We start from the raw sequence: 57,671 nt of genomic DNA on the forward strand, positions 1-57,671 counted from the left end.
ACGGTGGAGACGGCCGAACCGATCGACTCAAAGTCAGTCAACAGACGACAGGCGCAACTCGAGTCAGACCGCCCCCACCAAGCATCTCAAAGTCTCACTGGCGCAACTTGACGCCTGAAACGGCCTGAGTCGGCGCGTTTTTTCAAACTAGCGCCGACTCAGCGGGAGATGGGGGCGGCGACTGCGGTCGTGAGAGTCATCAGGTCGGCGGGGTCGAGACCGATGTCCAGGCCGCGCCGACCGCCGGAGACGTACACCGTCGGGTGGATCAGGGCGGAGGCGTCCACCACCGTCGGGTGGGGCCGCTTCTGGCCGAGCGGTGAGATGCCACCGGCGACGTAGCCGGTGGCCCGTTCGGCCGCCGTCACTTCAGCCATGGCGGCTCGGCTGCCACCGACGGTCCGGGCGAGTGCTTTCAGGTCCAGTCGGCCCGCCACGGGGACGACCGCCACGGTCAACCGGCCATCCACGGTGGCCATCAGGGTCTTGAACACCACAGCCGGATCCAGACCCAGAGCCGCGGCCGCTTCCAGGCCGAAGGACTCGGCCCGCGGATCGTGGGGGTACTCGTGCTGGGAGTACTCCACCCCTGCGGCGTCGAGAGCCCTCAACGCCGGTGTCCCCGTTGCCCGCTTCTTTCTCATCGACCGTGCTCCGCTGGACTCAGTTGGGAGACCAGCGGGTGCGGGCCACATCGGTGGCCGGCAGGGACGGGATGACGTTCATGGCCTTGAGCTCGGCGCGCAACAGCCGGGTGACCAGGCCGAGGCGTTCGCCGGCATCCTCGGCTTCGAGCAGGGACTGACGCTCACCCATCGGCAGCGGTGCGCAGGCGGCCAAGGTCCAGGAGAGGTACGTCGGATCCTGCGGCAGCGCGCCGTCGTACGGGTCGGAGTGAATCTCACTGAGCACCTGGCGGTACGCCGCGAAGGTGGCGGTGGCCATCTCCGAGATGTCGGGGGAGACCTGGGCGGTGGCGTCGGGATAGTCGGTGACGTGACCCACCGGGAACGACCCCGAGGTGTCGAGTTCGTCGAGGCGGATGCGATCGATGGCGACGGTCTCCAGGTGGAAGGTGCCATCGAGGTTCGCCTCCACGTCGGTGACCTGCATGCGGCATCCGACCCGGAACAGGGACTGCATGCCCAGGTGTTGGGTGCCATCGCCCACTTCGTACCCCTCGCGGATGGCCACGGTGCCGAAGTGACGCTCTGCCGGGTTCTCGATCCGCAGGAGGTGCCGCACCAGGGCGCGGTACCGGTCCTCGAACACGACCAACGGAACCGCCAGCCCGGGGAAGACCACGGAGTTGAGCGGAAACATCGGCAGGGTGGAGGACACACTCGAACACTAGTCACCCGACGTGGCTCGTCGTCCCACCGGCGCTCGCCGGTTCGGCGGCACGTGTCCCCCGCTCGTAGGATTGAGACATGATTCGACGGATCGATCTGCGCGGGGCGGCCCAGGCCGGCCCCATCGACTACCGCACCGCCGTACCCCGGGCCGAGATGGATGTCGACGCGGCCGTTCCGGCGGTCCAGGCCATCTGTGAAGCGGTCCGCACCCGCGGACTGGAGGCCATCGCGGAGTTCGCCGAGAAGTTCGACGGAGTCCGCGTCGAGGACCCCAACGACATCCAGGTCCCCGTGGCGGCCACGCACGCAGCCCTGGAGGCGCTGGACCCGAAGATCCGGGCCGGACTCGAGGAGTCGATCCGTCGACTGCGCCTGACCTGTGCCGCCGAGGTCGAGGCCGACGTCGTCACCGATCTGGGCCCCGGAGCCCGAGTGACCCACCGCAAGGTCCCCGTCGACCGGGTGGGCCTCTACGTCCCCGGCGGTCTCGCGCCGCTCGTGTCCAGTGTGCTGATGAACGTCGTGCCCGCCCAGGCGGCCGGCGTACCCTCCATCGCACTGGCCTCGCCGCCCCAGAAGGAGTCCTTCGGCGGTGCCGCCGCAGGTCTGCCCCACCCCACGATCCTGGCCGCCTGCGCGCTGCTGGGCGTCGATGAGGTGTACGCCGTCGGCGGGGCCCAGGCGATCGCGATGTTCGCCTACGGCGTCGGACCCTGCCGCAAGGTCGACCTGGTCACCGGACCGGGCAACATCTACACCGTCACCGCCAAGAGGCTCCTCAAGGGCATCGTGGGCATCGACTCCGAGGCCGGCCCCACCGAGATCGCCATCCTGGCCGACGACACCGCAGTGGCCTCCCACGTCGCGGCGGACCTGGTCAGCCAGGCCGAGCACGACCCGATCGCCGCGGCCGTCCTGGTGACACCCTCGGAGCAGTTGGCCGACGAGGTCGAGGTCGAGCTCGACAAGCAGGTCTTCGCGACCCGCCACACCGACCGCATCCAGACCGCCCTCGGTGGCGTTCAGTCGGCGATCGTCCTGGTCGACGACCTCGAGCAGGGTCTGGCCATCGTCAACGGCTACGCCGCAGAACACCTGGAGATCCAGACCAGGGATGCCTCTTCCTGGGCGGCCCGGGTGCGCAACGCCGGTGCGATCTTCGTCGGCGCCCACGCACCGGTCTCGCTGGGCGACTACTGCGCCGGGTCCAACCACGTCCTGCCCACCGGCGGATGCGCATGTCACTCCTCCGGCCTGTCGGTCCGTGCCTTCACCAAGTCCATCCACGTCGTGGACTACTCACGCGAGGCCCTGGCCGAGGTCGCCGAGCACGTCGTCACCCTGGCCGAGGCCGAGGACCTGCCCGGTCACGGTTCGGCGGTCCGCGTGCGCTTCGATCAGCCGGTCGAGGAGTCGTGACCTTCCCGCCGATGCGGGAGGAACTCCAGGGCATCGAGCCGTACGGCGCCCCGCAGCTCTCGGCCGAGCTGGCTCCGGTCCAACTCAACGTCAACGAGAACCCCTACCCGCCCTCGGCTGCGGTGATGGCCGACGTCGGCGCCGCGGTGGCTGCGGCCACCGGATCTCTCAACCGTTACCCCGACCGCGAGTTCGTGGCGCTACGAGCCGCGCTGGCCGACTACCTCGGCCACGGTGTCCGCCCCGAGCAGGTGTGGGCGGCCAACGGTTCCAACGAGGTCATGCTCCAGCTGTTGCAGGCCTTCGGCGGCCCCGGACGTACGGCGATCAGCTTCGCCCCGACGTACTCCATGTATCCCGAGTACGCCCGCGACACCCACACCACCTGGGTCGCCGGACGCCGCGAGAGCGACTTCTCCCTCGACCTGGACGCAGCCCGCGCCCTGGTGGAGGCCGAACGGCCCTCGGTCGTGCTGCTGCCCAGCCCGAACAACCCGACGGGTACGGCGCTGCCCCCCGAGGCGGTCGCGGCCCTGTGCCAGGCGGTGGGGGAGCAGGGGATCGTGGTGGTCGACGAGGCCTACGGCGAATTCCGCCGAGTGGGCACGCCCAGTGCGCTGGAGATGCTGCCCGAGCACCGCAACCTCGTGGTGACCCGGACGATGAGCAAGGCGTTCGCGCTGGCCGGCGCCCGCGTGGGGTACCTGGCCGCCGACCCGGCGATCTGCGACGCGATCCGCGTCGTCCGCCTGCCCTATCACCTCTCCGCGGTGACGCAGGCGGTCGCGCTGACGGCGCTGCAGTACGCCGACGAACTGCTCGGACAGGTCGACCGGCTCCGTGTCGAACGCGACGAGACGGTCGTCTGGCTGCGCGACCAGGGACTCGACGTCGCCGACAGTGACGCCAACTTCTGTTTGTTCGGGACCTTCGGGGACCGGCATGCTGTGTGGGAGGGTCTTCTCGCCAGAGGCGTCCTGGTCCGAGAGACTGGTCCCGAGGGCTGGCTGCGCGTCTCCATCGGCACCACGCAGGAGATGGACCGCTTCAAGGACGCCCTGACCGAACTAATCGCCCAGCCCAGAGAGGCATCCCGATGAGTAGAACCGCCCGCATCGAGCGGCAGACCAACGAGTCGAAGGTCCTGGTCGAGATCAACCTCGACGGCACCGGCCGCCACGACATCTCCACCGGTGTGGGGTTCTACGACCACATGCTCATCTCCTTGGCCCGCCACGCCCTGCTCGATCTCACCGTGCAGACCTCGGGCGACACCCACATCGATGCCCACCACACCGTGGAGGACACCGCCATCGTTCTGGGCCAGGCCCTGCGCGAAGCGCTCGGGGACAAGTCCGGGCTGCGTCGGTTCGGAGACGCCACGGTGCCCCTGGACGAGGCTCTGGTCCAGGCCGTCGTCGACGTGTCAGGACGTCCCTACTGTGTCCACACCGGTGAACCCGCCGGTCAGGAGTACGTCACGCTCGGCGGTGGCCCGGGCTCGGTCGGCTACCTCGGCTCCCTGACCCGTCACGTCTTCGAGACCCTCGCCTTCCACGCGCACCTCGCCCTGCACGTTCGTGTGCTCGCTGGCCGCGAACCGCACCACATCGTCGAGACGCAGTTCAAGGCAGTGGCGCGCGCTCTGCGCGACGCCATCGCCATCGATCCTCGCGAGACCGGCGTGCCCTCGACCAAGGGTTCCTTGTAGGACGTGAGCATGAAGTCAGTTGTCGTCCTCGACTACGGGTCGGGGAATCTGCGTTCCGTCGTGCGCTCACTGGAGCGTGCCGGCGTGACGGTCGAGTTGACCGCCGATCTCGGCACCGCTTTGGAGGCCGATGGGCTCGTGGTCCCCGGGGTCGGTGCGTATGCCGCCTGCATGGAGGGGCTCACCGCCGTCAAGGGTGAGCGCACCATCGGTCGCCGTCTCGCGGGCGGTCGGCCGGTCCTCGGCATCTGTGTCGGCATGCAGATCCTCTTCGAGGAGGGGGTCGAGCACGGAGTGACCACCGCCGGGTGTGCCGAGTGGCCCGGGCGGGTGACCCGACTCGAGTCGGACGTCGTCCCCCACATGGGATGGAACACCGTGCAGACCCCCAGCGAGACCCAGATGTTCGCTGGACTCGCTGACGAACGGTTCTACTTCGTGCACTCCTACGCGGCGCGTACCTGGGATCTGGTCACCCACGGGAAGACCCGTGAGCCGTTGGTGACCTGGACCGAGAACGGTGGGGACCGATTCGTCGCCGCCGTGGAGAACGGACCCCTGTGGGCCACACAGTTCCACCCCGAGAAGTCCGGCGACGCGGGCGCGGCCCTGCTGCGCAACTGGGTCGCGACGCTGTGATCTGCGTTGGTTCTGATGAGTCCTGATGAGTCCTGATGAGTAAGGAACGCGCTCGACTTCGCGCCGAACGCGAGCGCGAGGCCGACCTCAGACACGCCGCGCGAGAGGCGTCCGAGGCCCGCGCCCGGCGTACGACGCAGCGGCGGGAGCGCCTCACGGCTCCACTCACCCGACTGATGCCTGCCTCCACCTCCCGGCAGACCGGGGCCCTCGCGGAACGTCGCCGACGCCAGACCTCACTGGTCATCGCCCTGGTGATGGCAGCGATCGTCCTGGTCTACGCCTTCAGCGAGAGCTGGGGCCTCACCGCGATGGTCGCCATCGCCGGGGCGCTGGGCGCACCGGTGCTGCACACCTTGATGTTCCGACGTTGAACCGCACTAGTAAAGGAAACCGATGAGCGACTACCTCGAACTGCTGCCGGCAGTCGACATGGCCGACGGTCAGGCCGTCCAACTCGTCCAGGGCGTGGCCGGATCCGAGAAGCACTTCGGCGACCCGGTCGAGGCCGCGATGCGCTGGCAGGACGCCGGCGCCGAATGGATCCACCTCGTCGACCTCGACGCCGCCTTCGGCCGCGGACACAACCGCGAACTCCAGGCCCAGATCGTGGGGCGCCTCGACATCAACGTCGAGATGAGCGGCGGGATCCGCGACCAGGAGTCCCTCGAGGCCGCCATGGCCACGGGATGCCGACGGGTCAACATCGGCACCGCCGCGCTGGAGCAGCCCGAGTGGTGTGCCGCAGCGATCGCGGAGTACGGCGACCGGGTGGCCGTCGGGCTCGACGTACGCGGCCGCACCCTGGCCGCGCGTGGCTGGACCCGCGACGGCGGCGACCTCTACGAGGTGCTGAGCCGGTTGGACGGTGAGGGTTGTGCCCGCTACGTCGTCACCGACGTCAACAAGGACGGCATGCTCCAGGGCCCCAACCTCGACCTGCTCCGCGCGGTCTGCGCGGCGACCGACCGGCCCGTCGTGGCCTCCGGTGGCATCACCGAGTTGGCCGACCTCGAGGCCCTCCAGGGTCTGGTCGGGCAGGGCGTGGAGGGCGCCATCATCGGCACTGCGCTCTACGAGGGCCGGTTCACCCTGCCCGAGGCGTTGGCCCTGACACTCCCCCCGACCTCCCAGACCTCCCCGACCTCATGAGCCGTTCTAATTTGCTCATTCGGCGCGCCTGCCTGCGGGCCTCGCACTCGCCGTGTGGTCACGCGAGTTTGTGGTGCTCGTGTCCTCGGCAGGCGACCTCATGAGCCGTTCCAATTTGCTCATTCGGCGCGCCTGCCTGCGGGCCTCGCACTCGCCGTGTGGTCACGCGAGTTTGTGGTGCTCGTGTCCTCGGCAGGCGACCTCATGAGCCTGTCAATCCGGGTGATTCCCTGCCTCGACGTCGACGCCGGACGGGTCGTCAAGGGCATCAACTTCACCGAGTTGCGTGACGCCGGCGACCCGGTGGAACTGGCCCGTTTCTACGACGCGGAGGGCGCCGACGAGCTGACCTTCCTCGACATCTCCGCCTCTCACCAGGGGCGGGCCACGACCATGGAGATCGTCTCGAAGACGGCCGAAGAGGTCTTCATCCCGCTGACCGTGGGTGGGGGAGTGAAGTCGGTCGAGGACGTCGACCGGCTGTTGCGAGCAGGTGCGGACAAGATCGCGGTCAACACCGCCGCCATCCGCCGACCCGAGTTGGTCGCCGAGATCGCCGATCGGTTCGGCAACCAGGTGTTGGTCCTCTCGGTCGATGCCCGACGCGCTCCGGGAACGGACTCGGGGTGGGAGGTCACCACCCACGGCGGCCGGAAGTCGTCGGGTCTCGACGCCCTGGAGTGGACGGTCCGGGCTGCCGGACTCGGTGCGGGGGAGGTCCTGCTCAACGCCATGGACGCCGACGGCACCCAGGACGGATTCGACCTCGAACTCATCGCCGCCGTACGCCGCGAGGTGACGATCCCGGTCATCGCCTCGGGTGGGGCAGGTCGGCTGGAGCACTTCGCGCCCGCGGTGGACGTCGGTGCGGACGCCGTACTCGCGGCGACCGTGTTCCACTTCGGCACCCTGCGCGTCGGTGAGGTCAAGGACGCTCTGGCGTCCGCGGGTCACCCGGTGCGCTGAACCGATGACCCAGCAGGACACGGTGGAGGCGACCCCTCCGGTCGAACTCTCCGAGCAGGCGTCCGCCACCGGCAAGGGATCGACCAAGGCGGGGTTCGGCGTCTTGTGGGTAGCGATCAAGCGCGAGCCCCGGGTCTTCGCCCTCTCGACCGTGGGGAGTGTCCTCTTCGGCGCCCTGACCGTGGCCGACGCCTGGGTGCTCGGGTGGTCGACCGACAACGTCGTCCTCCCCGCGTTCCGCGACGGTGAGATCGACGGCAACCTGCTCTGGGCGATCCTCGGACTGTTCGTCGGGGTGGCGATCCTGCGTGCCGTGGGCATCGTGGCCCGCCGCCTCGGCGCCGGCATCATGCAGTACCGGATGCAGGCCCGCACCCGTCGAGCGGTGACCCGGCAGTACCTCGCCCTGCCGATGGAGTGGCACCAACGTCACCCCACCGGCCAGTTGCTGTCCACCGCGAACGCCGACGTCGAAGCCGCCTGGGGACCGATCGCACCGCTGCCGATGGCCGTGGGCACCGTGGCCATGATGGTGATCGCGGTCGCCCAGATGTTGGCGGCTGATCTGGTCCTGGCCGCTATCGGCCTCCTGATCTTCCCTGCCGTCATCGCCGCCAACGTCATCTACCAACGCAAGGCCCAGGGCTGGGCCACGATGGCTCAACGGTTGCGCGGCGAGGTCAGCGAGATCGCCCACGAGTCCTTCGACGGAGCGATGGTCGTCAAGACCCTCGGCCGCGAGCCCGAGGAGACCGCCCGGTTCACCGCCAAAGCCGAGGAACTGCGGGACGTCAACATCAAGGTGGGCCGCATCCGGGCCGCCTTCGACCCGGCGCTGGCCGCGCTACCGAGTTTCGGCGTACTCCTGGTGCTGGCCGTGGGTGTCCAACGGGTCCTCGACGGCAACGCCGACGCGGGCGACGTGGTCACCGTCGCCTACCTGCTGACCATCGTGTCCTTCCCGATCCGCTCCATCGGCTGGCTGCTCGGCGAGTTCCCTCGCAGCGTGGTCGGGTACTCACGCGTCCGCTCGGTCCTCGACGCCGACGGACAGATGGAGTACGGCGCGCACCCGGCTCCCACGACAAGGCAGCAGGACGGCGCCCGACTGGTGGTGGAACAACTGCACTACGGCTACACCCCCGACCAACCCCTGTTGACCGGACTCGACCTCACCCTGGAGCCCGGCCGCACGGTCGCCCTGGTGGGGGCGACCGCCTCGGGCAAGAGCACCCTGACCACGCTGCTGACCCGCCTGGTGGATCCCGACGCAGGCCGCATCACCCTGGACGGTGTCGACCTGCGCGACCTCGGCCCCGGCGCCCTGGCCCAGACGGTGGCGATCGTGCCGCAGACGGCCTTCCTCTTCGACGACACCATCCGCGACAACGTGACCCTCGGTACGCCGGCCAGCGACGACGACGTCTGGCGCGCGTTGCGCACCGCCCAGGCCGACACCTTCGTCGCGAACCTCCCCGACGGACTGGACACACGACTGGGGGAGCGGGGCACCTCGCTGTCCGGCGGACAACGTCAACGGATCTCCCTGGCCCGGGCCCTGGTCCGTCGGCCGCGGCTGCTGATCCTCGATGACGCCACCTCGGCGGTGGACCCCGAGGTGGAGGCCCGGATCCTGGCCGGTCTGCGCAGCAGCGCGCCGGGGGAAGCCGAGACCAGCCTGTTCGTGGTCGCCTACCGCAAGGCCACCATCGGCCTGGCCGACGAGGTCCTGCACCTGGCCGATGGGCGCATCGTCGACCGTGGATCCCACGCGGACCTGCTGAACCGCAGCCCCCGCTACGCCCGGCTCGTCAACGCCTACGAGGTGGACCAGTGAGCACCACGATGGAAACCGGGGAGGACTACAAGGCCTTCGAGACGATCCGACGTGGGCTGAAGTACTCACCTGAACTCACCGAGGGCCTCGCCGGAACGCTCGCGCTCGCCGTGTTGGCGTCGGTAGGGCAGATCATCGTGCCGATCGCGGTGCAGCAGACCCTCGACCGGGGATTGAACGGACCCGGTGGACCGGATGTCTCCTTCGTGACCCTGATGGGGGTCGCCGCCGGGCTGGGGGTCCTGATCACCAGCGTCGCGTCGTACCTGATGACGAGTCGGCTCTTCTCCACCGCCGAGCACGGGCTGGCCACCTTGCGCGTCAAGGCGTTCCGCCACGTGCACGACCTCCCGCTGCTGACCCAGAACTCCGAACGGCGAGGCGCGCTGGTCGCGCGGGTGACCAGCGACGTCGACCAGGTCAGCCAGTTCCTGGTGTTCGGGGGACTGATCTTCGTGATCAGCGTCGGGCAGGTCCTCATCGCCACCGTCGTGATGGTCTTCTACTCCTGGCAACTGGCCCTGGTGGTGTGGGTCTGTTTCGCGCCGCTGTTCTTGAGCCTGCGCTTCTTCCAGCGCAAGCTCTCCGCGGCGTACGGCGTGGTGCGCCGGCAGGTCGGCCTGATGCTCTCCGCCATCTCCGAGCCCGTGGTGGGCGCCGCGGTGGTCCGTTCGTACGCCGTGCAGGGGCGCACCCAGTCCCGGATCGACGAGGCCATCGATGCCCACCGGGTCGCAAGCACCCGAGCGCAGGGCTTCACCGCGGTCTCGTTCTCCCTCGGGGGGCTCTCCGCGGGGCTGGCCAACGCCGGGGTCCTGATCGTCGGGATCTGGCTCGGGTTCGCGGGCCGGATCAGTGCCGGTGAGGTCATCGCCTTCGCCTTCCTGGTGACCCTTTTCGTGGGGCCGGTGCAGCTGGGCACCCAGATCCTCACCGACGCCCAGAACGCCATCGCCGGCTGGCGTCGGGTGATCGGGATCCTGGAGACCCCGGCCGACCTGGTGGACCCGGGCGTCGACGGCACCCCGCTGCCCCGTGGGCCGATCGAGGTCGCCTTCCGCGACGTCGACTTCGCCTACCCGGGAGGACCGTTGGTTCTCCGATCGGTGTCGATGGGCATCGCTCCCGGACGTCGCGTGGCCATCGTGGGAGAGACCGGATCGGGCAAGTCGACCTTCGCCAAGCTCCTCACGCGGTTGATGGACCCCTCCGCCGGTGAGGTGCTGCTCGACGGCATCGACGTACGCCGGATCAGTGAGGCCTCCTTGCGTAGCGCCGTCGTACTCGTCCCCCAGGAGGGTTTCCTGTTCGACGACACCATCACCGCCAACGTGCGCTACGGGAAACTGGACGCCACCGAGGCGGAGATCCGGGCGAGCGCCGACGAGTTGGGTCTCAACGACTGGATCGCCGGGCTCCCGCGAGGCCTGGAGACGCAGGTCGGGCAACGCGGAGAGTCGCTCTCGGCAGGAGAACGACAGCTGGTGGCGCTGCTTCGCGCCCACCTCGCCGACCCCGACCTGCTGGTGCTCGACGAGGCCACCAGTGCGGTGGACCCGGCTCTGGAGACACGGATCGGGCGAGCCTTGGAGCGACTGATGTCCGGCCGGACCTCGGTCACCATCGCGCACCGGCTCTCGACAGCAGAGACCGCCGACGAGGTCGTGGTGGTCGATCAGGGGCGCATCGTGCAACGCGGCCACCACACCGAACTGGTGGCCCAGGCCGGCAGCGTGTACGCCGGCCTGCACGCCTCCTGGGAGTCCCAACAGGGCAGTGCAGGGAAGGGTGCGGGCACCCGACCGGGGATACTGGGCTCGTGACCTCCCTCGACCCCACGATCGCCGAACGCCTCAAGCGCACGCCGGACGGGCTGGTCCCGGCCGTGGTCCAGCAGCACGACACCGGGGAGGTGTTGATGCTCGCCTGGATGGACGACGAGGCCCTGGCGCGCACTCTGGACACGGGCCGGGCGACGTACTGGAGCCGTTCCCGGAACGAGTACTGGGTCAAGGGTGAGACCTCCGGACATCCCCAGTGGGTCAAGCACGTCCGACTCGACTGCGACGGCGACACCCTGCTCGTCCAGGTCGATCAGGTCGGCGTCGCGTGTCACACCGGCGCCCGGACCTGCTTCGACGACGGACTCCTCACATGACGGGGGATACTTCGCGACGCCGAACCTTCGGCCCGGTGATCCTGCTCGGACTCGCGTCGTCCGGTCTGCTGGCGATGGCCGGCAACCAGCCCTGGGCGGACGTCGGGTCGGTGGATCCGACGACCGAGGCCACCCTGGCGGTCACCGCCTCGGGAAGCGGCGAGGTGCCGCTGGCTCTCGCGCTGGGCCTGGTCGTCCTGGCCACCTGGGGGGTGGTGCTGGTGACCCGGCGTACGACGCGCCGTCTGGTCGCCGGTCTCGGGCTGATCGCTTCCCTCGGCGCGGTGGCCACCGTGGTGATCGGCCGGGGACAGGTCTCCACCGATCTGCGGGCTGCCCTCACCGAGGCAGGGGCCTCGGACTCGGCCACGGTGAACTTCACCGTGTGGTTCTGGATCGCCGGTGTCGCCGCCGTGGTCTGTGTCATCGCCACGCTGGGCGCTCTCCGCAACGTCGCCGCGTGGCCCGAGATGAGCTCCCGCTACGACGCCCCGACGTCCGCGCCGCTCCCCACCACCGACCCAGCCACCGGCGCCGGCGTCGATACAGAGCAACAGAATCTGGATCTGTGGAAGTCCATCGACGAGGGTCGCGACCCCACCGCCTGACCCGGAGCCCTAGACTTCAGTTCGATCCGAACACCGATTCATCAGGAGCACAGATGTCTGACAACCACGGCAACACCCCGGCGGCCTGGACCTTCGTGGTCTTGGGTCTGATCGGCTTCGTGGTCGGTGGGGTCGGCCTGATGTTGTCGCCCATCAACATGGTCATCTTCTGGGTCGGCGTGGCCGTCGTCATCGGCGCCGGCGTGGTGTTCGGGGTCATGGCCAAACTCGGCATGCACAGTTGACGTGACCCGATGAGTCTGGTCGAGGTGCTCCCCGCCCCGGGTGCGGTGCGTCCCTCGGCCGCCGACGCACCCGACCGTTGGCGCCGGATGGTGGACCCGGTCGGGACCATCGCCGGTCTCGGACTGGTGACGCTCGCGTTGCATCTGCGCGACCCCCACGCCTCCGGCAGTTGGGGGCTGTGTCCCTCGGCGATGCTGGGCTTCTGGTGCCCGGGCTGCGGTGGCCTGCGAGCGGTCAACGACCTGACCGACCTCCGATTCGTCGACGCCGTCTCCAGCAACCTCCTGCTGCTGGTGGCGATGCCGTTCGTGGTGCTGCTCCTCCTTCGATGGGCAACCGACCGATGGCGTGGCACCCGACGCCCCGCCCCGAGTCGGCATCGGATGCTCGTCGTGGCCTACACCCTGCTGCCGCTGGTCGCCGTGTTCACGGTGCTCCGCAACACCCCACTCCCGATCGGCACCTGGCTCGCCCCGTGACACCGCCCGTCGGGATGGCCGTGCCAGACTTCTAGATCAAAGGCTGTTCGCGAGACGTCTCCGTCCGGAACCGCACCCAACACCATCGTCAGACCATCTTCAGAAAGGCTGAGACCGTTGTCCGTGCTTGCCGAGATCATCGACGGCGTACGCCTCGATCTCGCTGCCCGTCAGACGAACCGCTCCGAGGCCGACCTGCGCGCCGCGTTGAGCGACGTCGCCCCGGCCCTCGACCCGATGCCGCACTTCCGCGGCGCCGGATCGAGCGTGATCGCCGAGGTGAAGCGCCGCAGCCCCAGCAAGGGAGGGCTCGCCGACATCCCCGACCCCGCAGACCTGGCCCGTCAGTACGCCGCCGGGGGAGCGGCCGCCATCAGCGTCCTGACCGAGGAGCGTCGCTTCGGTGGATCGCTCGCCGACCTCGTGGCGGTCCGTGCAGCGGTCCGCGTCCCGGTCCTGCGCAAGGACTTCATGGTCACCTCCTACCAGTTGCTGGAAGCACGCGTCGCCGGGGCCGATCTGGCTCTCCTCATCGTGGCTGCCCTCGACGACAACACCCTGCGACGCCTGTACGACGAGGCCCGGGAGCTGGGACTGACCGTCCTGGTGGAGGTCCACGACGAGCAGGAGACCGAACGCGCGGTAGCGCTGGGCAGCGAACTCATCGGTGTCAACGCGCGCAACCTCAAGACCCTCGAGATCGATCACGAGGTCTTCTCCCGGCTGGCCCCCCTCGTGCCGGACGACCGGGTGCTCGTGGCTGAATCCGGCATCAGCGGACCGGCTGATGTCGCCCGCTTCGTCGACCAGGGAGCACGTGCGGTGCTGGTCGGGGAGGCTCTCGTGAAGGACGGCGACCCGCAGTCCGCGGTGGCCGCGATGACGAACCTGCAAGGAGCGCGCCCGTGACCGTTCGAGGAACCTACGACGCGGACGAGCTGGGCTGGTTCGGCGACTTCGGCGGGCGGTTCATGCCCGAGGCGCTGATCAGGGCGCTCGAGGAGTTGACCGACGCCTGGACCGAGGCGATGGCGGACCCTGGGTTCCGCTTGGACTTCGACACCATCCTGCGCGAGTACGCCGGCATCCCGAGTCCTCTCTACGAGGCCCGGCGCCTCTCCGAGATCGTCGGGGCCCGGGTGCTGCTCAAGCGTGAGGATTTGAACCACACCGGAGCCCACAAGATCCGCAACGTGATGGGTCAGGCGCTGCTGACCAAGCGGATGGGCAAGACCCGGGTCATCGCCGAGACCGGCGCCGGTCAGCACGGAGTGGCCAGCGCGACGGCGGCGGCGTACTTCGGTCTGGACTGCACGGTCTACATGGGCGCCGTCGACACCCGACGCCAGTCTCTCAACGTCGGGCGGATGCAACTGCTCGGCAGCACCGTGATTCCCGTCGAATCCGGCAGCGCCACCCTGAAGGACGCCATCAACGAGGCCATGCGCGACTGGGTGGCCAGCGTGGACCACACGGCATACCTCTTCGGCACCGCGGCCGGACCGCACCCGTTCCCGAGCATGGTCCGGGACTTCGCCCGTGGGATCGGTGACGAGGCGCGAGCCCAGTGCCTGGAGAAGTACGGCGTGTTGCCCGACGCCGTCGCGGCCTGTGTCGGCGGTGGCTCCAACGCGATCGGGCTCTTCCAGGCCTTCCTGGAGGACGAGTCCGTCGAGATCCACGGCTTCGAGCCCGGCGGCGACGGGGTCCACACCTCGCGGCACGCGGCCACGATCCACGCCGGCGACAGCGGGGTTCTGCACGGAGCCAGGACGTTCGTGCTGCAGGACGAGGACGGCCAGACCATTGATTCACACTCGATCTCGGCCGGGCTGGACTACCCGGGAGTGGGCCCCCAGCACGCACACCTCGCGCGCACCGGGCGAGCCACCTACACACCGGTCACCGACTCCGAGGCGATGGATGCGATGTCGCTCCTGAGCCGCACCGAAGGCATCATCCCGGCCATCGAGTCGGCCCACGCGATCGCGGGGGCCCTCGAGGTCGCCCGGCGTCTGGGACAGGAGAAGGGGCCCGATGCGACCATGCTGATCAACCTCAGCGGACGCGGCGACAAGGACATGGAGACCGCCCTTTCCTGGTTCGGTCTGGGCGGCAGGGAGGTGCAGCGATGAGCGTTGCCCGTGCCTTCGCCACGTCCCGTCAGGAGGGCCGCGCCAGCCTGGTCGGCTACCTCCCGGCAGGTTTCCCCGACATCGCCGGGGGCCAGGCCGCGTTGCTGGCCATGGTCGAGGCGGGGTGTGATGTCATCGAGGTGGGCCTGCCCTACACCGACCCGGTGATGGACGGCCCCACCGTGCAGGCCGGTGCCCAGATGGCGCTCGAGGGAGGCACCCGCACCCGGGAGGTGCTCCGGACCGTCGAGGCCGTCGCCGCGACCGGGACACCCACGGTGGTGATGACCTACTGGAACCCCGTCGAGAAGTACGGCGTCGATCGCTTCGCTCGCGACCTGGCCAGCGCCGGGGGAGCGGGTCTCATCACCCCCGACATCACCCCAGACTTCGCGCCGGAGTGGATCGCCGCGGCCGACCGTGAGGATCTGGACAAGATCTTCCTCGTCTCACCCTCCTCGACCCAGGAGCGGATCGACATGACCACCGCCGCCTGCCGCGGCTTCGTGTACGCCACCGCGGTGATGGGTGTGACGGGCACCCGGACCGCGACCAGCGACCTCGCCGGGCCCCTGGTGGCCCGAACCCGGGAGGCCACCGATCTCCCGATCGGCGTCGGGTTGGGCATCAGCAACGGGGACCAGGCCGCTGAGGTTGCCGCCTACGCCGACGGTGTCATCGTCGGGTCCGCTTTCGTTCGCGTCCTGCTTGATCACCTCGATGATCGGGCCGCTGGCCTGCGCGCGCTCACGGCACTGACCGAGGACCTTGCGGACGGGGTGCGTCGTGGCTAGGCCCCGCATGGCTCTCGCGGGCCTGATCAGTGCGCTGGTGCTCACCACGGCCTGCACGGCGGACGCCTCCCAGGAACCGTTCACGGGCCGGGTCCTCGACAGCCCGCTGCCGGCACCCCAGACCGTGCTGGTCGACACCGACAACGAGCCCTACTCCCTGGCCACCGACACCGACAATCGACTCACCCTGGTCTTCTTCGGCTACAGCAACTGTCCCGACATCTGCCAGACCGTGATGGGGTCCCTGTCGACCGGACTCAACCGCCTCGATCCCGACGACCGCGACCAGGTCGACCTGGTCTTCGTGACCACGGACCCCTCGCGCGACACCCCTGAGGCGTTGCGCGACTACCTCGACCGTTTCGACGAGTCCGGCTCCTTCATCGGACTGACCGGCGACCTCGACGACATCGTGGCTGCCGGCAAGCCATTGGCCGCCTACGTCGACGAGGGGGAACGGCTTCCCTCCGGGGGCTATGACCTCGGTGGCCACACCTCCGCGGTCTACGCGATCGACGGGACCGACACCGCTCCGGTGGTCTGGCGCGACGACACCTCGCCGGCCCAGTACGCCGCCGACCTGACCACTCTGCTCGAGAAGGCCTGACCATGACTCTGACAATGACCGCGCTGCTGAGCAGCACCCTCCCGATGAGCATCCCCAGCCCTTCCCAGGGGGTGTGGAACCTCGGGCCGGTCCCGATCCGGGCCTATGCGCTGTGCATCATCGTCGGCATCATCGTGGCGGTCTGGATGGGCGAGAAGCGTTGGATCGCCCGCGGTGGCCGGGCCGGAGACATCCAGGACCTAGCGGTCTGGGGGATCCCCTTCGGCATCATCGGTGCGCGCCTCTATCACGTGGCCACGGACGCGGGGCTCTACTTCGACGGCCCCGGTGGTCGGTCACCTATCGAAGCCCTCTACGTGTGGCGGGGTGGTCTCGGTATCTGGGGTGGAGTCGCCCTGGGTGCGCTGGGCCTCTATCTCGGGGCGCGGCACAAGGGCATCAGGATCCTCCCTCTGCTCGACGCGATCGTCCCCGGCGTCCTGGTCGCCCAAGCGATCGGCCGGTTCGGGAACTACTTCAACCAAGAGCTCTACGGCCGCCCCACCGACCTGCCGTGGGGCTTGGAGATCGACCCGGTGAACTACCCCGGTGGGAACACGAGCGCCTTCCCGGAGGGCACCACCTTCCACCCCACGTTCCTCTACGAATCGCTGTGGGTTCTGGCTGCCTTCGTCCTGCTGATCTGGGCCGATCGCCGCTTCCGCCTCGGCGGCGGCCGGGTCGCGGCGCTCTACGTGATGACCTACACCGCCGGCCGCGGTTGGATCGAGTACCTCCGGATCGACACGGTCGAACTCAACGACGTGGCGGGCCTCCGGTTCAACGTCTGGGTCTCGATCCTGTTGTTCGTGGCAGCCGCGATCTACCTCGTGTTCAAGGGACGAGCCGGGGCGCCCCGCGAGACGAGCGTGTATCTCGACGGTCGCGAACCCGTCGAGGTCGACCCAGCAACCGACCCAGCAACCGAACCCACAACCGAGCCCACAACCGAGCCGACGGACCACGACAGCGCCCGCTGATCGGTCCCGTACTGCGCACCGGCCTTCCGGTGCTAAACTCGACCTTCCGCCGCGTGGGCCAGTGTTGTCCCTTGCGCCCAACAGTTGCGGTCTGCGGACCGCCGACGTCGACGGGAGAACCCGGTGTACCAGCACGCGTTCCCGCCGCCCCAAGGGCTATACGACTCCGAGCAAGAGCATGATGCTTGTGGCGTCGCCTTCGTGGCCACCCTGACCGGAGAGGCCAGCCACGACATCGTGGACAAGGCCCTCACCGCCCTACGCAACCTGGAGCACCGCGGTGCCGCCGGTGCCGAGCCCAACTCCGGGGACGGCGCCGGGATCCTGATGCAGGTGCCCGATGGGTTCCTGCGCGAGGTCGTCGACTTCGACCTCCCTCCCGCCAACGCCTACGCCGTGGGCACGGCCTTCCTGCCCGGCGACGACGAGCATGTCGAAGCGACCCGCGCCGCGATCGAGGCCATCGCCACCCAGGAGGGCCTGACCGTCCTGGGCTGGCGCGAGGTGCCGACCAACCCCGAGGTCCTGGGTTCGACGGCGCTCGGCGTGATGCCGACGTTCAGCCAACTCTTCGTCGCCGCCAGCGGCCAGCGACTGACCGGGATGGCGCTCGAGCGCGTCGCGTTCTGCCTGCGCAAGCGTGCCGAACTCGAGACCGACGTGTACTTCCCGTCGCTCTCCCCACGCACCATCGCCTACAAGGGCATGCTCACCACCGACCAGCTCGACGAGTTCTACCCCGACCTGGTCGACCCACGCATCGCTTCGGCGTTGGCGGTCGTCCACTCGCGGTTCTCCACGAACACCTTCCCCAGCTGGCCCCTGTCGCACCCGTTCCGCTTCATCGCGCACAACGGGGAGATCAACACCGTCAAGGGCAACCGGAACTGGATGCGCGCCCGTGAGGCGCTCCTCGAGTCCGACCTGATCCCCGGTGACCTGAACCGGCTCTACCCCATCTGCACCCCTGGAGCCTCCGACTCCGCGTCGTTCGACGAGGTCCTGGAACTGCTGCACGTCGGCGGACGTTCGCTGCCGCACTCGGTGCTGATGATGATCCCCGAGGCGTGGGAGAACCACGCCGAGATGGACGCCGCTCGTCGCGACTTCTACTCCTTCCACTCCGCCCTGATGGAGCCCTGGGACGGACCGGCGTGTGTCGTGTTCACCGACGGCTCGCAGATCGGCGCCGTGCTGGACCGCAACGGTCTGCGCCCCTCGCGCTACTGGGTCACCGACGACGGTCTGGTCGTCCTGGCCTCCGAGGTCGGCGTGCTGGACCTCGATCCCGCAAGCATCGTGCGGAAGGGCCGCCTGCAGCCCGGCCGCATGTTCCTCGTCGACACCGACGAGCACCGGATCATCGAGGACGAGGAGATCAAGTCCGATCTGGCCGCCGAGGAAAAATACGGCGAGTGGATGCACGCCGGCCTGATCCACCTCAACGACATCCCCGACCGGGAACACATCGTGCACACGCACGCCTCGGTCACGCGGCGTCAGCAGATCTTCGGCTACACCTACGAGGAACTGCGCGTCCTGCTGACCCCGATGGCCAACACCGGGGGAGAAGCCCTCGGATCGATGGGCACCGACAGTCCGATCGCGGCCCTCAGCGACAAGCCGCGGCTGCTGTTCGACTACTTCGCGCAACTGTTCGCCCAGGTCACCAATCCTCCGCTGGACGCGATCCGGGAGGAACTGGTCACCTCGCTGAACGGCACCATCGGCCCGGAGGCCAACCTGCTGGACCCGACCCCGGCCTCGTGCCGACAGGTCGTCCTGCCCTTCCCGGTCATCTCCAACGACGACCTGGCCAAGATCCGACACATCAACCGTGACGGGGACATGCCGGGCTTCATCACTCACGTCTCTCGTGGGCTGTACGACGTCGAGGGTGGCGGCGACGCCATGGCGACCCGGATCGATGAGATCTGCCGCGAGGTCAGTGCGGCCATCGCCGACGGCGCCCGCATCATCGTGCTCTCCGATCGGCACTCCACCGCCGAGCTGGCGCCGATCCCCTCCTTGCTGCTCACCGGTGCGGTGCACCACCACCTGGTGCGCGAGAAGACCCGCACCCAGGTCGGTCTGTTGGTCGAGGCCGGAGACGTCCGTGAGGTGCACCACGTCGCCCTGCTCGTCGGCTACGGCGCTGCCGCAGTCAACCCCTACCTGGCCATGGAGTCGGTGGAGGACCTCGCTCGCGAGGGCCACTACGTCAAGGTCGAGCAGGAGCAGGCGGTCGCCAACCTGGTCAAGGCGCTCGGCAAGGGCGTGCTGAAGGTGATGTCCAAGATGGGCGTCTCCACCGTTGCCTCCTACACCGGGGCACAGATCTTCGAGATCGTCGGGCTGTCCCAGTCGGTCGTGGACCAGTACTTCACCGGGACCACCAGCAAGCTCGGTGGCATCGAACTCGATGTGATCGCCGAGGAGGTGTCGCGGCGTCACGCCAAGGCGTACCCCCGCGGCGGCATCCTGCCGGCGCACCGTGAGCTCGAGGTCGGCGGCGAGTACCAATGGCGTCGCGATGGCGAGCCTCACCTGTTCGATCCCGAGACGGTCTTCCGCTTGCAGCACTCGACCCGTTCCGGTCGGTATGACGTGTTCAAGCAGTACACCGCCGCGGTGGACGATCAGTCGGCCCGATTGATGACGCTGCGCGGGCTCTTCAGGTTCAAGGACGCGGAGCAGAGTGGTCGCACCTCGATCCCGATCGAGGAGGTCGAGCCGATCAGCGAGATCGTCAAGCGCTTCGCGACCGGTGCCATGTCCTACGGCTCCATCAGCCAGGAGGCCCACGAGACCCTGGCGATCGCGATGAACCGACTCGGCGGCAAGTCGAACACCGGCGAGGGCGGCGAGGACGCGGACCGTCTCTACGACCCCGAGCGGCGCAGTGCGATCAAGCAGGTCGCCTCGGGCCGGTTCGGTGTCACCTCGGAGTACCTCACGAACGCCGACGACATCCAGATCAAGATGGCTCAGGGCGCCAAGCCGGGCGAGGGCGGTCAACTGCCCGGCAACAAGGTCTACCCCTGGGTCGCCAAGACCCGATACTCCACTCCGGGCGTGGGGCTGATCAGCCCGCCGCCGCACCACGACATCTACTCGATCGAGGATCTAGCCCAACTGATCCACGACCTGAAGAACGCCAACCCGGCGGCTCGGATCCACGTCAAGTTGGTCTCCGAGGTGGGGGTAGGCACCGTGGCGACCGGAGTCTCCAAGGCCCACGCCGATGTGGTCCTGGTCTCCGGGCATGACGGAGGCACGGGCGCTTCGCCGTTGACCTCCCTCAAGCACGCGGGCGGACCCTGGGAGCTCGGCCTGGCCGAGACCCAGCAGACGTTGCTTCTCAACGGTCTGCGGGACCGGATCGTCGTGCAGACCGACGGACAGCTCAAGACCGGTCGGGACGTGCTGATCGCGGCCCTGCTCGGGGCGGAGGAGTACTGCTTCGCCACGGCCCCGTTGGTGGTCTCCGGGTGCATCCTGATGCGCGTGTGTCACCTCGACACCTGCCCGGTCGGTGTCGCCACCCAGAACCCGGTCCTTCGCGAACGCTTCACCGGCAAGGCCGAGTACGTCGTGAACTTCTTCGAGTTCATCGCCGAGGAGGTTCGCGAACTGCTCGCCGAACTCGGCTTCCGCACCATCGACGAGGCGATCGGCCAGGTCGAAAGCCTCGATGTCGCAGAGGCGGTGAACCACTGGAAGGCGTCCGGGATGGATCTGACCCCGATCCTGCACTCGCCGGACAAGGGCAAGTTCCCCGACCAGGACCTGCGGTGCACCAAGACCCAGGACCACGGGCTCGAGAAGTCCCTGGACGTCACCGAACTCCTGCCGCTGGCACAACCGGCGCTGGACTCCGGTGAGCCCGTGCGGGCGCAGGTCGCGATCCGCAACGTTCACCGCACCGTCGGCACCATCCTGGGCCACGAGGTCACCAAGAAGTATGGCGGAGAGGGACTCCCCGAGGGGACGATCGATGTGACCTTCCTCGGCTCGGCCGGCCAGTCGTTCGGCGCCTTCATCCCCCGCGGCATGACGCTGCGGCTGGAGGGCGACGCCAACGACTACGTGGGCAAGGGTCTGTCCGGCGGTCGCATCGTGGTGCGTCCCGACCGGGCGGCCACCTTCAAGGCCGACGAGCAGATCATCGCCGGCAACGTGATCGCCTACGGCGCCACCGCTGGTCAGATCTTCGTGCGCGGCGGCGTCGGTGAACGGTGCTGCGTGCGCAACTCCGGGGCCTGGGTCGTGACCGAGGGCGTGGGTGACCACGGCTGCGAGTACATGACCGGTGGCCGCGTCGCGGTCCTCGGACCCACCGGACGCAACTTCGCTGCCGGCATGTCCGGAGGTGTCGCGTGGGTCCTGGACCTGCTGGACATTCGCGTCAACAAGGAACTCGTCGAACTCGGCCCGGTCACGGGTGAGGCCGCCGAGGAACTCGAGAAGATGGTGCGCGGACACGCCGAAGAGACCGGTTCGGAGGTCGCCACCGCCCTCCTGGAGGACTGGGAGACGTCGCTGACCCGCTTCACCGAGGTCATGCCGCGCGACTACCGGATCGTCCTGGAGGCCAAGGCGAAGGCCGAGGCCGACGGACTCGACGAGAACGCCACCGCCCACGCGATGATGGAGGCTCTGCATGGCTGACCCGAAGGGATTCCTCAAGAACGGACGCGAGGTGGCCACGCGCCGCCCCGTCGAGGAGCGAATCCACGACTGGAACGAGGTCTACCCCGAGAGTGCGGGGCGGGCTCTGCTGCCGATCATCACCGAGCAGGCCGGCCGCTGCATGGACTGCGGGATCCCGTTCTGTCACCAGGGCTGCCCGCTCGGGAACCTGATTCCCGAGTGGAACGACCTGATCTGGCGCGACGACTGGGAGGCGGCGATCGAGCGGTTGCACGCCACCAACAACTTCCCGGAGTTCACCGGTCGGTTGTGCCCGGCCCCGTGTGAGACGTCTTGTGTCCTGGGCATCAACCAGGACCCGGTCACCATCAAGAACGTCGAGGTCTCGATCATCGACCGGGCTTGGGAGCGCGGATATGTCCGTCCCCAGCCGCCCGAGTGGCTCTCTGGCAAGACCGTGGCCGTCATCGGCTCCGGTCCGGCCGGACTGGCCGCGGCCCAGCAGTTGACGCGCGCGGGTCACACGGTCGCGGTCTACGAGCGTGCCGACAAGGTCGGGGGACTGCTGCGCTACGGCATCCCCGAGTTCAAGATGGAGAAGAAGCAGCTCGATCGCCGCATCGACCAGATGAAGCGTGAGGGCACCGTCTTCCGGGCCGGTGTCGACGTGGGCTCGGATCTCGGGGCCGACAAGCTCCGGGATCGGTACGACGCCATCGTGCTCGCCATGGGCGCCACCGCAGCTCGTGACCTCGATGTGCCCGGCCGTCAGTTGGGTGGGATCCACCAGGCGATGGAGTTCCTTCCCCAGGCCAACCGCACCGCGCTCGGTGAGGAGGTCGAGGACCAGATCACCGCGACCGGGAAGAACGTGGTGATCATCGGTGGCGGTGACACCGGGGCCGACTGCCTCGGTACGTCCACCCGTCAGGGCGCAGCGTCGATCACGCAGCTCGAGATCATGCCGGAGCCACCGGAGACGCGCCCGAGCGGCCAGCCGTGGCCGACGTACCCGATGACCTTCCGGGTCTCCTCGGCCCATGAGGAGGCAGGGGAGCGGGTGTACGCCGTGTCCACCAAGGAGTTCCTCGGCGACGAGGCCGGTCAGGTCCGAGCCCTACATCTGGTGGAGGTCGTCTTCGAGGGCGGCAAGCTCACCGAGATCGAGGGCTCCGAGCGGGAGATCCCGGCCGAGCTGGTCCTGTTCGCCATGGGGTTCGTCGGTCCAGAGAACGAAGGCGCCGACGGCCCGGGGCTGATCGGCCAGTTGGAGGTCGACCTCGATGAGCGCGGGAACGTGGCACGCGACCTGTCCTACATGACCTCCACCGAAGGTGTCTTCTCGGCGGGCGATGTGGGGCGTGGCCAGTCACTGATCGTCTGGGCGATCGCCGAGGGACGAGCGGCCGCTTCGGCTGTCGACACGTTCCTCACGGGCTCCACAGCGCTTCCCTCGCCGGTCAAGCCCACCGATCGACCCGTCGTCGTCTGAAACACCTCGTTGGTTGCCCGGCCCCTTGTATCGATCCAACTCCTATCCACTAGGTTGATCCCGTGCGAAGAGCGAAGATTGTGTGCACCCTGGGGCCGGCAACCAACTCGGATCAGCGCATCCGTGAACTGGTCGACGCCGGGATGAATGTGGCCCGGCTCAACATGAGCCACGGGGCCCACGAGGACCACCGTCAGTCCTACGAACGGGTCCGGGCCGCGGCCGCCGAGACGGGGAACGGCGTCGGGATCTTCGCTGACCTCCAAGGTCCCAAGATCCGCCTGGAGCGCTTCGAGAAGGGGCCGGTCCGCTTGGCCTCGGGCCAGCAGTGGACGATCACCACCCGCGAGGTGCCGGGCGACGACGAGATCGCGGGGACCACCTACAAGGGACTTCCCGGTGACGTCGCCGCGGGCGATCCCATCCTGATCGACGACGGGAAAATCCGTCTACGGGTCACCGCCGTCGGCGACACAGATGTGACGACCGAAGTGATGGTCGGCGGCATGGTGAGCGACAACAAGGGCATCAACCTGCCTGGGGTCGCGGTCTCCGTGCCGGCGCTTTCCGACAAGGACGAGGCCGACCTGCGCTTCGCCTTGAGCCTGGGCGTCGACTTCATCGCGTTGAGCTTCGTCCGCAACGCGGCCGACGCCGAGGATGTGCGGGCGATCATGCGTGAGGTCGGCACCCTGGTCCCGGTGATCGCCAAGATCGAGAAGCCGCAAGCCATCGACAACCTGGCCGAGATCATCGAAGCCTTCGACGGTTTCATGGTCGCCCGAGGCGACCTGGGCGTCGAATGTCCCCTCGAGGAGGTGCCGTTCCTGCAGAAGAAGGTCGTGGAGGCGGCCCGGATCAACGCCAAGCCGGTGATCGTGGCCACCCAGATGCTGGAGTCCATGATCACCAGCCCGTCCCCGACCCGTGCCGAGGCCAGTGATGTGGCCAACGCGGTGTTGGACGGTGCCGATGCGGTGATGCTGTCGGGAGAGACCAGCGTGGGGGAGCACCCGATCCTCACGGTCGAGACCATGGCCCGCATCATCGTGGCGACCGAGGAACACGCCTTGGAGCAGCACTCACTGGGCAGCTTCGGCGCCATCAACTGGGAGCCTCGGACCCGCGGCGGCGTGATCGCCAAGGCCGCGGAGGAGGTTGCCTCCCGGATGAGCGCGAAGTACGTCGTCGCCTTCACCCAGAGTGGGGACTCCGCGAAACGCCTGGCCCGGATGCGTAGTCACATCCCGGTGTTGGCGTTCACCCCGGAGTGGCAGGTCCGGTCCCAGTTGTCCCTGACCTGGGGCGTAGAGACCTTCCAGGCGTCCATGGTGGAACACACCGACGAGATGGTGCGACAGGTCGATGAACAACTCCTGCGCATCGGCCGCGTCCAGGTGGGCGACCTGGTCGTGATCGTGGCGGGCAGCCCTCCGGGGATCCCGGGGAGCACCAACGCCCTACGCATCCACCGGATGGGCGACGCGATCAACGAAGCAGCCCCCGCCTACCGCCAGTAGGTCCGAGACCGCCGGGGTCAAGACTTCAACCCGATCAGAGAATCGAGCCGGGCCACGTCCGCTCGTCTCGACACACTGATGGTCTTGCGGTTCGAGGGCCGCCAAGCGATCTCGACGAGATCCAGCGCCCAGCAGCACAGTTCGCGAATGTCAGCGGACTCGTTGACGAACTGCCACCGCGGATAGTCATAACGCTTCTTCTTGCCGGCCACCATCCGGGTGGCCCAGTTCTTCACCCGACACCCGTCGGAGTGGAACAGGCCACGAAGGAACGCGGCGGAGTGGTCCTCGACGATGGTGCGCTGCCAGGGCTCGAGCACGATCGGTCGCAGGTGTTTGCGCCCCGGACCGTGCTGAGGGAACAAGCAGGGCCGGTGCTGCCAGTTGCTTTGAACCACGGTGCACCCCGGCGCGCGCACGTGAACGACTCCTGCGGTTGGACGAACACGCGAAATGACGACGGAAACATCGTCGACGACGCCCGGGTGCACCGCATCGCAGGAGATGCGCAACGCGTAGTAGCGCTTCGCCGCCGACAGGCAACCATCGCCGAGGTAGAAACCCCGCAGGGCTGCGTAGCTCGGCGTATCGAGAACGACCGATGGGTCACATCGCGGACACCCGGAGGGACGGGACGGTGTCGGGTGATCCCGCCACTGTTTGATGGCGGCTCGGCTGATGGCCAACTCCCGGCTCACCTGCGAGATGGTGGCGCCGGAAGCGAGCAACCGAAGGGCTTGCTCACGCGTCGCGGTCGAGTACATGAGGTGATTCTCGACGTCACCACCGACATGGTTCCGCAGTGCCCCGGGTGGGATTCGAACCCACACTGGACGGTGTTTGAGACCGCATTCTCTGCCGGTTGGAATACCGGGGCCAGATCGGTGGAAACGATAGCCGATACAGATCCGTGGTCGATGGGCAGAGTAGGTCGTGTCGCTACTAGGCTGACCTGGTGAGCCATTCCCAGCCCGAGCAACCCGAGTCGCAACCACGCACCGTGGTCATCGCCGAGGACGAGGCGTTGATCCGGATGGACCTCGCCGAGATGTTGGCCGAGGAGGGTTTCTCCGTGGTGGGACAGGCCGGGGACGGCGCCCGTGCGGTCGAGCTGGCCAAGGAGCATCGTCCGGACCTGGTGATCCTCGACGTCAAGATGCCCATTCTGGACGGGATCGCTGCGGCCGAACAGATCGCGGCCTTGCGGATCGCGCCGGTCGTCATCCTCACCGCTTTCTCCCAGCGCGAGCTGGTGGAGCGGGCGCGCGACGCGGGCGCGATGGCCTACCTGGTCAAACCCTTCTCCCAGACTGACCTGGTGCCGGCCATCGAGATGGCCGTGAGTCGCTTCGCTGAGATGACGCTCCTCGAGCGTGAGGTCGCGGACCTCAACGAGCGGTTGGCCACCCGGATGGCGGTCGATCGGGCCAAGGGGATCCTGCAGGAGCAACTGAAGCTCTCGGAGCCCGATGCGTTCCGGTGGATCCAGAAGACGGCGATGGATCTGCGGCTTTCCATGCGCCAGGTGGCCGACGGCGTGATCACCCACGGTCCCGGGGTCGTGGAAGGTTCCTGAGGGCACCGATAGCAGAACGTCCGGAAGTCTGTCGCGGAGTCGAGGTCACGATCGCCTTACGGCTGCGACACAGCACCGACACGACGACGACACGAGAACAATTCCCGGTCCAGACACTGCCCGAATGGCGGACAAGCCCCTTAGAGTGATCCGCAGCGTTCGCCCGGGACGCTGTGGAGGAGGCACCACGTTGTTATCTGGTCATCCGGTACGCCGGCGACAGTCAGGCCGGTGGGGCACAGCCGCACTGCTGCCGATCATGTTGTTGATCCCCCTCTTGCTGGCGGCGCTGGCGTCGCCCGCATCGGCAGCCACCCTGTGCTCGCCGAAGGTCGGTGAGACCGGTTGTGTCAGCGGTACCGTCGGTTCTCGTGCGAACCCGGTCGAGGGCGCGGTCGTCGTTCTCGTGGCCCCGGACGGCACCGAGCAGAGCGAGACCACTGAGGCTGACGGCAAGTTCGCCTTCGAGGTCACCGAGAAGGGTGACTACTTCCTGACCCTCGACGAGGAGAGCCTCGGCGGCGAGCTCGAGTTGCTCCCGCCCCCGGCGCAGTTCGCCGGGCCCGACGGCTCGGTGAAGGCCACGGTCAAGCTGGGTCAGCTGACGGTGCCTGCCCTCAACGTTCGTCCGGTCGGCTTCAACAACGACGCGATCAGCAAGAGCGACCAACTTCTCAACGGCACGGTCAACGGACTGCGTCTCGGGCTGCTGTTAGCGCTTGCTTCGGTCGGGCTGTCCCTGATCTACGGAACCACCGGGCTGTCGAACTTCGCCCACGCCGAGCAGGTCACCTTGGGCGGCATGGTCGCCTACGGCCTGGTCAGCACCCAGGTCCTCGGACTGAACCTGTGGCTCGGAGTCGTGCTGACCGTGGTCATCACGGCATTGTCGGGCCTTCTGCAGGACGTGGTCCTGTGGAAGCCCCTCCGCAAACGGGGGTTCGGCCTGACCCAACTGCTGATCGTCACGATCGGTATGTCCCTGGCCTTGCAGTACACCTTCCAGTACGTCGTCGGCGCCGGGCAGGTGAAGGTCACCCTGGAGCAGTACGGCGTGCGCAACTGGGGGCCGGTGACCATCACCAACATGTCGTTGATCGCCATGGGCGTGGCGTTGGTGGCCATCCTGGTCGTCGGTTACGTGCTGGTCTTCACCCGAGTCGGTCAGGCCACGCGAGCCGTGAGTGACAATCCCGCGCTCGCCTCCGCCTCGGGAATCGACGTCGACCGCATCATCCGCTACGTCTGGATCGCGAGCGCCGGGCTGGCTGGTCTTTCCGGGGTCTTCTACGCACTGGCCATCAGTAACGGGATCAGGTGGGACACCGGGATGCAGATCCTGTTGCTTCTCTTCGCCGCCGTCACCCTCGGTGGTCTCGGGACCGCCTTCGGCGCCCTGGTCGGCTCGATCGTCATCGGGTTGATCGTTGAGTTGTCGGGGCCGCTGGGCGCCCCCGGTGACCTCAAGTACGCCGTCGCACTCGGCATTCTCATCGTGCTGCTCATGTTCCGGCCCCAGGGCCTACTGGGCAAAACCTCCCGGGTCGGTTGAGAGGAATAGACATGGACACCATTCTGAGCATTCTCAACCAGTCGATTCGTGAGGCGGCCGCCCCAGGCACCGCCGGGGTGATCATCGCGATGATCGGACTGAACATCCACTTCGGCTTCACCGGCCTGCTCAACTTCGGCCAGGCCGGCTTCATGTTGCTGGGGGCCTACGGCTTCGCCGTCTCCATCTTCCGCTTCGATCTCCCGCTGGTCCTCGCCGTCCTGGTGGCCCTCGGTTGCGCGCTTCTCTTCGCCCTCATCCTGGGAGCTCCCACCCTGAAGCTGCGGGGGGACTATCTGGCGATCGTGACGATCTCCGCGGCGGAGATCGTCAGATTCACCGGTCGACTCACCAACCTGAAGGAGTACACCGGCGGGGCACTGGGTCTGCGGGTCAATCAGTTCAACTCGCCCTTCCAGGACCTTTCCTTCCTGCCCACCACCCGGTTCACCCTGATGCCGTACAACTACACGAACGTGGGTGGCGGGGCGACCCTCGTCCGGTCGATCGGCCTGCTGGTGTTCATCGCCCTTGTCGTCGCCGTGGTCATGCTGGTGCGAGCCTCGGCTCGCACGGCCGGTCCCGCCGGGTCGGCGGGCGAAGTGGCGCTGCTGCCCATCACCGCGGTCACTGCGGTGCTGATGGCGGTGCTGGCCCTTGTCACCTCCGAGTCGGGCAGTTGGACAGTCTTCCTGCTGCTGCTCGCCGCGGCGGCCGTGGCAGCCTTCGTGTTTGCCCTGCGCCGTGTCCTGGCCGCCAAGACCTCGGCAGCCGTCGTGGGACCCGTGCTCGGTGCGGTGATCCTCTCGGCCGTGGCCTTCTGCGTCCTGTTCTTCGTCTTCCCGCTCGGCTACTCCACCAACAACGCCAACGGTTGGTGGCTGCGCCTGGTGGCCTGGAGCCTGGTGGCGGTCAGCACGATCATCGTGGCGCTCCTCGTGCGCAGCCCTTGGGGTCGACTCCTGCGGGGTGTCCGCGAGGACGAGGACGCGATCCGCAGCCTCGGGAAGAACGTGTTCGCCATCAAGATGCAGTCGCTGATCATCGGTGGACTCTTCGGAGCCGTCGGCGGCATCATCTTCGTGCTGCAGAACTCGGTGCAGGCCGACGGGCTGGGTCGCCAGATCACGTTCTTCGCCTACACCGCGCTGCTCCTCGGTGGAGCGGCCACGATCTTCGGGCCGGTTCTCGGCGGTATCATCTTCTTCGCCTCACGGGTGATGATCAAGGAGATCGCCGACGCCTACGTCCCGGCGAGCCTGATGAGCAGCACCGACGCGGTGCGCTTCTCCTTCGTCGTGGTGGGTGTCATCTTGATGTTGCTCATCATCTTCAGACCACAAGGCATCATGGGAGACAAGAGAGAGTTGCGGATCAATGTCTGAGTCGACGACGTCCACCAGTGGCCACGACCTGAGCGACCCCGCCGCCCGGATCTCACTGATGTCCGGGGTGGCCGACGAGCCGGGCTCCGCGAAGCCGGACCCGATCTTGAAGGTCGACACCATCACGCGTCAGTTCGGCGGCATGACCGCCGTCGACGTCGACCACCTCGAGGTCCAACGCGGGGTCATCACCGCTCTGATCGGGCCCAACGGGGCCGGCAAGACCACCTTCTTCAACCTCATCACCGGCTTCGACCGTCCGACCTCGGCCCGCAAGGGTGCCGCTTGGTCCTTCGACGGCAAGACCCTGAACCGCACCGGCGCCTCCAGTGTGGCCAAGGCCGGGATGGTGCGCACCTTCCAGTTGACCAAGTCGCTGAACCGGATGACGGTGATCGACAACATGATGCTCGGGGCCCAGAAGCAGGCCGGCGAGAACCTCATGGCCTCGATGTTCCGACCGCTGTGGAGCAGCCAGGAGAAGGCCATCGAGGAGAGAGCCGATGAGCTGCTGGCCCGGTTCAAGCTCTACGAGAAGCGCAACGACTACGCCGGCAGCCTCTCCGGTGGTCAGCGCAAACTGCTCGAGATGGCCCGTGCCCTGATGAGCAACCCCAAGATGATCATGCTGGACGAGCCGATGGCCGGGGTGAATCCGGCGTTGACCCAGTCACTGCTCGGTCACATCCAGTCCCTGCGCGACGAGGGCATGACCGTGCTCTTCGTCGAGCACGACATGCACGTCGTACGCCACATCTCCGACTGGGTGGTGGTCATGGCCGAAGGACGCATCGTCGCGGAGGGATCCGCGGACACCGTGATGTCCAACCCAGCCGTGATCGACGCCTATCTCGGCGCCCACCACGACGAGGACCTGGGTGAGGACGAGTTGTCGCTCGAAGAGGTGCAGCAGGAAGCCGCCGAGTCCGAGACTCATCCCGCGCCCACCAAGAAGGAGCAGGCATGAGCACCGCTACGTCCACCGAGGCTGTCATCGAGGCGAAGGATCTGGTCGCCGGCTACCTGCCCGGGGTCAACATCCTCAACAGTTGCAGCCTTGCGGCGTACCCCGGCGAGATGATCGGGATCATCGGCCCCAACGGGGCCGGGAAGTCGACGCTGCTCAAGGCCATGTTCGGTCTTGTCCAGGTCCACTCGGGCACGGTGACCATGGGTGGACGGGACATCACCAACCTCAAGGCCAACAAGCTGGTGCAGATGGGTGTCGGCTTCGTGCCGCAGTCCAACAACGTCTTCCCCTCGCTCAGTATCGAGGAGAACCTCCGGATGGGTCTGTTCCTTCGACCCAAGAAGCTCAAGGAGCGGTTGGAATCCACCTGGGACCTGTTCCCGGTGCTGCACGATCGTCGCGGACAGAGTGCCGGTGCCCTCTCCGGTGGAGAACGACAGTCTCTGGCGATGGCGCGGGCCCTGATGATGGAGCCGTCGGTGCTGTTGCTCGACGAGCCTTCCGCTGGCCTTTCCCCGGTGCGTCAGGACGAGACCTTCATCCGCACCAAGGAGATCAACAAGACCGGTGTGTGTGTGGTGATGGTCGAGCAGAACGCCCGCCGCTGCCTGCAGATCTGTGACCGGGGCTACGTGCTGGACCAGGGCACGGACGCCTACACCGGGACCGGCCGCGAGTTGGCCAACGACCCGAAGGTCATCCAGCTCTACCTGGGCACCCTGGCCGAGGACGTGGACGCCGATCGCGCCTCCAAGGGCTGAGTAACAACCCAGCCCGCCCTGGTACCGACTGTCTCGCCCGGGAACCCCGTCAGGGGCTCCCGGGCGATAGTCATTTCCGGGGGAGGGAAGCACTGGTCCGAGACGCAGAAACACACGAGCCCCAGACCCGAAGGTCTGGGGCTCGTGCGGTACTTCAGGGTGTTTCAGGGTGCTTCAGTGCGTTTCAGGGATCAGGACTCGCCCTCGACCGTGCTGGTGAGGGAGATGCTGTTGTCCTCACCGAACGCGTAGATGCCGACGAAGGCCGACGACGGGTCGTTCTGGTCGTTGATCGGACCGATACCGGAAGGACCGGTGTAACGGATCTCCTCGCCGGCGTCGATCATGTCGAGGCACTCGGAGAAGGAGGTGCACTCGGTGCCGTCGGTGGCGCCGGAGACGGCCGCGAAGTTGTCCTTCACGGTGACCGCGTCGTTGGCGCCGCCCTTGGCCGCGGCGAGCGCGCCCAGGATGACAGCGTCGTAGGACTCAGCGGAGTAGGCGAAGTCCTTCAGACCCTCGCCGGTGCTCAGCTCGCTCCACTGGCTGACCAGGTCCTTGAAGTCCTGGGCGGCGTCCGCACCGGGGATGGTGCCCTGGGCGCCGGTCAGGATGCCCTCGGGCAGGTCCTCGGAGTAGTCCGCGGTGTTTCCGTCGGAGTAGTACGTCTTCGACATGTCGAAGCCACTGTTGGCGAGCTCGGGAACGATCGACTTCGTCTCGTCGAAGGCCAGCACGACGATCGCGTCGGGGTTGGTCGCCGTGGCGGCGCTCACCTCGGCGCTGAACGTGGTCTGAGCAACCGGGAACTCGTCGCCGTCGCCCTTGCAGCCATAGGAGCAGCTACCACCGCTGGCGGTGATGGTCTGTTCGACGACGTCGCGCAGGCCGGTGCCGTAGGTGTCGTTGAAGACGATGAAGGCGACCTTCTTGAAGCCGTCACTGGCGATCAGGGTGCCCAGCGCGTTGCCCTGGACCGTGTCCGGCGGGGCGGTGCGGAAGTAGAACGGCGAGATGCCGCTCAGCGCCACCGCGGTGTTGGCCGGGGAGACCTGGACGACCTTGGCGTCGGTGAAGGTCTGGACGACCGCCTGGCTCACGCTGGAGGAGGCGGCACCGACCACGACGGAGGGCTTGCCCTGCACCAGCTTGTCAGCCGAGTTGTTGGCGACCGAGAGGTCGTCAGCGGCGCCGGAGTCTTCGATCTGGTAGCAGGCGCTGGTGCCGTTGACACCGCCGGCTGCGTTGATCTCGGAGACGGCCAGGCCGACTCCGGCGATCTCGGGGGGTCCGAGGAAGGCCAGGTTGCCGGTGATCGGCAGGATCCCGCCGGCCTTGAACGAATCGGCGCTGGTGGCGCCGGGATCGCACTTGTCGTCGGTCAGTTCGGACGCGGATCCATCGGTGGAGGCGTCCTCGCTGGGAGTCGTGCTGGAGGAGTCGGTTGCTGCGGGCTCTGCGTCGCCGTCGGAGCCACATGCGGCCAGGGTCAAGCTGAGTGCGGCGGTTCCCGCCATCAGTCGGACCCAAGAGGCCTTGCTGGATCGATTCACTTTGGTGAACCTTTCTGTCGCGTTGGATGCTCGTTTACCTCCACCCGCCCCCGAAGGCCGGGTAGTTGTGGGGTCAACCTAGGACGGCAAGACGTCACCTCGGCCGATCGGCACCCTCTCGTTAGCGAACCGTTACGTCAGCGGATCACGGCGGTTATCTGCACCAGCACGGGAACGACCAGGAGGGCGGGCAGCAGGTCGGCCACCGGGACGTCCCTGATGCGCAGGAGTCGCAGCGCCACCCCGACCAGGAGTAAACCCCCGACGGCGGTGATTGCGGCGAGTTCGGCGTCGGGAAGTACGTCGCCCAGCACTACGCCGAGCAGCGTCAGGCTGCCCTGGACCACGACGATCGTGATGGCGCTCGCCGCGACCCCGAGACCGAATGAGGCCGCGAAGGCGAGGGCCGCGAAACCATCGAGGGTCGCCTTGAGGAACAGTTGTTCCGCACCGTTGCCGAGCCCGTCGTTCAGGGAACCCAGGATGGTGAGTGGCCCGGTGCAGAAGATGAGGGAAGCGAGCACGAATCCCTCGATGAAGCGTTGGCGCTCCGCTGAGTCGGCCTCGCCCGACAGCCGCCGCTGTAGCCAGCCCCCGAAGCCCTCGACGCGGTGCTCGAGGCGGGCCGCTGACCCCACCAACCCACCGATGACCAGCCCCCCCAACACGATCAGCATCGGAGCACTGGACCCGACTCGTTGCTCCAGGGCGGGATCCAGGACCGCCATCGCAGAAGTTCCGGCAATCAGCAGCGTCACCAGCCCCAGCGCGTCGGTGACCACGTCGCGCATGCGTTGGGGGATTCGATCTCCCAACATCTTCCCCAGAACGGCGCCGACCAGCACGGTGGCGACGTTCACAGCAGTTCCGGTTCCGGGGATCAACGTCGTGCTCCTGAATCGAAGGACAGCAGAGGTGTGCGCAGCGTAGTCTCGACCCCTGAAACCGGCCGGGTGACCGCTGGAGACGAGCGATGAGTTGGGTGGCTGTGGTGGGTGGTCGTGGTGAGTAGATCATCGGTGTCGGTGCGTGACGCGACCCTGGCCGATGCGCCCCGACTCGTGGAGATCTGGCAGGACGTCATCCGTGGGGCCACCGCCGTCGAACAGATCACCGACCTCGAACTGGTGATCAAGGCAGCGGGCGCCTCGTCCGAGGAGCGCCTGGTGGTTGCCGAGGTCGAGGGGCAGGCCGTTGGTGCGGTGTTCCTACGGGTGACCACGATGACGCCGATCAACCTCGAACCGGTGGTCCAGGCGATCTCTCCTCACGTGCTCCCGGCCTATCGTCGGCGGGGCATCGGGTGCCTGCTGATGGACCAGGCTGTCTCGTTCGCGGAGGAGGTCGGGGTGGCTCATGTCGCCACGGCCGCGGAGTCGAACTCCCGTGAGGCGAACCGCTTCATGGCCCGCCTCGCCCTGACCCCTCGGGCAACGATGCGGGTGGGGGCCACCGCCGGGGTCCGTGCGCGGTTGCAGGCTCAACGTCCGGTCGATGCCTCGGGGAGACAGTTGTCCCGGGTGCTTGCCGCGCGCCGTTCTCAGCGACGAGCCCGCGCGCTCGACTGAGGCTCAGCCGCGATCAGCGGGCAACAACGCGCAGGTGATGCGCGAGGTGCACACACGTTTGCCGCGTTCGTCGGTGATGACCACCTCGAAGGCGGTGGTGGTGCGACCCAGGTGGATGGGGGTGGCTACCCCGGTCACGACACCCGAGGTGGCGGATCGGTGATGGGTTGCGTTGATGTCGACGCCCACAGCGATGCGATCCGGTGAGCCGTGCAGGGCGGAACCGAGCGAGCCCAAGGTCTCGGCCAGGACCACCGAGGCGCCGCCGTGGAGCAGCCCGTAGGGCTGCTCGTTCCCGGCGACGGGCATCGTGCCCACGACGCGTTCGGCAGAGATCTCGGTGATCTCGATCCCCATCTTCTCGTTGAGCGGACCACGCTGGTTGCGCATCTGGGCGATCAGGTCCTCAGAGTCAGTCATGACTCCATTCTCTGATCACCGCAGCCGTGGTGCCGACAGGGGGTGGTGGGCGTTAGGGTCGGCCACGTGCCTGCGGACCCTGTGAAGCCCCCTTCCACCGAGCGCCCTCGACTGCTGCTTCTCGACGGCCACTCACTTGCCTACCGGGCGTTCTTCGCGCTGCCGGCGGAGAACTTCTCCACCAGCACCGGCCAGTACACCAATGCCGTCTACGGGTTCACCTCGATGCTGATCAACGTGTTGCGCGACGAGCAACCCACCCATCTGGCGGTCGCCTTCGACGTGTCCCGGCAGACCTTCCGCGCCGCGGAGTACTCCGAATACAAGGCGAACCGCAGCGCTTCCCCGTCCGAGTTCGCCGGCCAGGTCTCCCTGATCGAGGAAGTGCTGGACGCGCTCAACGTCCCGCACGAGAAGAAGGACGGGTTCGAGGCGGACGACATCATCGCCACCTGGGTCACCCAGGCCCTGGCGGCCGACATGGACGTTCTGATCCTGACCGGCGATCGCGACAGCCTCCAGCTGGTCACCGAGCACTCCACGGTGCTCTATCCCATGCGAGGCGTTTCCGATCTGGCCCGGATGACGCCGGAAGCGGTGGAGAAGAAGTACGGCGTCCCGCCCCATCGATACCCCGAGCTGGCGGCGCTGGTGGGGGAGACCTCCGACAACCTGCCGGGCATCCCCGGGGTCGGACCCGGCTACGCGGCCAAGTGGATCAACACCTACGACGGTCTCGACAACGTCATCACCAACGCCGACAAGATCACCGGCAAGAAGGGTGAGGCACTGCGTGAACACCTGGGCGAGGTCTTGCGCAACCGGCGGCTCAACGCCCTGATCCGGGACCTCGATCTCGACCTCGCGCCCGTCGACCTCGCGCTGCGCCCCTGGGACCGTCAACGTGTGCACACACTCTTCGACGGCCTCGAGTTCCGGGTGCTGCGCGACCGACTCTTCGAGACGCTGGAGTCCGTGGAGGACATCGACGACAGCGGCTTCTCGCTCGACGGAGTGTCGTTGGCCCCTGGCACCGTGGCGCAGTGGCTCGCTGAGCTCGACGCCGAGCGCGTGGGTCTGCACGTGCGGGGCTCGTGGGGCAGCGGCACCGGCCGCGTGGAGGGAATGGCGATCGCCACCGCCGCCGACACCGCGGCGTACATCGACGCCGAGACCCTGACCCCCGAGGATGATCAGGCCTTGGGCGACTGGCTCGCCGACGCCACCCGACCCAAGGTCCTGCACGACGCCAAGGGACCCTCGTTGGCTTTGGCCGCCCACGGTTGGGCGATCGACGGCGTCACCAGCGACACCGCGCTGGCGGCCTACCTGGTACGCCCCGATCAGCGCAGCTACGACTTGGCCGACCTGACCCTGCGTTACCTGCGTCGCGAGTTGAAGCAGGAGTCTGCCGGTGACCAGGCAGCCCTCTTCGACGACGACAGCGGCCTGGGCTCGGAGATCGCCGCCACGACGATGGTGCACGCCCGAGCGGTCCTCGATCTCGCCGGCGCCCTCGACGAGGCCGTCGGGGAACACGGGGGAGAGGAACTGCTGGCGCACGTCGAGCTGCCTCTCATAGCGCTGCTGGGCCGGATGGAACAGACCGGGATCGCGGTCGACCTCGACCACCTCGAGTCGTTGGAGTCCCACTTCGCCGCCGAGGTCGCGACGGCTGCGGAGGGGGCGTTCTCGGTGATCGGCAAGGAGATCAATCTCGGCTCTCCCAAACAGTTGCAGGTCGTGCTGTTCGAGCAGTTGGAGATGCCCAAGACCAAGCGCACGAAGACCGGCTACACGACCGACGCAGACGCCTTGGCCGCTCTCAACATCAAACGGCCCCACCCCTTCCTCGATCACCTGCTCCGGCACCGTGACGTCTCGCGACTGCGGCAGACCATCGAGGGTCTGCTCAAGACGGTGGCCCCGGACGGACGGATCCATACGACGTTCAACCAACTGATCGCGGCAACCGGCCGGCTCTCGAGCACGGACCCCAACCTGCAGAACATCCCGGTCCGGACCGAGGAGGGGCGCCGGATCCGCGAAGGGTTCGTCGTCGGCCCCGGCTACTCGTGTCTGTTGACCGCTGACTACTCCCAGATCGAGATGCGGATCATGGCGCACCTCAGTGAGGACCAGGTGCTCATCGAGGCCTTCCGTTCCGGGAGGGACTTCCACTCGATCACCGCAGCCCGCGTCTTCGATGTCCCCGCGGACGAGGTGACGGTCGAGATGCGCGCCAAGATCAAGGCGATGAACTACGGGCTGGCCTACGGGCTGTCCGCCTTCGGGTTGGGGGGACAACTCGGTATCGAGCCCGGCGAGGCACGTGGCCTGATGGACGAGTACTTCGAGACCTTCGGAGGGATCCGTGACTATCTGGACACGGTCGTGGAGGAGGCGCGAAAGACCGGCTACACCGAGACGATCATGGGTCGGCGTCGCTACCTGCCCGACCTGACCTCGGACAACCGGCAGCGTCGGGAGATCGCGAATCGGATGGCGCTCAACGCGCCGATCCAGGGGTCGGCGGCCGACCTCATCAAGGTGGCGATGCTGGGGGTCAACCGCGCGATCGCGGAGGAGGGACTGACCTCACGCATGCTGCTGCAGGTGCACGACGAACTCGTCTTCGAAGCGGCCCCCGGTGAAGAGCAGGCTCTGGAGGTGTTGGTGCGTCGAGAGATGGGCGCCGCCGCCGACCTGCTGGTGCCGCTCGATGTGTCGGTGGGCACCGGTCGCACCTGGCACGAGGCCGCGCACTAGCTGGGATGTGAGGCGGGCTCCGGCTTGGTTGCAGGGGTGGTGACCCAGGCGGCGATGAGTAGTCCGAGGAGGAGCGCGCTCTCCAGCGTGACGACCAGGACCACGAGGCCGTGGGCGGTCTCCACTGTGCGGGACAGCGGGATCATCAGCGCCAGGGTCGCCCAGATCATGCCGATGGCGCGCCACCCGCGGCGCGCGAGCACCGAGTAGACCAAGAGTTGGATGGTCGAGAGCAGGGTGCCGATCACCGCGAAGAGCCACAGGTCGTTCTTCACCCCGGAGAAGTCGTCGCCCCCGATGAACAACAGCCCGATGTCAGGAAGCAGCAGGGCGCCGAAGACGCCGATGAGCCCGAGGCCGGCCGTGACGGCCAGGGCCTTGACCAGGATCCCGCGGGTAGCCCCCCGCGTCGCCATGGACGGGAAGGCGAGCACGACCACGAACTGCGGCAGGAACAAGATCGCCTTGGCCAAGATCAGCCCACCGGCGTACAACCCCGCAACGTCGTCGTCCAACATGGCCCGAGCCAGGAGTACGTCCGCGTTGGAGACGACGAAGAAGGCCAGCAGCGCCTGACTGCTGTGCGCGACTTCGCGCAGGACGTCGACGGTGCTGGTCTCGTCGGGATCGACGTCGGGGTGCTCCTGGCGGGGACGCCGAAGGGCGATCGCCCCGATCAGGACCGGCAACCAGGCCGCGACGGCCACGCCGAAGAAGGCGGCGAACTCGGTGCGCCAGATCAGCAGGCATCCGATGCCGGCGAGTAGGCGGCCCAGGCCCAGAGCCAGGTAGATCCCGGCCAGGGGTTCCCAGCGGCGCTCACCCTGAAGGATGCCGGCCTGGCTGCCCATGATGCTCAGGGGCACAGCGGCTGCGCCGAGCAGCAGGGCCGTCGGCAGGCTCTCCAGCCGGAGCACGGAGTTGAGCAGGGGAGCGGCCATGACGCAGAGGACCCCCAGCATCAACCCGCTGCGAATACCCACTCGCAGCACCGAATGCTCCACCGCACGGACGTGGGCAGGGTTGGCCGCGATGCGTCTGGCTCCGGTCGCCTGCAGACCCAGCGCCAGGACGTTGATCACCATCAGCAGGCCCATCAGGGCGGAGAACGCACCGAAGGGGCCCTTACCGATCAGGTGGGCCACGGCGATCGTGTAGCCGTACGTCGCGATGTTCATGACGCCCATCGCCACGGCGATGACTGCGCCCTTGCTCACGGCTGTCTGGGTGTCACGCACCGGGCAAGGCTACGGCGTGGTTGGATCACGCGATGACCAAACGCCCCGTCTTCGCGTGGGTCCTGGTCCTGGGGGTCGTCCTGCTGGGGCCGGCACTGGGCCCCGGATACCTGCTGACCTATGACTTGGTGTGGGTTCCCGACCTGGTCCTGCGGTCGGACTTCCTCGGCACTGGTTCAGCCCTTCCCCGGGCGGTTCCCTCCGATGCGGTGGTGGCGGTGCTCGACGAGGTCGTCCCCGGCGCCTTGCTCGAGAAGGTCGTCCTGCTCGGTGGGGTGGTCGGCGGCGGGGCAGGGATGGCACGACTGCTGGGGGATCGGTCCCGGTTGGCCCAGGCCGTCGCGGTGAGTTTCTACGTCTGGAGCCCGCTCGTGGTCGAGCGGCTCATCCTGGGGGCCTGGCCGGTCCTGATCGGGTACGCCGTCCTCCCCTGGGTCCTGCTCGAGGCTCGCCGCTGGCGGGAGACCGGCCGTCTCCCCGCGTCGTTGCCGCTGTTGGTGGTGTTGGGTTCACTCAGTGCCAGCGCGGGTCTGGTCACGGCGGTGGCACTCGTGGCCACCGTCGCCGGGCGCCTCGGTTGGAAACGGTGGTCGAGCCTGCTGGCTCTCGTGTCCGGGGCCAACGCACCGTGGATCGTGTCGGGCCTCCTACACGTGGGCTCGGCGACGAGCGATGCTGCTGCCGGCCGTTTGTTCGCGCTCTCCGACGAAGGTTTCATCCCGGGCCCGGTGGCGGCTCTGACCGGTGGCGGCATCTGGAACGGTGAGGTCGTTCCGTCCTCACGGACCGGGGCGTTGGGCATCGTCGCGGTGGTGCTTCTGGTGGTCCTGGTCGGGAGCGGAATCCGGTCGTGGGCCGGGTGGCTCGGTAGGCGCGACGTCGTCGCCTGGTCCATCTGTTGGGGGATCGGCTGGGGGGTGGCCACCCTGACCTGGGTCGCCCCGGCCCTGACCGGAGCCCTGGCGGCAGAGGTGCCGGGAGGGGGCCTCATCCGAGACGGATCGCGCCTGCTGGTGTTGGGGGCGCCAGCCACGGCTGCGGTGATGGGGCTCGGCGCGGACCGGATCCGTCATCGTGTCGGGTCGGAGATCCCCCGGGCGGTGATCGGTGCCCTCCTGGTGGTCGCGCCCGTCCTGGTCCTGTCCGATGCGGCCTACGGGGTCGGGGGACGGCTGCAACCGGTCGACTACCCGGCGGCGTACGACGTGGCTCGGGTGGCCCTGGATGAGGCCGGTCCTGGAGACCTGTTGCTGTTGCCCCTGAGCAGCTATCGCCAACCGTCGTGGAACAACGGGGCGAAGGTTCTCGACCCCACGGGACGGTTCTTCGCCCGCGACTACGTGGCCAGCGATGAACTGATCGTGGCCGGTGAGACCCTGGCTGGTGAGGACCCACGCGTGCCACGCGTGCGGGAAGCGCTCGCGGCGACGACAGCCCAGGACCGCAGCGACGCCCTGGTTCGTCTCGGTATCGGATTCGTGGCGATCGATCCGCAGGTTCCGGTCGAGGTCCCGCCGGTGGCAGGTGAGGTGCTCGTCGATGCAGCCGAGGTCCGTCTGGTGAGTCTCGACAGCGACCTGGGGGTCGAGGACCAGTCGGCGCCCGCGGGGTGGATCGCCGCCATGGCGGCCGCGTGGTCGGCGTTCCTCCTCATCCTTGGGTGGGGGCCGGCCCTCGCCGCACTGAATCGTCTGCAGCAAAAGCGTTGATTTGGCGTTCCCGCTGCTAACCTTCGCGCAACAACCTTTGGGAGGGGTTCACAAACATGCCTAAATCGGGAATCGCTGGCCTTGTCGCCACCATCGTCGTGGGCGGAGCCGTCGGCGCCGCCGCAGTGGTCGGCCTCGTCAGCAGCCAGACCGGACCGCCGGACACATCACCGGCCAACGTGAACCAGCCGTTCACCGAGTACGGCAGCTAGGCACCCAGCACGTGGTTCAACACTGACGCAAAGTCTCGTGAGCCACGCGACCAGGTGAAGGTCCGGCTCCGATGCCGTGCACCTTCGCCGAGGCGTGCCCGCAGGACCGGGTCCTCCAGGATGCTGGCCAGGGCACCGGTGAACTCAGCGGGGCCGTTCACCAAAAGCCCCGACTCGTGGTTGCTCACTGACTCCGTCGTTCCACCCGCGGAGGCGTAGGCCACGGTGGGTGTGGCGTGAGCGCCCGCTTCCCCGATCACCAGACCCCAGCCCTCCTTGAGGGAGGGCAGGGCGAGCACCCAGGCCTGCCCGTAGATCTCGTGTTTGCGCAGCTCGTCGACGTGCCCCTCGAAGATCACGGTCCCGCCCGCGTCTCGAGCGGCGGCGTAGTCGTGCAGTTCCTCTTCCCACCAACCACCTCCCGCGACGATGAGACGTAGTTCGGGCCAGCGTCCGCGCAGAGTCAGGACCGAGTCGATGGCGTGCTCGACCTGCTTGTGCGGCACGAGCCGGCCGACCACCGCGACGGTCGGGACTGCGGACCGCACGGGCGCCTCATCCGGGGCCACCTCGGGCAGGTCGTCGGTGCCGTTGTGAACCACGTGGATGCGGGCAGGGTCCACTCCGAGGTCCGCCAGTTCGCTGCGGGTCGCCTCCGAGACTGCGATGTAGTCACAGCTGCGGTAGAGCCGTGGCGCGAAGGCGTGTTCGATCCACCAACCCACTCTCCCGGTGAGTCCCGGGTAGACCACCGGCCACTGCTCTCGGTGCACGTGGTGAACCAGGACGACCACCGGTTTGCGGGTCACCAGCCGCGAGAAGAACGGCATCCCGTTCTGCACGTCCACCACGGCGTCGACGCGGCCGAAGCGACGCGTCAGCAACGCGAGCATGCCCCAGAGGTACACGCTCAACTTGCCACCGCGGCGCACGTAGGTCACGCCGTCCACGACCTCCCGGGCCGGCGCCTGGTCGTGGGCGGCGCAGAAGACCGTGACGTGGGCACCCAGACCGGTCAGGCCGACGGCCATCCGTTCGAGGTAGAGTTCGGCTCCACCACCCTCGGGATTGCGGGTGTCCCGCCAACTGAGAAAGACCACCCGGCGACCCGACAACGTTTCAGACATTCCGGCAACCGTAGCGCCTCGCCCTATAAGGTCGGCGCGTGCTGAGCATGGTGTCGTCCTCCCGATCTCACCGGAGGGCGACTCTCGCCCGATCGGTCCGGTTGTTGCGGGAGTTCGGTTACGAACAACCCGATCCCCCTCGGTTCTACTCGGCGCTCGCTCACGACTCAGCCGAGCAGCTGAGCGAGTACGTCGACCTGTCGGGCACGGTCCTCCTCGACGTCGGTGGGGGACCCGGCTACTTCCGGGACGCGTTCACCGCGGCCGGGGCAACGTACCTGGCACTCGACTCGGATGTGGGCGAGTTGGCGGGGAAGGGATACCCCGGCGACATCACCTCCGGGACCGTCATCGGGAGCGGGATGCAGCTGCCGTTCGCCGACGAGAGCGTGGACGTCTGCTACTCCTCCAACGTGCTCGAGCACGTGCCGGACCCGTGGCGGATGGCCGATGAGATGCTGCGCGTCACGCGCCCGGGCGGAACCGTCTTTCTCAGTTGGACCGTCTGGTTCGGCCCCTGGGGTGGGCACGAGACGGCCCCGTGGCACTTCCTCGGTGGGCGGTACGCCCGACGTCGCTATCGGCGTACCCACGGCCACGAGCCGAAGAACAAGTACGGCGAGTCCTTGTTCGCCGTGACCGTGCGCAGTGGGTTGAAGTGGTCCCGGCGTCAGCAGTCGGGGGACGTGGTGGCGACCTTGCCGCGCTACAACCCGCGGTGGTCGTGGTGGCTGCTCCGAGTTCCCGTCGTGCGCGAGGTGGTGACGTGGAATCTCGTGATCGTCCTGCGCAAGCGCTGACCGATGTGACCGAGAGGATCGCGGGGTTCCGACTCGTCGCGTGCTGCGTCCTGATCGCCGGCTTGGCCTTCGTTCAGGAGCCGGGGTTCTTGGCGGCGGACACCAAGTTCGACCTCAGTCAGGACCCGCTGGGGTTCCTGCAACGAGCCCTTCACCTGTGGGACGGGTCAGGGGCCTTCGGACAGCTCCAGAACCAGGCCTACGGGTACCTGTGGCCGATGGGTCCGGTGTTCGCCGCCGGGTCGACGTTCTTGCCCGGCTGGGCGGTGCAACGGCTGTGGCTGGCGCTGGTGATGTGCGTGGCGTTCGTCGGTGCCGCCAAGGTCACCCGGGCTCTCGGGGTGCGCTCCGAGTTCGCCTGTCTGGTGGCCGGCTTCGCCTATGCGTTGTCGCCACGCATGCTCAGCACCCTGGGACAGATCTCCATCGAGGCCTGGCCCAGCGCTCTGGCTCCCTTCGTGCTTCTCCCGTTGATCACTGGCGCCCGAAGCGGGTCGCCCCGGCGAGCTGCCGCCCTCTCCGCGCTCGCGGTGGCGATGGTGGGTGGGGTCAACGCGGCGGCGACCTTCGCGGTGCTGCCGTTGGGTGTCGTGTGGTTGCTGACCAGGACACCGGGTCCCCGACGTCGTTCGATGATGCTGTGGTGGCCGGTCTTCACCCTCATCGGAACGCTGTGGTGGTTGGTGCCCCTGTTCCTGATGGGTGCCTACAGTCCGCCCTTCCTGAACTACATCGAGTCCAGTTCGGTCACCACCATCCCCACCACCCTTTTCGACACCCTGCGCGGGACGTCTCACTGGGTGCCCTACATCGACGGTCAGGTGCGGGCCGGCCGAGAGCTGTTGGAATCACCGGTCGCGATCATCAACAGCGGGGTGGTGCTGTTCCTCGGGATCCTCGGCCTGTTCGCAGCCCGGACCCAGCACCGACGATTCCTGAGCCTCAGCGTGGTCCTCGGGCTGGTGATGGTGACCGCCGGACATCAGGGCGACGTGCAGGGTTGGTTCGCTGCGGCTCAGGCCCAGGCATTGGACGGGTCGTTGGCTCCGCTGCGCAACGTGCACAAGTTCGACCCGATCCTGCGGCTACCGCTGGTCGTGGGGCTTGCGTGGGCGTTGCAGCACGCCTTCGACCGAGCCCCCGAAACCGCACCGGGCGGCGACAGGATGGGGCTGTGGAACCGCAGGCTGTTCGCGGTGCTCGCCGCGGCCGCCGTGCTGGGGGCGTCACTACCGGGACTGTCCGGCCGCATCGTGCCGGAGGGGGCACTGCTGGCCGTCCCGGAGTACTGGCAGGACGCATCGACGTGGCTCGACCAGGAGTACGAGAACGACGGTGCGACAGCCTTGCTCGTTCCGGGCAGCGCCTTCGCCACCTACTCCTGGGGAGAGCCACGTGACGAGCCGCTGCAGTGGCTCGCAGCATCACCGTGGGCGGTGCGCAACGTCATCCCGCTCGCGCCCCCCGGCAACATCCGGATGCTCGACGAGATCGAACGTCGGATCAACCAGGGCGTTGGATCGCCCGGGCTGGTGGCGGGTCTCCAACGCGCAGGCGTCCGGTACCTCGTGGTGCGCAACGACCTCACCCGCGGCTCGGACGTCCCTGACCCGGTGGTGGTGCACGAGGCGATCGCCGAGTCACCCGGGTTGAGCGTCGCCGCCATCTTCGGTCCCAGCGTGGGGGGCGACGGTCACTTCGAGGGTGACGACGGGCGCATCCTGGTCGGCGGAGGTTGGCAGTCCTCCTACCCCGCGATCGAGGTCTTCTCGGTTCCTCGACCACCGGCGTCGCGGGCGGGGGTGACGGTCGCCGAAGCCCCGGTCGTCGCCGGTGGGCCCGAGGACCTCATCGATCTGGTCGATGCCGGCGTGCTCGGACCCGACGAGCCCACCGTGCTGGCAGCTGATCGTGACCGCGGTGAGGAGGGCCCTCCCGGCGACCTGATCCTGACCGACGGGCTGCAGGAGCGGGAACGCTTCTTCGGCCGCGTCCACGACGGCTACTCATCCATGTTGACGAAGGGCGATGAGCCCCAGACCGGGAACCCCACCAGCGACTACCTGGCACCGGGATGGGAGGACTGGCGGACGGGGACACGGTTGACCGGGATTCGCGCCGTCAGCGCGTCGTCGTCCGGGTCGGATTCGACGACCTTCGGCGGAGCCCGACAGGGGGAGGCGCCGTACGCCGCCGTCGACGGGCTCGGCCAGACCTCGTGGAACTCCTCGTCGTTCGGCGACGAGGGGCGGGCGTGGTGGCAGGTGGACCTGGACACCGAGATCGCACCACGCAGTGTGGTGGTCGAAGGTGGGCAGCGAGCGGTGACGAACCAGGAGGTCCGGGTGCGCACCGACTCCGGATTGAGCGACGGTGTGGTGGTCGGCCCCGGAGAGCGCAAACTCGTTCTCCTCGATGGTGAATCCACCGAGGTCATCAGGGTGGAGGAAGCGGGTCCCGTCTCGGGACAGCTTTCTCTGGCAGATGTCTCGATCCCCGGAGTGTCGGTGGCTCGGTCCCTGACCCTCCCGCAGACCCCGGACGATTGGGGTGTCCCGTCGGCGATCGTGCTTCGCGCCCTGACCGATGGTCGCTCGGGGTGTGTCTCCATCGAGCTGGATGTCCGGTGCGTGGCGGGCCGGGACCGGGTGGCCGAGGAGACCCAGGGATTCGATCGGATCGTGCCGCTGAGCGACGACGCGCAGTTCGCGGCCGAGCTGACGGTCAGGCCACGGGGTGGCGCAGCTCTCGACGACCTCGTGCTCGATGGACAGGCCCTCGACATCGAAACCAGTTCGATGGCCGTACGGGACCCGAGGTCGGGTCCCGTCTCGGCGATCGACGGCGACGACACGACCACGTGGATCGCGGACCCGACGGACCCGAGCCCGACACTGAACCTGTCGTGGCTCGGGGTGAAGTCGGTGCGCGGGATCTCGATCGACCTCGACGACGACGCCGCAGCGCGACGCCCCACCCGGCTTCTTCTGACGTGGCCGGACGGCGAGCGCGAGGTCAGGGTCGGCAAGTTGGGCGTGGCACGGTTCCCCGTCATTCGGACCGGACAGATCAAGATCGAGATCGTCGATACCGCTGAGGATCGGTCCCTGGAGTTCGATGGCACGAGTTCGGACCTCGGGGTCGGGATCACCGAGCTGAGTGTGCGTCGGGTTCCCTACCTGCCGCTGCGGCTGTCGTTGGATCGGCGAGACCTGGGCTGCGGGTCCGGTCCCACCGTCGAGATCAACGGATCGGCGCACGAATCGGCGGTGTCGGCCTCACCACTGGAGCTCGCTCGTGGGGTGGTGGTGCCGGCACGCCTGTGCGACGTCGAGGGTGCTGAGACGGACGCCGAGGTGGACCTGGTGGCGGGGGAGAACCGCATCGTGGTGACCGGCAACGACGCCTTCGCAGGGGATCGGCTCGTCCTCGCGGAGGATGGTCGGGAGTCGACCTCGCAGGTGGGGTCGACGTCCATGACCAAGAGGGGCCCCGTGACCCGGACCCTGGAGGTGGAGGACCCGGGCGGGTTGTTGGCCATGCGGGAGAACGTCAACCCGGGTTGGTCCGCCTCCGCCGGGGGCCGTCCCCTCGAGTCGGTCGTGGTCGACGGATGGCGACAGGGTTGGCGGTTGCCGCCGGACGTCGACACCGTGAGCGTGCGATTCGCCCCCGATCGGTTCTATCGCGTCGCGTTGGCCGGCGGACTGGCCCTGCTGGTTGCCCTGATGGTGGGATGCGTCTGGCCGCGCCGTAGCTACCGTCGCCGGATGGTGGCTTCTGGGGAGCGGCCGATGGGGCTGATCGCACTGTCCGCCCTGGGGGTGGTTGCCGGCGGTGTCCTGGCGGGGTGGCCGGGAGTGCTGATCGCGTTGCTCACCGGTGGTGCGATGGTCGCCGCGCGATGGGCCCACGATCTGACGGGGACGATCGTCGCCGGACTGATGTTGGCCGCCGCGTTGTTCTACGTGATCGCGCCGTGGGGCAACTCTTCAGGCTGGGCGGGTCGAGACGTGATCCCGCAGTACCTCGCCCTGATAGCCGTCATCGCCGTACTGGTTCGGCCCTCTCCAGGCGCTTCGCCCGGCGACGAGGCACCCGGATAGCCATCGCGGGCCGCTCGATCAGCCGATGCGTCAGTTCTGCCACTACGAGGCTCGCCGACAGGGTGACGACCCAGATCGACCATCCTCGACCGGCGAACAACTGCCAGCCGGTGGCCCACATGACGAAGTGCAGCACCGGGAGGTGCACGCAGAACAAGCTGTAGGAGGTTGCACCCAGGTGACGTCCGACGGGGTGACTCATGAAACGCGAGTACGACGACGCCGGGTGGGCGAAGACCCCGGTCAGGACCACGGCGACACCGATGCCCGCATAGAGCAGCGTCTTCGTGAGGGACTCGACCGGAGTGGGGATCTCCAGGACCCGGGGGCCGGCCAGTGGGGTCGCGCTGATCAGGAGCAGCCCAGCGGCGAAGGCCCAGCAACTGCCAGGGAGCGCGGCCGCGGCCGTCAGCGGTCGAGTCAACCAGGGGCTGTGACCGGACTGCCACGCCACGTGGGCGTAGGCCAGGACGATGCCGCCAGCGAACCACAGCAGATAGCCGGGCAGCCATTGCAGAGGGGAACCGGGGCTGATCTCGCGGACCTGCACCACACCCTGGAGGTGCCACCACACGGTGACGGCGGTCATCAGGACTAGGAGCAGGCTCACCGCCCAGGGGCGCAGGCGACGTCCGGCGACCAGCGGCAACATCAGGAGGGGAAGCACGAGGTAGAAGGACACCTCGACAGCGAGGCTCCACATATGGGTCAGCCCGGACAGCGTCCCCAACGACGTGTAGATGTTCGTCATGAACAGGGTCTGCAGCCACCCACCGATCCCGAGCGGAGTGCCCTGGTCGATGAACACGGCAGCCGCGGTCGCGGTGACGACGTACACCGGCATGATCCGGCGTACACGCTTCCAGAGGTACGCCGTCGTGGACGGTGCAGCAATCCCCAGCGCGGACCGTGCGAGGTAGGGGCGGGAGAGCAGGAATCCCGACAGTACGAAGAACAACGCCACTCCGACGTCGAGCCGGTTCAACACCGCCCCCCAGATGCCGTTGCGGGTGAAGGCCCCCGACCAGAAGGCCGTGTGAGTGGTGACCACGGCCAGTGCGCCCACGGCCCGTAGCGTGTCCAGGACCGGGAAGTGGTGGTAGACCTCGACCCCGGTGCCCGCCGAGGGGGAGGGAATCTGCGCAGCCACGTCCCTCAGAGTAGTCCCCCACGCACAGCAACCGCACGGTCGAATGCCCCGATTCTGTCTCGTGCCCGAGAACCGGACCGATCGCCCGAAACTCCGGACTGAACCGTGATCTGCAACTGGCAGTCGTCGAGGGTGACATGGGTTACTCTTCGGCGATTGTATTTCCTGGGGAGGGAACTAACTTGCGCAAAAATTTGGGATTCGTCGTGCTCGGACTCAGTGGCTTCCTGCTGCTGGTCGGGCTCATGTCGGTCGTGTGGGCGCCTAGCAAGGCGGAGCGGACTCCGCTCGACACCGACAGCACCAACTACTTGGTCGGCGAGGGTGGGAAGCTCGACACCAGCACCGGCAGCATCGAGATTCAGCCGGTCCAGCTCGCCAGCTTCACCAAGGCCGATGCCAAAGCTTCCGACGATGACGTCATCGTTTGGGTGACCAGCTCCTGTCTGGTCATCCAGGTCGACGACCCGGCCGACTGCGTCGATGGGGAGGACCCTCGACTGATCACCGCCACCGAGTCGGTCTTCGCCACCGACCGCTTCGACGGTCTCGCTGTGAACGGCGAGAAGTACCTGCCCGAGGGCACCCCGACCTACGAAGGCCTCGTCAACAAGTGGCCCTTCGGCTCGGAGAAGAAGACCTACCCGTACTGGGACGGCACGATCGGCGAGGTCGTGGACGCGGTCTACGACCGCACCGAGAAGCTGGGGAGCCTCGAGACCTACGTCTACAAGGTCAACGTCGTGGACGCGCCGATCGAGATCGCCGCTGGCGTTCCCGGGACGTACAACAACGACCTCGAGATCTTCGTCGAGCCCGAGACGGGCGCGATCGTCGACCAGTACGTCACCCAGACCCGTTTCCTGGAGGACGGCACGCAAGCGCTGGACCTTCAGTTGCAGTTCTCCGAGGAGTCCCTCAACGACGGCATCAAGACGATCGAGGACAACCTCTCGACGTTGAACCTGCTGACGAAGAGCGCCCCGTTGATCGGATTCATCGGCGGGTTCCTGCTGCTGGCGCTCGGCCTGTTCCTGGTCATGGCCGGCGGCTCGACGGGATCCCGCTCGGCTGGCGCTTCGCCTAAGAACTAGCAGGCCGCAGGTCTGCACCGAAGATTGCGGTGCCGGGGGTCAGCCGTCCACGGACGGCTGACCATCCGCCCCACAACCGCTCGTGGTTCTCGGGCCACTCCGGTTCACGGAGATCGGTGACGATGAAACCCCGGGTCGCGAGCAGCGACACCCAGTCGCCGAGGGTGCGGTGGTGCTCGACGTACCCCACCTGTCCGGTGGCTTCGTCGATCTCGACGTACGGGGTCCGGTCCCAGTAGGACTGGGAGGCGATCAGCCCGGCCTCGGTCGGGTCATCAGGGAACATCCAGCGGGTCGGGTGGGTGATCGAGAAGGCCAGGCGCCCGCCGGGACGAAGCACCCGCACGATCTCGTCGAGTGCTTGGCCGATCTCGCTGACGAACTGCAGCGCCCCGAAGGCGGAGAAGACGACGTCGAAACTGTTCGGTGCGAACGGCAGATCAGTGGCCGTCCCCAGCACGGAGGGCACGACGACGCCGGTGGCGTCGTCGAGGCGTCTCGAGTGTTGGAGCTGCCGGTGCGACAGGTCCAGGCCGATGCCACGACCTCCCTGCGAGCAGACCCATCGTGAGCACTGACCCGCTCCGGACCCGACCTCGAGGACGTCGCGGTCGTGAAGCGGACCCAACACCCGAGCGGAATCCTCGGTGAGGCCTTCCGGCCCCCACACGAAGCCGGCGTCCCCGAGGAAGGCTCCGTGGGTGGCTTGGTACTCATCGGCGTAGCGGTCCCAGTCGGGACCGTTGGCGCGACGGGACTCGGCCTCGTCGACGGGTCGACGTACGACGGCGAAGGGCAACACCTCGGGGAATGACGCGACGGGTTCCACGCCTTCAGCGTAGTGGCCCCACCAGTGGGATGAACGGCCAGCAGCGGGTACGGAACCGATCTGGTTCCGTACCCGCCGTTCCGCCCCGCCCTGGTGCGGTATGAGTCCCGAGGGTCAGCCCCGCGAGCCCCCTCGAGAGGAGCCACGCGGGTTGTTCGGGGTGCTGTTGGGGTCCGTCGGGTCGCTACCTGCCTCGACTTCGACACCGTCGCGGACACCGCCGTTGTCGGTGTCCTTGTCGCACGGGTTGGACTTGTAGCGCTTGATCTCGACCTTGTCGCTGAGACCGTCCTTGTCGCTGTCCTTCCGACGCGGGTTCGTGGGGCAGCGGTCGTAGCGCCAGTTCGCCGAACCGGTGACCTCCTGACGGTCGTTGAGTCCGTCGCGATCGGTGTCCTTCCGTCGCGGGTTCGTCTTGGTCTTGCGAACCTCGCGGCCGTCATTGAGGCGGTCGCCGTCGGTGTCGGCCTTGATCGGGCTGGTCTTCCACTTCACGACCTCGACCCCATCGAGCAGCTTGTCGCCGTCGGTGTCGGGGTTGTTCGGGTCAGCACCGATCCGGATGTCGTGCCCGTCAGGTGCGCCGTCGTTGTCGCTGTCGGCGTCGAGAGGGTCGGTCGGAGCGTTGCCGTAGGGGTTCTTCGAACCGGTGACCTCCTCGAGGTTGGTCAGGAAGTCACGGTCGGAGTCCTCATCGGCGTCGCTGATGCCGTCGCCGTCGGAGTCGGGGTTGTTGGGGTCGGTGTTGGTGAGGTTTGTTTCTTGGTCGTTGGTCAGGCCGTCGCCGTCGTTGTCGTCACCACCGTTGGGTGGGGTGACGGGGTTGTCGTCGGCGGGGTTGTTGGGGTCGGTGCCGTTGCTGACCTCGTCGCCGTCGTTGACTCCGCCGTCGTCGGTGTCGGGGTCGAGGGGGTCGGTGGGTTCGTTGTTGTTCTCTGAACCGGTGACTTCTTCGAGGTTGGTGAGGCCGTCGTTGTCGGGGTCTTCGTTGGCGTCGTTGGTGCCGTCGCCGTCGGAGTCGGGGTTGTTGGGGTCGGTGTTGGTGAGGTTTGTTTCTTGGTCGTTGGTCAGGCCGTCGCCGTCGTTGTCGTCACCACCGTTGGGTGCTGCGGGGCAGATGACGCCGCCGACCGGTGCCTTGGCCGAGACCCTCATGGGTAACAGGTCGAGGTCGGCCACCGTGAGACCGAGGAGCGCGACCTTGACCTCGAGGACCGAAGCGGACGCAGAGGCCGTCGTACCGTCAGCCGACTCGATCACGTCGTCGGCCTGGCCTAGACGGAGGGTGAGGCCGAGTAGGGGGTTGCTCGGAGCGACGATGTTGAGCGGGCTTCCGTCGACGGGAAGCTCGAATCGATTGCCAGCGACGGTGACGGAGACCAGTGGTGCGTCCCAGCTCACCGTCGCGCCGCCGGGGGTTCCCGTGGCGGTTGCGGTCAGGGTGGGGGTCTCGGCGACGCCGATCTGGATCTGTCCGCCGAGTAGTTCGATGTCTGCGACGGTTCCGGCGGTGGTGGCCTGGACCGAGCGGGTGCCGGGTGACACCTCGGGGAGAAGCGTCTGCTGGCTCATGGACACCGTGCCGGGGAGAGCCACGAGGCTGCCGGCCGAGGGGACGTCCAGCAGAGTGACGTCCGCGGTGCTCGACTGCGACGCGGACATCGCGGACGAGGCCGGGAGGCACGTGGCGTCGGCGGAGCGCGCGTGAGCGGTCGCGGTGGAGATGCCCAGGCTCAGCAGTCCGGGAACTGTTCCGGGGATCGCCGTGTCGGACGAGGCGGCGGGGTTGTCGGCCGGCGCCGTCTGGCGGGCGGTTGCGAGGAGCGAGCCCAGATCCGCGCCCAGCAGGCTGGCTTCGAGGTTGGTCGCTTCGGCGGTCGAGGTGAGTGTGCCGTTCGCGTCGGTGGTTCCGGTGGCCCGGGAAACGGCCACATCGGCCACGCCCAGGACGCCCGGGATGCTCACGGCGTTGAGATGGAGGAGCTCGGCGGATGTGGCGGTCTGGTAGTCGCCGGTGGCCGGCGCCGCGGCCAGGGCTGATGCACCGGAGATGGGGGAGACAGCGATGAGGGCGAGCGCGGTCGTCAGAGCGACCGCAGCCCCTAGGGGCTTGCGAGATGACATGGGGGGATCCTTCAGGGGGGCGGGGTGAGGTACACCGACTGCTGATCCGATCGGGGGATCGGTTGAGCGGGGATGGTGACGAGGGGTCTGTACCCGACCTGAGGGACTTCATGCTCGGTGCATCGATAATTTGTCGGACGGGTCCGTCGGCGCCGAGCGCAGCCCCAGGATCGGCCCTGGGTCACGTGTTTCATGCGCATGAGCCACACTCGTCTGCGTGGACCCCAGGACGCCCCGCAACATCTACCGCATCCAGTTGGCAGCCGACGCCTCGCCGGAGGCACGCGCGACCCGGTTTCAGCGCCTCGTCGAGTTCGGAGTCGACTGGCTACACCTGCCTGCCTACTCGGCCGTACACCCCGGCGGTGGCCGGTACGCCGGGCTTGAAGCGCTGTCCGAGAGTGCCCGCGCCGCAGGACTGGGCCTTCTCGTGGACATCGAGCCGGCCCACGTGGACGTGTCGCGCGCCGAACCCGGCGACTGGTGGTGGGACGTACTGACCCACGGGCGGGCATCCGCGCACGCAGCAGTCTTCGATATCGACTGGGAGACAGGGGAGGGGCAGGTACTGCTTCCGTGGCTCGAGGAGGGCGACGCCGTGCCGTCGGTCGAACGCGACGGGGTCCGCTATCTCGACCGCGACCTTCCGTTGGCTCCGGGGACCTCGCGTCTGAAGGATCAGCACTACCGACTGGTGCCTGCCCACTCCAGCGACCATCCCGTCAACTACCGACGGTCCCACGCGGACTCCTCCCTGGCTGCGGTGCGAGTCGAGGACCGGGAGATCTTCGACCTCACCCACCGAGAGGTCGAACGGTGGTTCGAACAGGACCTGGTCGACGGGCTGTGCGTGCGGCACGTCGACGCATTGGCGGACCCGACGAACTACCTGTATCAACTGGCCGAGGTGACTCGGGGAGCCTTCGTGCTCGTAGAGAAGTCGCTCGTGCCAGGCGAGGCGTTGCCGCCTTCCTGGGCTGCAGCCGGCACTATCAGCGCAGCGCCCCTGATCATGCCTGACCTGCAACTCAAGCGGGACCAGGTCGCGACCCGTCTGGATCCGGAAATCCGTTGGATCGTCAGGGAGCTGCCCTCTGCGCCACCGGTCGCCGCACCCTCGACGGACAAGCAGGGCAGGGGGCTTGTCTCCCGGATGCGACAGCGATTCGCAGGCCCTTCGGTCACCCCTCTGGGTCACCCGGCCGAGGTCGTCGAGGACGCCGTGACCGAACTCGTGGCCTGCTTCCCGGTGGCCCGGTCCTACCTGCCCATCGGGCGAAACAACTTCGTCTCCGCGTTCTCGCTGGCTGCCCAACGGCGACCGGATCTCGCCGTCACCCTCGACGCGTTGGAGGAGGCGTTGCGCGACCCTGAGCAGCCCAGCGCCCGACGCTTCGAACTGGCCACGGGTGCAGCTGTCGACGGTTGGAGAACGCCACTCGCCGCAGCAACCGGCCCCGTCGATGACCTGCTGTCGCTGACTCGGGCAGATCTCCCCTCCGCGGAGGATCTCGAACCGGGAGCAGAGGAGTTGCGGAACGACGTACGTGCAGCAGGTCTTCGCCTGCGCCGGGACCGACCCGACCTGTTCACGTCGTACACCCTGGTCGAGGTTCGAGGGGAGGCGTCGGCATCCCTGCTGGCCTTCGACCGGGGCGGTGCCATCGCTGTCGTCACCCGAGACGCCGCAGGACTTGCTGCTCACGACGGCTGGGGATCCACCGAGATGGCCCTGCCTGCGGGTGACTGGTGGGACCACGTGACAGGTCGTGACCTGGGGTCGGACGGCTGGGTGTTCGTCGACGAACTTCTCGACCTTGCACCCGTGGCTCTGCTCACGCGGGACGAGCGCTGAGCAAGCCCTGCGTCGGTTGGACTCAGGCAACACACGCGACTAGAGTTCGAGACTGCGCCTGAGGTCTGCCCGCATCCCATACGGAGCGGATTCCGGCTCGCTGCCCACGCAGGTTTCGCCGCTCGTCGATTCATCCGGATCGACGAAGCGTCGTCAGGGCGGTGAAATCGATCTCGAGCGCGACTACCGACATCTGCCCACCAAGGAATCATTTCCCCTATGACGAGCACCCTCAACCTTCCGCTTCCCGATTACTACGATGACAACGCCCCTCAGGTGGCGATCAACGACATCGGTTCTGAAGCGGACTTCCTGGCCGCGATCGACGCGACCATCAAATACTTCAACGACGGCGACATCGTCGAGGGCATCATCGTCAAGGTGGACCGCGACGAGGTCCTCCTCGACATCGGCTACAAGACCGAGGGTGTGATCCCCTCTCGTGAGTTGTCCATCAAGCACGATGTGGACCCCTCCGAGGTCGTCGCCGTCGGCGACGCGGTCGAGGCCCTGGTTCTCCAGAAGGAGGACAAGGAAGGCCGCCTGATCCTGTCCAAGAAGCGCGCACAGTACGAACGCGCCTGGGGCACCATCGAGCAGGTCAAGGAAGAAGACGGTGTCGTCGAGGGCACGGTCATCGAGGTCGTCAAGGGCGGCCTCATCATCGACATCGGCCTGCGCGGCTTCCTGCCCGCCTCGCTGGTCGAGATGCGTCGCGTCCGCGACCTGCAGCCGTACGTCGGCCAGGTGCTCGAGGCGAAGATCATCGAGCTCGACAAGAACCGCAACAACGTCGTCCTCTCGCGTCGTGCGTGGCTCGAGCAGACCCAGTCCGAGGTGCGTCACGGGTTCCTCACCCAGCTGCAGAAGGGTCAGATCCGCAAGGGTGTCGTCTCCTCGATCGTCAACTTCGGTGCGTTCGTTGACCTCGGCGGCGTCGACGGTCTGGTGCACGTCTCGGAACTGTCCTGGAAGCACATCGACCACCCCAACGAGGTCGTCACGGTGGGCGACGAGGTCACCGTCGAGGTGCTCGACGTCGACATGGACCGCGAGCGCGTCTCGCTGTCGCTCAAGGCCACCCAGGAAGACCCGTGGCAGCACTTCGCCCGGACCCACCAGATCGGGCAGATCGTGCCCGGCAAGGTCACCAAGTTGGTGCCCTTCGGTTCGTTCGTCCGCGTCGAAGAGGGCATCGAGGGCCTGGTGCACATCTCCGAGCTGGCCGAGCGCCACGTGGAGATCCCCGAGCAGGTCGTCCAGGTCGGCGACGACACGATGGTCAAGATCATCGACATCGACCTCGAGCGTCGTCGTATCTCGCTGTCGCTGAAGCAGGCCAACGAGCAGACCGCTGCGGCTGACGTCGAAGAGTTCGACCCCACGCTCTACGGCATGGCGGCGACCTACGACGAGTCCGGCAACTACGTCTACCCCGACGGCTTCGACCCCGAGACGGGCGAATGGCTCGAAGGCTTCGACGAGCAGCGCGCCGTGTGGGAAGAGCAGTACGCCAAGGCTCACTCCCGCTGGGAGGCCCACGTCAAGCAGCAGGCCGAGGCCAAGCAGGCCGACGTCGAGGCCGGCGAGGCCACGTCGTACTCCTCCGGTGGCGACACCGAGGCCACCGGCGACGAAGCCGACGACCTCGGCGGCAGCCACAACGACGACGGCGGATCGCTCGCCTCGGACGAGGCCCTGCAGGCCCTGCGCGAGAAGCTCACCGGCGGCGACGCCTGAGTTCCACCGCACTGAGCAGCACTCAACGGCCCGTCGCTTCAAGCGGCGGGCCGTTGGCCATTTCAGCTAGACGGAGATCAAGAACGGGGAGCCGACACCCGGCCACCGCCGTAGGAGATGGGTTCCTTCGGCGGGCGATTGCGAAGATCAGCCGAGAAGCCGTGGCGAGCGATGATGACCAGGGTGCCGGCGACCAGGAACAGCGAACCGGCCACCACCCAGGCGACCTGGAATCCAGCGCCACCGGCGAGCGCCCCGAAGCCCAGCGGTCCGAGGGCGCCGCCGACGAACGCACCGGTCTGGATGACACCGGAGGCCTGGGCGGGGGTGTCGCGACCCAGCCTGGCCGCGGCGTACAGCAACAGCCCGGGCCACGCCCAGCCGACAGAGAATGCGAAGAAGCCGAACAGCATCACCGAGGTCGTCGAGGCGAAGGCCAACCCGAACATGCACACCGCTCCGGTGAACATCTGTGCGGCCACCACGGGAAGATTCCTCCCGTGGCGTTGGTCGGCGCGGTATCCGGAGAAGATCCGCACCAGGATGGAGCCGGCCGCTCCTGCTGCCATGAGCAGGCCCGCCGCTGTCGCGGTGAGGCCCACCTCGTACCCCCACGAGGCGACGAAGGTGCCCAGTGAGTTGGCGGCCGCGCTGGCGAAGGTGATCGCGATCCCGCAGAGCAGCAGGGGCCATCGTGGTGGCCGGTCCAGGAGGTCCGTGCTCACCGCCGTGGTCTCGGCGACGTCAGCGCGGCCGAGCAGAGCGGTGACCAGGACAAGTAGTCCGACGCTGCCGGTGACCATGAAGGTACTGCGCCAGCCCAACGCGGCGCCGAGCGTGGGAACAGCGAAACCGCCGAGCATGATGGCCAGCGGTACCGCGGACTGTTTGACTCCGAACCCCAGCCCGCGGCGACCGGGTCGAAGGGCGCGCGCCATGGACAGGTTGGCGGTGGTCTGGCAGGCGGAGTTGCCGAGCCCGAGAAGTCCCATGACTGCGATCAGGCTCCACCAGCCGACCACCAGGAAACTCATGGCTCCGGCGCCGAGGAAGACCAGGGTCCCGGCCAGCACCAGTCCTCGACGCCTTCCCAGGCGGTCGAAGGTACGACCGAAGCCGAATGCTCCGACCGCGGCAGCGCCGAAGAAGGTGCTGATGACGACCCCGAACTGTCCCAGGCTCACCTGGAGGTCCTCGCGGACCCAGACCGCCTGAGCGCCGAGCAGGAACGGAGGTAGCGCCCCGAGAGTGGTGAGCCCGGAGGCGCTGATCATCAGGACCGCGGTCCGCGAGGTTCTCACCGGACCACTAGATCACCAGATCGAGTGCGAAGGGCCCGATGAGAACCGTGAACACGGTGATGAGCACCACCCCCACGACGTTGAGCACCGCACCACCACGAGCCATCTCACTGATCTTGACTGCTCCGCTGCCGAAGACGATGGCGTTCGGGGGTGTCCCGACGGGCAGCATGAACGCGCAGGTCGCAGCGAGGGCGGCGGGGATGAGCAACGTCATCGGATCCACGCCGATGCCGACGGCGACCCCTCCGAGGACGGGAATGAACGTCGCGGCGGTCGCGGTGTTGCTGGTGACCTCGGTGAGGAGTAGCACGATCGCCACCACAGCAGCGAGAAGCAGCACGATGGGCAACGCCTCCAATCCGCCGACCTGCTGACCCAACCACTCGTCGAGACCGGTGGACGCCACCGCCGCAGCGAGGCTGAGGCCACCGCCGAACAGCAGAAGCACACCCCACGGGAGACCCTCCTCGGCGTCGTCCCACTGCAGCGTCATCCGACCTTCCTTGTCGCCGGGGATCAGGAACATCGCGACCCCCGCCGTGATGGCGATGACGGTGTCGTCGAACCCTCCCAGCCAGCTGAACCGTTCGCCGAGGTCACCGATGCTGGACAGCACGCCCGGCACGATCCAGAAGAAGGCGGCGATCGAGAACACGGCGAGCACGACCTTCTCGCCCTGGCCCATCGGGCCCAACTCGTCGATCTGTTCGTCGATGAGTTGGCTGCCACCGGGGATGCTGTCGAGGTTGAACCGGTACAGGACCCGGGTGATGAGGAGCCAGGCGACCGCGATGAAGACCACCACGATAGGCAGGCCGAGCATCATCCACTGCGCGAACCCGACATCCTTGCCCAGTTCCGTGCTGATGTAGCCCGCCACGATCGCGTTGGGCGGGCTGCCGAGAAGGGTGCCGAGGCCGCCGATGGAGGCGGCCCAGGCCACCGAGAGGAGCAGCGCGACGCCGAAGACTCGAACCTCGGGGTCTTCGACCACGTCGCTGATCCGTTGACCGTCAGCGAGTCGATCACCCTGATTCTCCGCTGACGCCCCCGAGGTCACCTTGGTGTTCTCGATGAC

General features: G+C 67.7%; 48 protein-coding genes and 1 tRNA gene (1 of these 49 running past the window's edge). 35 read left to right on the forward strand and 14 right to left on the reverse strand.

All coding sequences use genetic code 11. The features are described from left to right. Nucleotides 1-158: 158 nt before the first annotated feature. Both ybaK and ACYVLV_RS04215 read right to left on the reverse strand, forming a co-directional pair. Nucleotides 159-644: a Cys-tRNA(Pro) deacylase gene (gene ybaK / locus ACYVLV_RS04210; RefSeq protein ID WP_460807936.1), complete on the reverse strand. Its 486-nt coding sequence runs from the start codon at nt 642-644 to the stop codon at nt 159-161. A 19-nt stretch (nt 645-663) separates the two neighbouring features. Continuing rightward, nucleotides 664-1,341, reverse strand: a complete 678-nt coding sequence (locus tag ACYVLV_RS04215; protein ID WP_460807937.1) for an LON peptidase substrate-binding domain-containing protein — start codon at nt 1,339-1,341, stop codon at nt 664-666. 89 nt (nt 1,342-1,430) lie between these two features. Between ACYVLV_RS04215 and hisD the strand changes: the two genes are divergently transcribed. The 21 genes from hisD to pyk all read left to right on the forward strand — a co-directional run bounded on the left by hisD (nt 1,431) and on the right by pyk (nt 24,751). Beyond that, nucleotides 1,431-2,774 carry a histidinol dehydrogenase gene (gene hisD / locus ACYVLV_RS04220; RefSeq protein ID WP_460807938.1) on the forward strand — a complete coding sequence of 448 codons (1,344 nt, stop codon included), beginning with the start codon at nt 1,431-1,433 and terminating at the stop codon, nt 2,772-2,774. Next, nucleotides 2,771-3,874 (forward strand): histidinol-phosphate transaminase, encoded by a 1,104-nt coding sequence (locus ACYVLV_RS04225; protein ID WP_460807939.1) that lies wholly within the window; start codon nt 2,771-2,773, stop codon nt 3,872-3,874. The genes hisD and ACYVLV_RS04225 overlap by 4 nt, the downstream gene beginning before the upstream one ends. Continuing rightward, nucleotides 3,871-4,485, forward strand: coding sequence for an imidazoleglycerol-phosphate dehydratase HisB (gene hisB / locus ACYVLV_RS04230; RefSeq protein WP_460807940.1), 615 nt, complete (start codon nt 3,871-3,873; stop codon nt 4,483-4,485). The genes ACYVLV_RS04225 and hisB overlap by 4 nt, the downstream gene beginning before the upstream one ends. A gap of 9 nt (nt 4,486-4,494) precedes the next feature. Continuing rightward, nucleotides 4,495-5,124 (forward strand): imidazole glycerol phosphate synthase subunit HisH, encoded by a 630-nt coding sequence (hisH, locus tag ACYVLV_RS04235; RefSeq protein ID WP_460807942.1) that lies wholly within the window; start codon nt 4,495-4,497, stop codon nt 5,122-5,124. Nucleotides 5,125-5,159: 35 nt separating this feature from the next. Further along, nucleotides 5,160-5,498 (forward strand): hypothetical protein, encoded by a 339-nt coding sequence (locus ACYVLV_RS04240; RefSeq protein ID WP_460807943.1) that lies wholly within the window; start codon nt 5,160-5,162, stop codon nt 5,496-5,498. Between the two features lie 22 nt (nt 5,499-5,520). Beyond that, nucleotides 5,521-6,276, forward strand: a complete 756-nt coding sequence (gene priA, locus ACYVLV_RS04245; protein WP_460807945.1) for a bifunctional 1-(5-phosphoribosyl)-5-((5-phosphoribosylamino)methylideneamino)imidazole-4-carboxamide isomerase/phosphoribosylanthranilate isomerase PriA — start codon at nt 5,521-5,523, stop codon at nt 6,274-6,276. Between the two features lie 204 nt (nt 6,277-6,480). Further along, a complete protein-coding gene (hisF, locus tag ACYVLV_RS04250) occupies nt 6,481-7,242 on the forward strand; it encodes an imidazole glycerol phosphate synthase subunit HisF (RefSeq protein WP_460807947.1) in 762 nt (253 codons plus the stop codon). Nucleotides 7,243-7,246: 4 nt separating this feature from the next. Beyond that, nucleotides 7,247-9,079: an ABC transporter ATP-binding protein gene (locus ACYVLV_RS04255; RefSeq protein WP_460807948.1), complete on the forward strand. Its 1,833-nt coding sequence runs from the start codon at nt 7,247-7,249 to the stop codon at nt 9,077-9,079. Further along, entirely contained in the window at nt 9,076-10,902 is a 1,827-nt protein-coding gene (locus ACYVLV_RS04260) for an ABC transporter ATP-binding protein (RefSeq protein ID WP_460807949.1), read from the forward strand. The genes ACYVLV_RS04255 and ACYVLV_RS04260 overlap by 4 nt, the downstream gene beginning before the upstream one ends. Next, nucleotides 10,899-11,237, forward strand: coding sequence for a phosphoribosyl-AMP cyclohydrolase (hisI, locus tag ACYVLV_RS04265; RefSeq protein WP_460807950.1), 339 nt, complete (start codon nt 10,899-10,901; stop codon nt 11,235-11,237). The genes ACYVLV_RS04260 and hisI overlap by 4 nt, the downstream gene beginning before the upstream one ends. Further along, nucleotides 11,234-11,845, forward strand: a complete 612-nt coding sequence (locus ACYVLV_RS04270) for a Trp biosynthesis-associated membrane protein (RefSeq protein WP_460807951.1) — start codon at nt 11,234-11,236, stop codon at nt 11,843-11,845. Before hisI ends, ACYVLV_RS04270 begins: the two co-directional genes overlap by 4 nt. A gap of 53 nt (nt 11,846-11,898) precedes the next feature. Further along, complete coding sequence (locus ACYVLV_RS04275) at nt 11,899-12,090, forward strand: HGxxPAAW family protein (RefSeq protein ID WP_460807952.1); 192 nt, start codon at nt 11,899-11,901, stop codon at nt 12,088-12,090. Between the two features lie 9 nt (nt 12,091-12,099). Then, entirely contained in the window at nt 12,100-12,570 is a 471-nt protein-coding gene (locus tag ACYVLV_RS04280; RefSeq protein WP_460807953.1) for a DUF2752 domain-containing protein, read from the forward strand. A gap of 117 nt (nt 12,571-12,687) precedes the next feature. Further along, on the forward strand, nt 12,688-13,479 hold the full coding sequence (gene trpC / locus ACYVLV_RS04285; protein ID WP_460807955.1) for an indole-3-glycerol phosphate synthase TrpC: 792 nt from the start codon (nt 12,688-12,690) through the stop codon (nt 13,477-13,479). Then, entirely contained in the window at nt 13,476-14,705 is a 1,230-nt protein-coding gene (trpB, locus tag ACYVLV_RS04290) for a tryptophan synthase subunit beta (RefSeq protein WP_460807957.1), read from the forward strand. The genes trpC and trpB overlap by 4 nt, the downstream gene beginning before the upstream one ends. Beyond that, the gene (trpA, locus tag ACYVLV_RS04295) at nt 14,702-15,499 is read left to right on the forward strand and encodes a tryptophan synthase subunit alpha (protein WP_460807958.1); all 798 of its coding nucleotides are present in this window, start codon (nt 14,702-14,704) and stop codon (nt 15,497-15,499) included. Before trpB ends, trpA begins: the two co-directional genes overlap by 4 nt. Further along, nucleotides 15,492-16,106: an SCO family protein gene (locus ACYVLV_RS04300; RefSeq protein WP_460807959.1), complete on the forward strand. Its 615-nt coding sequence runs from the start codon at nt 15,492-15,494 to the stop codon at nt 16,104-16,106. The genes trpA and ACYVLV_RS04300 overlap by 8 nt, the downstream gene beginning before the upstream one ends. A 2-nt stretch (nt 16,107-16,108) precedes the next feature. Beyond that, the gene (gene lgt / locus ACYVLV_RS04305; protein WP_460807961.1) at nt 16,109-17,086 is read left to right on the forward strand and encodes a prolipoprotein diacylglyceryl transferase; all 978 of its coding nucleotides are present in this window, start codon (nt 16,109-16,111) and stop codon (nt 17,084-17,086) included. Nucleotides 17,087-17,209: 123 nt separating this feature from the next. Further along, nucleotides 17,210-21,757: a glutamate synthase large subunit gene (gene gltB / locus ACYVLV_RS04310; protein ID WP_460807962.1), complete on the forward strand. Its 4,548-nt coding sequence runs from the start codon at nt 17,210-17,212 to the stop codon at nt 21,755-21,757. Beyond that, on the forward strand, nt 21,750-23,231 hold the full coding sequence (locus ACYVLV_RS04315; RefSeq protein WP_460807963.1) for a glutamate synthase subunit beta: 1,482 nt from the start codon (nt 21,750-21,752) through the stop codon (nt 23,229-23,231). Before gltB ends, ACYVLV_RS04315 begins: the two co-directional genes overlap by 8 nt. A 62-nt stretch (nt 23,232-23,293) precedes the next feature. After that, nucleotides 23,294-24,751, forward strand: coding sequence for a pyruvate kinase (gene pyk / locus ACYVLV_RS04320; RefSeq protein ID WP_460807964.1), 1,458 nt, complete (start codon nt 23,294-23,296; stop codon nt 24,749-24,751). Nucleotides 24,752-24,768: 17 nt separating this feature from the next. Here pyk and ACYVLV_RS04325 read toward each other — a convergent pair whose 3' ends face one another. Continuing rightward, nucleotides 24,769-25,515: a helix-turn-helix domain-containing protein gene (locus ACYVLV_RS04325; protein WP_460807965.1), complete on the reverse strand. Its 747-nt coding sequence runs from the start codon at nt 25,513-25,515 to the stop codon at nt 24,769-24,771. 39 nt (nt 25,516-25,554) lie between these two features. Continuing rightward, nucleotides 25,555-25,628, reverse strand: a tRNA-Leu gene (locus ACYVLV_RS04330). Between the two features lie 78 nt (nt 25,629-25,706). Between ACYVLV_RS04330 and ACYVLV_RS04335 the strand changes: the two genes are divergently transcribed. The 5 genes from ACYVLV_RS04335 (at nt 25,707) to ACYVLV_RS04355 (ending at nt 30,995) form a co-directional block, all read left to right on the forward strand. Beyond that, on the forward strand, nt 25,707-26,327 hold the full coding sequence (locus ACYVLV_RS04335; RefSeq protein WP_460807966.1) for an ANTAR domain-containing response regulator: 621 nt from the start codon (nt 25,707-25,709) through the stop codon (nt 26,325-26,327). A 259-nt stretch (nt 26,328-26,586) separates the two neighbouring features. Next, nucleotides 26,587-27,879: a branched-chain amino acid ABC transporter permease gene (locus ACYVLV_RS04340; RefSeq protein ID WP_460807967.1), complete on the forward strand. Its 1,293-nt coding sequence runs from the start codon at nt 26,587-26,589 to the stop codon at nt 27,877-27,879. Nucleotides 27,880-27,890: 11 nt separating this feature from the next. Further along, nucleotides 27,891-29,264, forward strand: coding sequence for a branched-chain amino acid ABC transporter permease (locus ACYVLV_RS04345; protein ID WP_460807969.1), 1,374 nt, complete (start codon nt 27,891-27,893; stop codon nt 29,262-29,264). Continuing rightward, nucleotides 29,257-30,231, forward strand: coding sequence for an ABC transporter ATP-binding protein (locus tag ACYVLV_RS04350; protein WP_460807970.1), 975 nt, complete (start codon nt 29,257-29,259; stop codon nt 30,229-30,231). Before ACYVLV_RS04345 ends, ACYVLV_RS04350 begins: the two co-directional genes overlap by 8 nt. After that, nucleotides 30,228-30,995: an ABC transporter ATP-binding protein gene (locus ACYVLV_RS04355; RefSeq protein WP_460807971.1), complete on the forward strand. Its 768-nt coding sequence runs from the start codon at nt 30,228-30,230 to the stop codon at nt 30,993-30,995. The genes ACYVLV_RS04350 and ACYVLV_RS04355 overlap by 4 nt, the downstream gene beginning before the upstream one ends. A 191-nt stretch (nt 30,996-31,186) precedes the next feature. Here the strand turns inward: ACYVLV_RS04355 and ACYVLV_RS04360 are convergent, their stop codons facing one another. Then, nucleotides 31,187-32,548 (reverse strand): ABC transporter substrate-binding protein, encoded by a 1,362-nt coding sequence (locus ACYVLV_RS04360; RefSeq protein WP_460807972.1) that lies wholly within the window; start codon nt 32,546-32,548, stop codon nt 31,187-31,189. A 137-nt stretch (nt 32,549-32,685) separates the two neighbouring features. Then, nucleotides 32,686-33,432, reverse strand: coding sequence for a DUF554 domain-containing protein (locus ACYVLV_RS04365; protein WP_460807973.1), 747 nt, complete (start codon nt 33,430-33,432; stop codon nt 32,686-32,688). A gap of 120 nt (nt 33,433-33,552) precedes the next feature. Between ACYVLV_RS04365 and ACYVLV_RS04370 the strand changes: the two genes are divergently transcribed. Continuing rightward, on the forward strand, nt 33,553-34,116 hold the full coding sequence (locus ACYVLV_RS04370) for a GNAT family N-acetyltransferase (protein WP_460807974.1): 564 nt from the start codon (nt 33,553-33,555) through the stop codon (nt 34,114-34,116). 3 nt (nt 34,117-34,119) lie between these two features. On the opposite strand, the gene ACYVLV_RS04375 is transcribed toward ACYVLV_RS04370, so the two are convergent. After that, nucleotides 34,120-34,536: a PaaI family thioesterase gene (locus tag ACYVLV_RS04375; RefSeq protein WP_460807975.1), complete on the reverse strand. Its 417-nt coding sequence runs from the start codon at nt 34,534-34,536 to the stop codon at nt 34,120-34,122. A 66-nt stretch (nt 34,537-34,602) separates the two neighbouring features. Between ACYVLV_RS04375 and polA the strand changes: the two genes are divergently transcribed. After that, nucleotides 34,603-37,305: a DNA polymerase I gene (gene polA / locus ACYVLV_RS04380; protein WP_460807976.1), complete on the forward strand. Its 2,703-nt coding sequence runs from the start codon at nt 34,603-34,605 to the stop codon at nt 37,303-37,305. On the opposite strand, the gene ACYVLV_RS04385 is transcribed toward polA, so the two are convergent. After that, on the reverse strand, nt 37,302-38,543 hold the full coding sequence (locus ACYVLV_RS04385) for a lipopolysaccharide biosynthesis protein (RefSeq protein WP_460807977.1): 1,242 nt from the start codon (nt 38,541-38,543) through the stop codon (nt 37,302-37,304). The genes polA and ACYVLV_RS04385 overlap by 4 nt on opposite strands. Nucleotides 38,544-38,575: 32 nt before the next feature. Here ACYVLV_RS04385 and ACYVLV_RS04390 point away from each other — a divergent pair, with 32 nt between their 5' ends. After that, the gene (locus ACYVLV_RS04390; protein ID WP_460807978.1) at nt 38,576-40,252 is read left to right on the forward strand and encodes a hypothetical protein; all 1,677 of its coding nucleotides are present in this window, start codon (nt 38,576-38,578) and stop codon (nt 40,250-40,252) included. Between the two features lie 56 nt (nt 40,253-40,308). Next, nucleotides 40,309-40,464 carry a hypothetical protein gene (locus ACYVLV_RS04395; protein WP_460807979.1) on the forward strand — a complete coding sequence of 52 codons (156 nt, stop codon included), beginning with the start codon at nt 40,309-40,311 and terminating at the stop codon, nt 40,462-40,464. Here the strand turns inward: ACYVLV_RS04395 and ACYVLV_RS04400 are convergent. Beyond that, nucleotides 40,461-41,591 (reverse strand): glycosyltransferase family 4 protein, encoded by a 1,131-nt coding sequence (locus ACYVLV_RS04400; protein ID WP_460807981.1) that lies wholly within the window; start codon nt 41,589-41,591, stop codon nt 40,461-40,463. The two genes, ACYVLV_RS04395 and ACYVLV_RS04400, sit on opposite strands and share 4 nt — an antisense overlap. A 47-nt stretch (nt 41,592-41,638) precedes the next feature. On the opposite strand from ACYVLV_RS04400, the gene ACYVLV_RS04405 reads away from it, so the two are divergent. Together ACYVLV_RS04405 and ACYVLV_RS04410 are read left to right on the forward strand one after the other, a co-directional pair. Continuing rightward, nucleotides 41,639-42,391 carry a class I SAM-dependent methyltransferase gene (locus ACYVLV_RS04405; protein ID WP_460808389.1) on the forward strand — a complete coding sequence of 251 codons (753 nt, stop codon included), beginning with the start codon at nt 41,639-41,641 and terminating at the stop codon, nt 42,389-42,391. Then, the gene (locus tag ACYVLV_RS04410) at nt 42,358-46,497 is read left to right on the forward strand and encodes an alpha-(1->3)-arabinofuranosyltransferase domain-containing protein (RefSeq protein WP_460807983.1); all 4,140 of its coding nucleotides are present in this window, start codon (nt 42,358-42,360) and stop codon (nt 46,495-46,497) included. Before ACYVLV_RS04405 ends, ACYVLV_RS04410 begins: the two co-directional genes overlap by 34 nt. On the opposite strand, the gene ACYVLV_RS04415 is transcribed toward ACYVLV_RS04410, so the two are convergent. Then, a complete protein-coding gene (locus tag ACYVLV_RS04415) occupies nt 46,436-47,647 on the reverse strand; it encodes an acyltransferase family protein (RefSeq protein WP_460807984.1) in 1,212 nt (403 codons plus the stop codon). The genes ACYVLV_RS04410 and ACYVLV_RS04415 overlap by 62 nt on opposite strands. Before the next feature lie 206 nt (nt 47,648-47,853). Between ACYVLV_RS04415 and ACYVLV_RS04420 the strand changes: the two genes are divergently transcribed. Then, the gene (locus tag ACYVLV_RS04420; protein WP_460807987.1) at nt 47,854-48,741 is read left to right on the forward strand and encodes a PorA family protein; all 888 of its coding nucleotides are present in this window, start codon (nt 47,854-47,856) and stop codon (nt 48,739-48,741) included. Here ACYVLV_RS04420 and ACYVLV_RS04425 read toward each other — a convergent pair. Together ACYVLV_RS04425 and ACYVLV_RS04430 are read right to left on the reverse strand one after the other, a co-directional pair. Then, nucleotides 48,731-49,570 (reverse strand): class I SAM-dependent methyltransferase, encoded by an 840-nt coding sequence (locus ACYVLV_RS04425; RefSeq protein ID WP_460807988.1) that lies wholly within the window; start codon nt 49,568-49,570, stop codon nt 48,731-48,733. The genes ACYVLV_RS04420 and ACYVLV_RS04425 overlap by 11 nt on opposite strands. 114 nt (nt 49,571-49,684) lie before the next feature. Further along, complete coding sequence (locus tag ACYVLV_RS04430) at nt 49,685-51,694, reverse strand: hypothetical protein (RefSeq protein ID WP_460807990.1); 2,010 nt, start codon at nt 51,692-51,694, stop codon at nt 49,685-49,687. 217 nt (nt 51,695-51,911) lie between these two features. On the opposite strand from ACYVLV_RS04430, the gene ACYVLV_RS04435 reads away from it, so the two are divergent. Next, the gene (locus tag ACYVLV_RS04435) at nt 51,912-53,549 is read left to right on the forward strand and encodes an alpha-amylase family protein (protein WP_460807991.1); all 1,638 of its coding nucleotides are present in this window, start codon (nt 51,912-51,914) and stop codon (nt 53,547-53,549) included. A gap of 219 nt (nt 53,550-53,768) precedes the next feature. Continuing rightward, the gene (rpsA, locus tag ACYVLV_RS04440) at nt 53,769-55,289 is read left to right on the forward strand and encodes a 30S ribosomal protein S1 (RefSeq protein ID WP_460807992.1); all 1,521 of its coding nucleotides are present in this window, start codon (nt 53,769-53,771) and stop codon (nt 55,287-55,289) included. A gap of 77 nt (nt 55,290-55,366) precedes the next feature. Here rpsA and ACYVLV_RS04445 read toward each other — a convergent pair whose 3' ends face one another. Together ACYVLV_RS04445 and ACYVLV_RS04450 are read right to left on the reverse strand one after the other, a co-directional pair. Beyond that, a complete protein-coding gene (locus ACYVLV_RS04445) occupies nt 55,367-56,590 on the reverse strand; it encodes an MFS transporter (RefSeq protein WP_460807993.1) in 1,224 nt (407 codons plus the stop codon). Between the two features lie 7 nt (nt 56,591-56,597). After that, nucleotides 56,598-57,671, reverse strand: partial view of an SLC13 family permease gene (locus tag ACYVLV_RS04450; protein ID WP_460807995.1) — the 3' portion only. It continues 438 nt past the right edge of the window; only the last 1,074 of its 1,512 coding nucleotides appear in the window; its start codon lies beyond the right edge, outside the window; it ends in the stop codon at nt 56,598-56,600.

The organism is Nocardioides salsibiostraticola, from assembly GCF_054783655.1.

Excerpts from the sequence above, each read along its gene's own strand:
- ybaK (WP_460807936.1), bottom strand. The coding sequence starts at position 644 with ATGAGAAAGAAGCGGGCAACGGGGACACCGGCGTTGAGGGCTCTCGAC.
- hisD (WP_460807938.1), top strand. The coding sequence starts at position 1,431 with ATGATTCGACGGATCGATCTGCGCGGGGCGGCCCAGGCCGGCCCCATC.
- hisB (WP_460807940.1), top strand. The coding sequence starts at position 3,871 with ATGAGTAGAACCGCCCGCATCGAGCGGCAGACCAACGAGTCGAAGGTC.
- hisH (WP_460807942.1), top strand. The coding sequence starts at position 4,495 with ATGAAGTCAGTTGTCGTCCTCGACTACGGGTCGGGGAATCTGCGTTCC.
- ACYVLV_RS04240 (WP_460807943.1), top strand. The coding sequence starts at position 5,160 with ATGAGTAAGGAACGCGCTCGACTTCGCGCCGAACGCGAGCGCGAGGCC.
- priA (WP_460807945.1), top strand. The coding sequence starts at position 5,521 with ATGAGCGACTACCTCGAACTGCTGCCGGCAGTCGACATGGCCGACGGT.
- hisF (WP_460807947.1), top strand. The coding sequence starts at position 6,481 with ATGAGCCTGTCAATCCGGGTGATTCCCTGCCTCGACGTCGACGCCGGA.
- ACYVLV_RS04255 (WP_460807948.1), top strand. The coding sequence starts at position 7,247 with ATGACCCAGCAGGACACGGTGGAGGCGACCCCTCCGGTCGAACTCTCC.
- ACYVLV_RS04270 (WP_460807951.1), top strand. The coding sequence starts at position 11,234 with ATGACGGGGGATACTTCGCGACGCCGAACCTTCGGCCCGGTGATCCTG.
- ACYVLV_RS04275 (WP_460807952.1), top strand. The coding sequence starts at position 11,899 with ATGTCTGACAACCACGGCAACACCCCGGCGGCCTGGACCTTCGTGGTC.
- ACYVLV_RS04280 (WP_460807953.1), top strand. The coding sequence starts at position 12,100 with ATGAGTCTGGTCGAGGTGCTCCCCGCCCCGGGTGCGGTGCGTCCCTCG.
- trpA (WP_460807958.1), top strand. The coding sequence starts at position 14,702 with ATGAGCGTTGCCCGTGCCTTCGCCACGTCCCGTCAGGAGGGCCGCGCC.
- lgt (WP_460807961.1), top strand. The coding sequence starts at position 16,109 with ATGACTCTGACAATGACCGCGCTGCTGAGCAGCACCCTCCCGATGAGC.
- ACYVLV_RS04315 (WP_460807963.1), top strand. The coding sequence starts at position 21,750 with ATGGCTGACCCGAAGGGATTCCTCAAGAACGGACGCGAGGTGGCCACG.
- ACYVLV_RS04325 (WP_460807965.1), bottom strand. The coding sequence starts at position 25,515 with ATGTACTCGACCGCGACGCGTGAGCAAGCCCTTCGGTTGCTCGCTTCC.
- ACYVLV_RS04340 (WP_460807967.1), top strand. The coding sequence starts at position 26,587 with ATGTTGTTGATCCCCCTCTTGCTGGCGGCGCTGGCGTCGCCCGCATCG.
- ACYVLV_RS04345 (WP_460807969.1), top strand. The coding sequence starts at position 27,891 with ATGGACACCATTCTGAGCATTCTCAACCAGTCGATTCGTGAGGCGGCC.
- ACYVLV_RS04350 (WP_460807970.1), top strand. The coding sequence starts at position 29,257 with ATGTCTGAGTCGACGACGTCCACCAGTGGCCACGACCTGAGCGACCCC.
- ACYVLV_RS04355 (WP_460807971.1), top strand. The coding sequence starts at position 30,228 with ATGAGCACCGCTACGTCCACCGAGGCTGTCATCGAGGCGAAGGATCTG.
- ACYVLV_RS04375 (WP_460807975.1), bottom strand. The coding sequence starts at position 34,536 with ATGACTGACTCTGAGGACCTGATCGCCCAGATGCGCAACCAGCGTGGT.
- ACYVLV_RS04390 (WP_460807978.1), top strand. The coding sequence starts at position 38,576 with ATGACCAAACGCCCCGTCTTCGCGTGGGTCCTGGTCCTGGGGGTCGTC.
- ACYVLV_RS04395 (WP_460807979.1), top strand. The coding sequence starts at position 40,309 with ATGCCTAAATCGGGAATCGCTGGCCTTGTCGCCACCATCGTCGTGGGC.
- ACYVLV_RS04400 (WP_460807981.1), bottom strand. The coding sequence starts at position 41,591 with ATGTCTGAAACGTTGTCGGGTCGCCGGGTGGTCTTTCTCAGTTGGCGG.
- ACYVLV_RS04405 (WP_460808389.1), top strand. The coding sequence starts at position 41,639 with ATGGTGTCGTCCTCCCGATCTCACCGGAGGGCGACTCTCGCCCGATCG.
- ACYVLV_RS04430 (WP_460807990.1), bottom strand. The coding sequence starts at position 51,694 with ATGTCATCTCGCAAGCCCCTAGGGGCTGCGGTCGCTCTGACGACCGCG.
- rpsA (WP_460807992.1), top strand. The coding sequence starts at position 53,769 with ATGACGAGCACCCTCAACCTTCCGCTTCCCGATTACTACGATGACAAC.